The organism is Nostoc sp. LEGE 06077 (assembly GCF_015207705.1).
GTDB lineage: Bacteria > Cyanobacteriota > Cyanobacteriia > Cyanobacteriales > Nostocaceae > Nostoc_B.
Genome location: NZ_JADEWI010000008.1, coordinates 115,343 through 173,013, shown reverse-complemented (window position 1 = coordinate 173,013; position 57,671 = coordinate 115,343). Strand labels below are relative to the sequence as shown.

Annotated in this window: 58 protein-coding genes and 2 pseudogenes (1 of these 60 cut by a window edge); 28 read left to right on the top strand and 32 right to left on the bottom strand. The window is 40.9% G+C overall.

Going from position 1 to position 57,671, the window contains the following annotated elements:
- A protein-coding gene (locus IQ244_RS08435; protein WP_193892026.1) for a histidine phosphatase family protein crosses the window boundary here: on the bottom strand, positions 1-154 show its start. It extends 485 nt beyond the left edge of the window; only the first 154 of its 639 coding nucleotides appear in the window; its start codon is at positions 152-154; its stop codon lies off the left edge, out of view.
- Positions 155-332: 178 nt separating this feature from the next.
- Between IQ244_RS08435 and IQ244_RS08430 the strand changes: the two are divergent.
- Together IQ244_RS08430 and IQ244_RS08425 are read left to right on the top strand one after the other, a co-directional pair.
- A pseudogene (locus tag IQ244_RS08430) lies at positions 333-569 on the top strand (ATP-binding protein); the annotation flags it as partial.
- A 524-nt stretch (positions 570-1,093) separates the two neighbouring features.
- Positions 1,094-6,466 (top strand): ATP-binding sensor histidine kinase, encoded by a 5,373-nt coding sequence (locus tag IQ244_RS08425; RefSeq protein ID WP_193892020.1) that lies wholly within the window; start codon positions 1,094-1,096, stop codon positions 6,464-6,466.
- Positions 6,467-6,578: 112 nt separating this feature from the next.
- On the opposite strand, the gene IQ244_RS08420 is transcribed toward IQ244_RS08425, so the two are convergent.
- The gene (locus tag IQ244_RS08420; RefSeq protein WP_193892017.1) at positions 6,579-7,856 is read right to left on the bottom strand and encodes an ankyrin repeat domain-containing protein; all 1,278 of its coding nucleotides are present in this window, start codon (positions 7,854-7,856) and stop codon (positions 6,579-6,581) included.
- 247 nt (positions 7,857-8,103) lie between these two features.
- On the opposite strand from IQ244_RS08420, the gene IQ244_RS08415 reads away from it, so the two are divergent.
- Complete coding sequence (locus IQ244_RS08415; RefSeq protein ID WP_193892014.1) at positions 8,104-8,574, top strand: DUF4079 domain-containing protein; 471 nt, start codon at positions 8,104-8,106, stop codon at positions 8,572-8,574.
- A gap of 89 nt (positions 8,575-8,663) precedes the next feature.
- On the opposite strand, the gene IQ244_RS08410 is transcribed toward IQ244_RS08415, so the two are convergent.
- Entirely contained in the window at positions 8,664-9,344 is a 681-nt protein-coding gene (locus IQ244_RS08410) for a DUF1997 domain-containing protein (RefSeq protein ID WP_193892011.1), read from the bottom strand.
- Positions 9,345-9,518: 174 nt separating this feature from the next.
- Between IQ244_RS08410 and IQ244_RS08405 the strand changes: the two genes are divergently transcribed.
- Positions 9,519-10,175 carry an NAD(P)H-binding protein gene (locus tag IQ244_RS08405; protein ID WP_193892008.1) on the top strand — a complete coding sequence of 219 codons (657 nt, stop codon included), beginning with the start codon at positions 9,519-9,521 and terminating at the stop codon, positions 10,173-10,175.
- Positions 10,176-10,338: 163 nt separating this feature from the next.
- The gene (locus tag IQ244_RS08400) at positions 10,339-10,953 is read left to right on the top strand and encodes a glycoside hydrolase family protein (protein WP_322746037.1); all 615 of its coding nucleotides are present in this window, start codon (positions 10,339-10,341) and stop codon (positions 10,951-10,953) included.
- A gap of 47 nt (positions 10,954-11,000) precedes the next feature.
- On the opposite strand, the gene menH is transcribed toward IQ244_RS08400, so the two are convergent.
- Positions 11,001-11,810 (bottom strand): 2-succinyl-6-hydroxy-2,4-cyclohexadiene-1-carboxylate synthase, encoded by an 810-nt coding sequence (gene menH / locus IQ244_RS08395; RefSeq protein ID WP_193892005.1) that lies wholly within the window; start codon positions 11,808-11,810, stop codon positions 11,001-11,003.
- A 111-nt stretch (positions 11,811-11,921) separates the two neighbouring features.
- Here menH and IQ244_RS08390 point away from each other — a divergent pair, with 111 nt between their 5' ends.
- Positions 11,922-12,434 carry a dihydrofolate reductase family protein gene (locus IQ244_RS08390; protein ID WP_265578911.1) on the top strand — a complete coding sequence of 171 codons (513 nt, stop codon included), beginning with the start codon at positions 11,922-11,924 and terminating at the stop codon, positions 12,432-12,434.
- A 37-nt stretch (positions 12,435-12,471) separates the two neighbouring features.
- On the opposite strand, the gene IQ244_RS08385 is transcribed toward IQ244_RS08390, so the two are convergent.
- From IQ244_RS08385 to ndhL, 8 genes are all read right to left on the bottom strand, one after another.
- On the bottom strand, positions 12,472-12,921 hold the full coding sequence (locus tag IQ244_RS08385; RefSeq protein WP_193891999.1) for a DUF3592 domain-containing protein: 450 nt from the start codon (positions 12,919-12,921) through the stop codon (positions 12,472-12,474).
- A 68-nt stretch (positions 12,922-12,989) separates the two neighbouring features.
- Positions 12,990-13,958: a glutathione S-transferase family protein gene (locus IQ244_RS08380; RefSeq protein ID WP_193891996.1), complete on the bottom strand. Its 969-nt coding sequence runs from the start codon at positions 13,956-13,958 to the stop codon at positions 12,990-12,992.
- Positions 13,959-13,971: 13 nt separating this feature from the next.
- A complete protein-coding gene (locus IQ244_RS08375; RefSeq protein ID WP_228058808.1) occupies positions 13,972-14,244 on the bottom strand; it encodes a dioxygenase in 273 nt (90 codons plus the stop codon).
- Positions 14,245-14,246: 2 nt separating this feature from the next.
- Positions 14,247-14,693 carry a MarR family winged helix-turn-helix transcriptional regulator gene (locus IQ244_RS08370; RefSeq protein ID WP_193891994.1) on the bottom strand — a complete coding sequence of 149 codons (447 nt, stop codon included), beginning with the start codon at positions 14,691-14,693 and terminating at the stop codon, positions 14,247-14,249.
- Positions 14,694-14,803: 110 nt separating this feature from the next.
- Positions 14,804-15,445: a cell division protein ZapB gene (locus tag IQ244_RS08365; protein WP_193891992.1), complete on the bottom strand. Its 642-nt coding sequence runs from the start codon at positions 15,443-15,445 to the stop codon at positions 14,804-14,806.
- Between the two features lie 311 nt (positions 15,446-15,756).
- Positions 15,757-16,560: a tryptophan synthase subunit alpha gene (gene trpA, locus IQ244_RS08360; RefSeq protein WP_193891985.1), complete on the bottom strand. Its 804-nt coding sequence runs from the start codon at positions 16,558-16,560 to the stop codon at positions 15,757-15,759.
- Between the two features lie 190 nt (positions 16,561-16,750).
- On the bottom strand, positions 16,751-17,065 hold the full coding sequence (locus IQ244_RS08355; RefSeq protein ID WP_193891982.1) for a DUF3007 family protein: 315 nt from the start codon (positions 17,063-17,065) through the stop codon (positions 16,751-16,753).
- 24 nt (positions 17,066-17,089) lie between these two features.
- Positions 17,090-17,302, bottom strand: coding sequence for an NAD(P)H-quinone oxidoreductase subunit L (gene ndhL, locus IQ244_RS08350; RefSeq protein ID WP_193891980.1), 213 nt, complete (start codon positions 17,300-17,302; stop codon positions 17,090-17,092).
- 1,098 nt (positions 17,303-18,400) lie between these two features.
- Between ndhL and IQ244_RS08345 the strand changes: the two genes are divergently transcribed.
- Entirely contained in the window at positions 18,401-19,723 is a 1,323-nt protein-coding gene (locus IQ244_RS08345; RefSeq protein ID WP_193891969.1) for a hypothetical protein, read from the top strand.
- 102 nt (positions 19,724-19,825) lie between these two features.
- Here IQ244_RS08345 and IQ244_RS08340 read toward each other — a convergent pair whose 3' ends face one another.
- The 3 genes from IQ244_RS08340 to IQ244_RS08330 all read right to left on the bottom strand — a co-directional run bounded on the left by IQ244_RS08340 (position 19,826) and on the right by IQ244_RS08330 (position 27,821).
- Positions 19,826-20,497, bottom strand: coding sequence for a cadmium resistance transporter (locus IQ244_RS08340; RefSeq protein ID WP_193891966.1), 672 nt, complete (start codon positions 20,495-20,497; stop codon positions 19,826-19,828).
- A gap of 192 nt (positions 20,498-20,689) precedes the next feature.
- Complete coding sequence (locus tag IQ244_RS08335) at positions 20,690-26,542, bottom strand: translocation/assembly module TamB domain-containing protein (RefSeq protein WP_193891963.1); 5,853 nt, start codon at positions 26,540-26,542, stop codon at positions 20,690-20,692.
- Between the two features lie 628 nt (positions 26,543-27,170).
- Positions 27,171-27,821: a sigma-70 family RNA polymerase sigma factor gene (locus IQ244_RS08330; protein WP_193892100.1), complete on the bottom strand. Its 651-nt coding sequence runs from the start codon at positions 27,819-27,821 to the stop codon at positions 27,171-27,173.
- A 348-nt stretch (positions 27,822-28,169) separates the two neighbouring features.
- Between IQ244_RS08330 and aqpZ the strand changes: the two genes are divergently transcribed.
- Both aqpZ and IQ244_RS08320 read left to right on the top strand, forming a co-directional pair.
- On the top strand, positions 28,170-28,937 hold the full coding sequence (gene aqpZ / locus IQ244_RS08325) for an aquaporin Z (protein ID WP_193891948.1): 768 nt from the start codon (positions 28,170-28,172) through the stop codon (positions 28,935-28,937).
- Between the two features lie 490 nt (positions 28,938-29,427).
- A complete protein-coding gene (locus IQ244_RS08320; RefSeq protein ID WP_193891945.1) occupies positions 29,428-29,796 on the top strand; it encodes a 2TM domain-containing protein in 369 nt (122 codons plus the stop codon).
- Positions 29,797-29,883: 87 nt separating this feature from the next.
- Here the strand turns inward: IQ244_RS08320 and IQ244_RS08315 are convergent, their stop codons facing one another.
- From IQ244_RS08315 to IQ244_RS08295, 5 genes are all read right to left on the bottom strand, one after another.
- Positions 29,884-31,260: a DUF2330 domain-containing protein gene (locus IQ244_RS08315; protein WP_193891943.1), complete on the bottom strand. Its 1,377-nt coding sequence runs from the start codon at positions 31,258-31,260 to the stop codon at positions 29,884-29,886.
- Between the two features lie 14 nt (positions 31,261-31,274).
- Entirely contained in the window at positions 31,275-32,096 is an 822-nt protein-coding gene (locus tag IQ244_RS08310; protein WP_193891941.1) for an RnfABCDGE type electron transport complex subunit D, read from the bottom strand.
- Between the two features lie 226 nt (positions 32,097-32,322).
- Positions 32,323-33,330, bottom strand: a complete 1,008-nt coding sequence (locus IQ244_RS08305) for a WD40 repeat domain-containing protein (protein WP_228058806.1) — start codon at positions 33,328-33,330, stop codon at positions 32,323-32,325.
- 148 nt (positions 33,331-33,478) lie between these two features.
- Entirely contained in the window at positions 33,479-33,772 is a 294-nt protein-coding gene (locus IQ244_RS08300) for a hypothetical protein (RefSeq protein WP_193892098.1), read from the bottom strand.
- 400 nt (positions 33,773-34,172) lie between these two features.
- Entirely contained in the window at positions 34,173-34,343 is a 171-nt protein-coding gene (locus IQ244_RS08295) for a hypothetical protein (protein WP_193891937.1), read from the bottom strand.
- A 310-nt stretch (positions 34,344-34,653) separates the two neighbouring features.
- Between IQ244_RS08295 and ald the strand changes: the two genes are divergently transcribed.
- The gene (gene ald / locus IQ244_RS08290) at positions 34,654-35,745 is read left to right on the top strand and encodes an alanine dehydrogenase (protein WP_193891935.1); all 1,092 of its coding nucleotides are present in this window, start codon (positions 34,654-34,656) and stop codon (positions 35,743-35,745) included.
- A gap of 204 nt (positions 35,746-35,949) precedes the next feature.
- On the opposite strand, the gene IQ244_RS08285 is transcribed toward ald, so the two are convergent.
- On the bottom strand, positions 35,950-36,165 hold the full coding sequence (locus tag IQ244_RS08285; protein ID WP_193891933.1) for a hypothetical protein: 216 nt from the start codon (positions 36,163-36,165) through the stop codon (positions 35,950-35,952).
- A gap of 12 nt (positions 36,166-36,177) precedes the next feature.
- On the bottom strand, positions 36,178-36,531 hold the full coding sequence (locus IQ244_RS08280) for a hypothetical protein (protein WP_193891931.1): 354 nt from the start codon (positions 36,529-36,531) through the stop codon (positions 36,178-36,180).
- Positions 36,532-36,675: 144 nt separating this feature from the next.
- Here IQ244_RS08280 and IQ244_RS08275 point away from each other — a divergent pair, with 144 nt between their 5' ends.
- The gene (locus tag IQ244_RS08275) at positions 36,676-37,077 is read left to right on the top strand and encodes a DUF2809 domain-containing protein (RefSeq protein WP_193891929.1); all 402 of its coding nucleotides are present in this window, start codon (positions 36,676-36,678) and stop codon (positions 37,075-37,077) included.
- 6 nt (positions 37,078-37,083) lie between these two features.
- Here the strand turns inward: IQ244_RS08275 and IQ244_RS08270 are convergent, their stop codons facing one another.
- Both IQ244_RS08270 and IQ244_RS08265 read right to left on the bottom strand, forming a co-directional pair.
- Entirely contained in the window at positions 37,084-38,406 is a 1,323-nt protein-coding gene (locus tag IQ244_RS08270) for a DEAD/DEAH box helicase (RefSeq protein ID WP_193891927.1), read from the bottom strand.
- Positions 38,393-38,686, bottom strand: a complete 294-nt coding sequence (locus tag IQ244_RS08265) for a hypothetical protein (RefSeq protein WP_193891925.1) — start codon at positions 38,684-38,686, stop codon at positions 38,393-38,395. The genes IQ244_RS08270 and IQ244_RS08265 overlap by 14 nt, the downstream gene beginning before the upstream one ends.
- 90 nt (positions 38,687-38,776) lie before the next feature.
- On the opposite strand from IQ244_RS08265, the gene psb34 reads away from it, so the two are divergent.
- From psb34 to IQ244_RS08235, 6 genes are all read left to right on the top strand, one after another.
- Positions 38,777-38,947 carry a photosystem II assembly protein Psb34 gene (psb34, locus tag IQ244_RS08260; protein ID WP_193891923.1) on the top strand — a complete coding sequence of 57 codons (171 nt, stop codon included), beginning with the start codon at positions 38,777-38,779 and terminating at the stop codon, positions 38,945-38,947.
- A 340-nt stretch (positions 38,948-39,287) separates the two neighbouring features.
- Positions 39,288-39,602 carry an RNA recognition motif domain-containing protein gene (locus IQ244_RS08255; protein WP_193891920.1) on the top strand — a complete coding sequence of 105 codons (315 nt, stop codon included), beginning with the start codon at positions 39,288-39,290 and terminating at the stop codon, positions 39,600-39,602.
- A gap of 317 nt (positions 39,603-39,919) precedes the next feature.
- Positions 39,920-40,108 (top strand): 30S ribosomal protein S21, encoded by a 189-nt coding sequence (rpsU, locus tag IQ244_RS08250; RefSeq protein WP_015115835.1) that lies wholly within the window; start codon positions 39,920-39,922, stop codon positions 40,106-40,108.
- A 220-nt stretch (positions 40,109-40,328) separates the two neighbouring features.
- The gene (locus IQ244_RS08245) at positions 40,329-41,348 is read left to right on the top strand and encodes an ABC transporter ATP-binding protein (RefSeq protein WP_193891917.1); all 1,020 of its coding nucleotides are present in this window, start codon (positions 40,329-40,331) and stop codon (positions 41,346-41,348) included.
- A 94-nt stretch (positions 41,349-41,442) separates the two neighbouring features.
- The gene (locus IQ244_RS08240; RefSeq protein ID WP_193891914.1) at positions 41,443-42,321 is read left to right on the top strand and encodes an ABC transporter permease; all 879 of its coding nucleotides are present in this window, start codon (positions 41,443-41,445) and stop codon (positions 42,319-42,321) included.
- Between the two features lie 43 nt (positions 42,322-42,364).
- Positions 42,365-42,775 carry a hypothetical protein gene (locus IQ244_RS08235; RefSeq protein WP_193891911.1) on the top strand — a complete coding sequence of 137 codons (411 nt, stop codon included), beginning with the start codon at positions 42,365-42,367 and terminating at the stop codon, positions 42,773-42,775.
- A gap of 210 nt (positions 42,776-42,985) precedes the next feature.
- Here IQ244_RS08235 and IQ244_RS08230 read toward each other — a convergent pair whose 3' ends face one another.
- Positions 42,986-43,423: a peroxiredoxin gene (locus IQ244_RS08230; RefSeq protein ID WP_193891908.1), complete on the bottom strand. Its 438-nt coding sequence runs from the start codon at positions 43,421-43,423 to the stop codon at positions 42,986-42,988.
- 180 nt (positions 43,424-43,603) lie between these two features.
- Here IQ244_RS08230 and IQ244_RS08225 point away from each other — a divergent pair, with 180 nt between their 5' ends.
- The 5 genes from IQ244_RS08225 to IQ244_RS08205 all read left to right on the top strand — a co-directional run bounded on the left by IQ244_RS08225 (position 43,604) and on the right by IQ244_RS08205 (position 46,466).
- Positions 43,604-44,008, top strand: a complete 405-nt coding sequence (locus tag IQ244_RS08225; protein WP_193891905.1) for an Npun_F0494 family protein — start codon at positions 43,604-43,606, stop codon at positions 44,006-44,008.
- A gap of 242 nt (positions 44,009-44,250) precedes the next feature.
- A complete protein-coding gene (gene cobQ, locus IQ244_RS08220) occupies positions 44,251-45,726 on the top strand; it encodes a cobyric acid synthase CobQ (protein WP_193891902.1) in 1,476 nt (491 codons plus the stop codon).
- A 15-nt stretch (positions 45,727-45,741) separates the two neighbouring features.
- On the top strand, positions 45,742-45,981 hold the full coding sequence (locus IQ244_RS08215) for a 2Fe-2S iron-sulfur cluster-binding protein (protein WP_193891899.1): 240 nt from the start codon (positions 45,742-45,744) through the stop codon (positions 45,979-45,981).
- Positions 45,982-46,042: 61 nt separating this feature from the next.
- A complete protein-coding gene (locus tag IQ244_RS08210) occupies positions 46,043-46,255 on the top strand; it encodes a type II toxin-antitoxin system HicA family toxin (protein ID WP_193891896.1) in 213 nt (70 codons plus the stop codon).
- Positions 46,248-46,466, top strand: coding sequence for a type II toxin-antitoxin system HicB family antitoxin (locus IQ244_RS08205; protein ID WP_193891893.1), 219 nt, complete (start codon positions 46,248-46,250; stop codon positions 46,464-46,466). Before IQ244_RS08210 ends, IQ244_RS08205 begins: the two co-directional genes overlap by 8 nt.
- 98 nt (positions 46,467-46,564) lie before the next feature.
- Here the strand turns inward: IQ244_RS08205 and IQ244_RS08200 are convergent, their stop codons facing one another.
- Positions 46,565-47,008, bottom strand: a complete 444-nt coding sequence (locus IQ244_RS08200; RefSeq protein WP_096577730.1) for an SRPBCC family protein — start codon at positions 47,006-47,008, stop codon at positions 46,565-46,567.
- A gap of 24 nt (positions 47,009-47,032) precedes the next feature.
- The gene (gene zds, locus IQ244_RS08195) at positions 47,033-48,472 is read right to left on the bottom strand and encodes a 9,9'-di-cis-zeta-carotene desaturase (RefSeq protein ID WP_193891890.1); all 1,440 of its coding nucleotides are present in this window, start codon (positions 48,470-48,472) and stop codon (positions 47,033-47,035) included.
- On the opposite strand from zds, the gene IQ244_RS08190 reads away from it, so the two are divergent.
- Entirely contained in the window at positions 48,460-48,645 is a 186-nt protein-coding gene (locus tag IQ244_RS08190; protein WP_193891887.1) for a hypothetical protein, read from the top strand. The genes zds and IQ244_RS08190 overlap by 13 nt on opposite strands.
- Before the next feature lie 181 nt (positions 48,646-48,826).
- Here the strand turns inward: IQ244_RS08190 and IQ244_RS08185 are convergent, their stop codons facing one another.
- Complete coding sequence (locus tag IQ244_RS08185; RefSeq protein WP_062297584.1) at positions 48,827-49,000, bottom strand: CopG family transcriptional regulator; 174 nt, start codon at positions 48,998-49,000, stop codon at positions 48,827-48,829.
- A gap of 1,584 nt (positions 49,001-50,584) precedes the next feature.
- Positions 50,585-52,216 carry a DUF6930 domain-containing protein gene (locus tag IQ244_RS08180; protein ID WP_193891884.1) on the bottom strand — a complete coding sequence of 544 codons (1,632 nt, stop codon included), beginning with the start codon at positions 52,214-52,216 and terminating at the stop codon, positions 50,585-50,587.
- A gap of 318 nt (positions 52,217-52,534) precedes the next feature.
- Between IQ244_RS08180 and IQ244_RS08175 the strand changes: the two genes are divergently transcribed.
- From IQ244_RS08175 to IQ244_RS08165, 3 genes are all read left to right on the top strand, one after another.
- Positions 52,535-52,891 carry an iron-sulfur cluster assembly accessory protein gene (locus tag IQ244_RS08175; protein ID WP_193891880.1) on the top strand — a complete coding sequence of 119 codons (357 nt, stop codon included), beginning with the start codon at positions 52,535-52,537 and terminating at the stop codon, positions 52,889-52,891.
- 80 nt (positions 52,892-52,971) lie between these two features.
- The gene (locus IQ244_RS08170; protein ID WP_193891878.1) at positions 52,972-53,394 is read left to right on the top strand and encodes a tetratricopeptide repeat protein; all 423 of its coding nucleotides are present in this window, start codon (positions 52,972-52,974) and stop codon (positions 53,392-53,394) included.
- A gap of 120 nt (positions 53,395-53,514) precedes the next feature.
- Positions 53,515-53,757: a hypothetical protein gene (locus IQ244_RS08165; RefSeq protein WP_193891874.1), complete on the top strand. Its 243-nt coding sequence runs from the start codon at positions 53,515-53,517 to the stop codon at positions 53,755-53,757.
- A 52-nt stretch (positions 53,758-53,809) separates the two neighbouring features.
- Here the strand turns inward: IQ244_RS08165 and IQ244_RS08160 are convergent, their stop codons facing one another.
- Positions 53,810-54,730: a TIGR01777 family oxidoreductase gene (locus IQ244_RS08160; protein WP_193891870.1), complete on the bottom strand. Its 921-nt coding sequence runs from the start codon at positions 54,728-54,730 to the stop codon at positions 53,810-53,812.
- A 275-nt stretch (positions 54,731-55,005) separates the two neighbouring features.
- On the opposite strand from IQ244_RS08160, the gene IQ244_RS08155 reads away from it, so the two are divergent.
- Positions 55,006-55,353, top strand: a complete 348-nt coding sequence (locus tag IQ244_RS08155; protein ID WP_193891867.1) for a hypothetical protein — start codon at positions 55,006-55,008, stop codon at positions 55,351-55,353.
- Between the two features lie 159 nt (positions 55,354-55,512).
- On the opposite strand, the pseudogene tnpA reads toward IQ244_RS08155, so the two are convergent.
- Positions 55,513-55,914, bottom strand: a pseudogene (tnpA, locus tag IQ244_RS08150) (IS200/IS605 family transposase).
- 47 nt (positions 55,915-55,961) lie between these two features.
- Between tnpA and IQ244_RS08145 the strand changes: the two are divergent.
- A complete protein-coding gene (locus IQ244_RS08145; protein ID WP_193891865.1) occupies positions 55,962-57,086 on the top strand; it encodes an RNA-guided endonuclease InsQ/TnpB family protein in 1,125 nt (374 codons plus the stop codon).
- Between the two features lie 35 nt (positions 57,087-57,121).
- Here IQ244_RS08145 and IQ244_RS08140 read toward each other — a convergent pair whose 3' ends face one another.
- Positions 57,122-57,631, bottom strand: coding sequence for an FHA domain-containing protein (locus IQ244_RS08140; RefSeq protein WP_193891862.1), 510 nt, complete (start codon positions 57,629-57,631; stop codon positions 57,122-57,124).
- Positions 57,632-57,671: the final 40 nt, after the last annotated feature.

Here is a 57,671-nt window from a genome sequence, read left to right as displayed (position 1 = left end):
TAGCCGCCCAAGCCAGAGACTGGTATGCAGATGCAAAAGCCTCAGCCATATCAAAACCTTCAGGAGTCAGTTCTGAGTCGATGGAACCACAAAAAGCATTATTACGACTGTATTCTGTTTGTCCGTGACGAAGAAAGTAAATATGTAAGTTCACCCTAAATTCTCGCTAATGTTTGAATAGTATTAAATAATGCTTGGGTTATGAATTGTTTAAGGGCATACTAGCATAGCCATTCAAATCCCCATAGAAGCAACGCTATTTATACTAATGGGAGTGGGGAGTAGGAATATTCTGACCAAGCATAAGTATAAAAACATACCTATTTTGAATACTTAGAGATAAATCCGTCAAAGTCTCAATGGCTGATAATGCTAAAGGGATGAGTCAACAAATTAAACAAAAGATTTTTGACCATTTATTTACTACCAAATCAGCTGGTAAAAGAACAGGTTTAGGATTAGCGATCGCTCGTCAGATTGTGGAAGAAAAACACAACGGTAAAATCGCAGTTAATTCTGTTATGGGAGAAGGAACAGAATTCCTTCTTGCCCTTCCCATTAAGGCTTAATTTGGCAACTTTGATTGAAAAATTGCAATTAAAATCAGGTAGGTAATGCGGAAAAGTTGCGTCCTACCTGATTTTTATGTTTGGATATTACCCACCCTAGAGTTATATAGGAATCATATTTGATTTGGAGAAAAAAACGTAAGTATTCAGGAGTCAGAAGGTTTAAAGAATCAGGAAAATCTTTGATAAATTAATTTGCTAATCCTATGGATACTTCTAAATTATGACTCCTGGGTGCTGAATTCTGACAAAAAAACTTAGTACACCTCTGTTACGTCTTTTCCTGTTCCCTATTCCCCACCCATATAAGTAATTTCAATAATCAAGTCGGATTCCTATAGATAATGATATTTTTTTGAAATTGCAATTGGATAATTACTTAAGTAATAAAAGTGTTGAATTATACGTATTTGTTTGTTAGGAAATATCTCACGAATGGGAATACTAAGCATATCTAAACTTGCTGCGCGTGGTTTCATCCATGTAGAGAAGCAAACGCCAAAAGAAGCTAGAGGTAAATATCAATGGTTGTTGAGTCTCATACCCCCATCATTTCCGGATATCAAATTAGCTCTCAACTATATGCAGGTTCTAGAACCAGAGTATATCGAGCAATCCGTCAAGTTGATCAACTACCTGTAGTCATCAAACTTCTCACCTCAGAATATCCTAGTTTCCAAGAATTATTGCAATTTCGCAATCAATATACTATTAGCAAAAATCTCCAGATTCCGGGTATTATTTATCCTCTAGCTTTAGAAACATATCGCAATGGTTATATATTGGTGATGGCGGATACAGGGGGTATTGCGCTACGAGAATACATCAAAACTACCACTCTTTCCCTAGCCGAATTTTTAGCGATCGCCATTCAATTAAGCAATGTTCTCCACGATTTGCATCAATATCGTGTCATTCACAAAGACATCAAACCTGCCAATATTCTGATTCATCCCCAAACAAAACAAGTTCAACTGATTGACTTTAGTATTGCCTCCCTATTACCCAGAGAAACTCAAGAAATCAAGAGTCCTAATGTTTTAGAAGGCACACTCGCTTATATTTCCCCAGAACAAACTGGGAGAATGAATCGAGGAATAGATTATCGGAGTGATTTTTATTCCTTGGGTGTAACCTTTTATGAACTATTGACGGGGATTCTACCATTTATCTGTGATGACCCAATGGAGTTGTTGCATTGTCATATAGCCAAAACGCTAACTACTTTGGGGAACAGACCAGAAATACCACCGGTAATTGCGGATATTGTCATAAAATTAATGGCAAAAAATGCCGAAGATAGATATCAAAGTGCTTTGGGATTAAAGCATGATTTAGAAAATTGTAGTGAACAGTTAAAACATACTGGCAAAGTTGAATATTTTGAAATTGGCAGACGGGATATTTGCGATCGCTTCCTCATCCCCGAAAAACTCTACGGGCGAGAAACTGAAGTTACCCGCCTCTTGCAAGCTTTTGAGCGCGTCGCTAATGGCACAACCGAAATGATGCTAGTAGCAGGATTTTCCGGGATTGGAAAAACAGCCGTAGTCAACGAAGTTCACAAACCCATTACCCGTCAGCAAGGCTATTTCATCAAAGGTAAGTTCGATCAGTTCAATCGAAATCTTCCCTTATTAGCATTTGTCCAAGCTTTGCGGGATTTAATGGGGCAGTTATTATCCGAATCAGATACCAAATTAAACCAGTGGCGGAGCAAAATTCTCACCGCTTTGGGCGACAATGGGCAAGTTCTGATTGAAGTTATGCCAGAACTCGAACGAGTGATTGGTAAACAACCCCCCGCACCCGAACTTGCGGGAACCGCCGCCCAAAATCGATTTAACTTATTATTCCAAAAATTTATTGCCGTTTTTACCACAGCCGAACATCCATTGGTAATGTTTCTCGATGATTTGCAATGGGCTGATTCAGCTTCTTTGCAATTGATTAAGCTGCTGATGGCAGATAAAAATTATCTGTTATTGTTGGGGGCTTATCGAGACAATGAAGTGTCGCCAACACACCCGTTGATTTTGACAGTTACGGAACTTCAGCACATGGGTAAAACCGTCAATACAATTACCCTTGCGCCTTTGATGATGAGTGACGCAAATCAGTTAGTTGCAGATACACTGCATTGTACAACTGAGCGATCGCTTCCCCTCACAGAATTAATTGCCCGCAAAACCCAAGGCAATCCCTTTTTTATCACTCAGTTTCTTAAAGCATTATACGAAGACGGTGAAATTATATTTAATCGTGAACAGGGATATTGGGAATGTGATATTGTCCAAATCAACGCCCTATCGCTCACCGATGATGTAGTAGAGTTTATGGCGCAGCAATTGCAGAAGTTACCTGAAGAAACGCAAAATGTCTTGAGGTTAGCTGCTTGTATTGGTAATCAGTTTGATTTAACCACCTTAGCGATTGTTTCGGAACAACTACAATCAGAAGCGGCTGTAGCCTTGTGGAAAGCTTTACAAGAAGGATTAATTCTACCCCAAAGTGAAGTTTATAAATTTTATATCAGCCATGAGCAAGCAGAGACAAATACTCACAACAGAGAGAATGTAACCTATCGGTTTTTACACGATCGCGTTCAACAAGCTGCTTACTCTTTAATTCCCGATCGCCAAAAACAAGCCACTCACCTCAAAATTGGCCAATTACTCTGGAGTAATACCCCAGAACAAGAGTTTGAAAACCGCATTTTTGATATTGTCAATCAGCTAAATATCGGTATTGAATTAATTGATGAAATCTCACAAAGAGAACAATTAGCTCAGTTAAACTTACGGGCGGGAAATAAAGCCAAAGTTGCTACAGCCTACTCTGCGGCTGTGAGTTACTTAAACACAGGTTTAACACTCTTAGCCGCAGATAGCTGGCAAAATCAGTATAATCTGACACTGCAATTGTATGAATCGTTAGCAGAATCAGAATATTTAAATACTAACTTTGCCCAATCTAAGAATTTGATTGCACAAACACTATTATCAGCGCGTCACTCCTTAGATAAAATCAAAGTCTATGAAATCCAAATTTTATCTTACACCGCCCAAAACAAACTCATCGAAGCCATAGATACAGGTAGAGAAGCTCTCAATTTACTTGGGGTAGATTTCCCTGAAGATTGTGATTTTGAGACAATGATTGCCCAACATCAACAACTCAAAATTATTTTAGGCGATCGCCCCATAGAAACTCTCGCAGATTTACCAATTCTCCAAGACCCCCATCAATCCGCTGCGATGCGAATCCTCGTAGGTTTATTTGCATCTGTGTATTTAGCCAAACCACAGTTGTTACCCTTAAAGATATTCACGATGGTGAAAATCTGTATTCAACGTGGTAACTCTCCCCAAGCCGCCATTGCTTATAGTTTGTATGGCTTATTCTTATGTGCTACTGGCGAAATTAAGCGCGGCTATCAATTTGGTCAACTAGCAACCATTCTTTTAGAGCAATTGCAAGCTAAAGAATTAACTAGTAAAGTTAATCTCACATTTGCTTTATTTATTAAACATTGGCAAGATTCTCTGCGTTCGACATTACCTGTATTTTTAGCTGGTTTAACCAGTGGGCTAGAACATGGTGATTTAGAATATGTTGGTTATTGTGCTAATTGCTATTGCCAATTTTTATTTTGGACAGGAGAAAATCTCGAAATTGCCGAATCTGAGGCTGATAAATACTGTCTGCTCATTGAAGATATTAAGCAAGAAGCTTCTTTACTTTGGGCAAATACATGGCGACAAACAGTAATTAATCTGCGTGGCAAAGCTGAAAATTACACGATGCTAATTGGTTCAAGTTTCAACGAAACTCTGACTCTACCATCTTTAATTGCCAGTCGGAATGTTAATGGAATTTGCTATGTTTATCTAGCCAAACTTCTACTGTCTTATTTATTTGGCGATGTGGAAAGTGCGAAATATTACGCTAGTAAATTTGAAGAATATGAACAAGGTGCGGCGGGTTTATTGATTATTCCTTTGAAGAATTTTTATCAATCTTTGAGTTTATTATCCTCAGCTTCTAGTTCAGATGATTTGGAGAAGATTACAAACAACCAAAAATCTATGCAGACATGGGCAGATCATGCTCCCATGAACTATTTACATAAGTTTCAACTAGTAGAAGCGGAAACTTATCGGGTATTAGGAAAATACTATGAAGCGGGGGATTTTTACGATCGCGCGATCGCTCTGGCTCAAACCAACGGCTACCTCCAAGAAGCAGCCTTGGCCAATGAACTGGCTGCGAAGTTTTACCTAGCTTGGGGTAAAGACAAAATCGCCGCAGCTTATATGCAGGAAGCTTATTATTGTTATGCTCATTGGGGTGCAAAGGCCAAAACCGACGATTTAGAAAGCCACTATTCTCATTTACTGAGTCCTATTTTTCAGCAGACAATACCAATGCTCAACCCATTGGAAACCCTTGCGGCTATCTCCACCTCCCATGTCTCAATTCAGACTGCTACAACCGCTAACCCCTCTTCTCGTGCGAGTTTGAATATTGCTCTGGATTTTGCGGCTATTCTCAAAGCCTCTCAAAGTTTATCTAGCACAATTCAACTAGATGAACTGCTGCATCAACTAACTCAAATTATTCTGCAAAACTCCGGTGGCGATCGCTGCGCCTTAATCTTGCCAAATAGTGATGGAATATGGGAGGTGAGAGCCATTACCACATCCGAAACTACAGAACTTTATCGTCAACCCTTAGAAGGTAATTCCATCCTCCCCGTCAAACTGATTCAATATGTCAAAAATAACCAAGAAGTTGTGGTAATTAACGAACTCAAGACAGATTTACCGGTAATTGATGAGTATTTACTTCAGCGCCAACCAAAAAGTCTGTTATGTTTACCAATTCTTTATCAGGGAAGTTTGATTGGGATTTTGTATTTGAAGAATCGCTTTACTAGTGGAGTGTTTACAAGCGATCGCATCCTCATTCTCAACTTCCTTTGTAGTCAAGCTGCTATTTCTCTAGAAAATGCTCGCCTTTATCAGCAAGCTCAAGCTTATGCTCAACAGTTAGAACAATCTCAACTCCAGACAGTCCAAAATGAAAAAATGGCATCTTTGGGTAACTTAGTCGCGGGAGTTGCTCATGAAGTTAATAACCCCATTGGTTTTCTTTACGGTAGTATTAGCAACGCCCAAGACTACACTCAGGATTTAATTGGACATCTAGAACTTTATCAGCAATACTATTCCGAACCTGTCGCCCAGATTCAAAATAACGCTAAGAATATCGATTTGGAATTTTTAGTTGCAGATTTACCCAAGTTGCTGGTTTCCATGACTGAAGCAACTGAGCGCATCAAATCAATTAGTACCAGTCTGCGTACCTTCTCCCGTGCCGATACAATCAATCAAGTGATGGCTAACATCCATGATGGTCTTGATAGTACCTTGTTAATTTTAAAATACCGCCTCAAAGCCAACGAACACCGTCCTGCCATTAATATTCAGCCCGAATATGGTGATATACCTCTAATTGAATGCTTTCCTGGTCAATTAAACCAAGTATTTATGAATATCTTGGCTAATGCCATTGATATGTTTGATGATATGGCACAAGAACACACATTTGCCGAATTGCAAACTCATCCCCAAGAAATTACTATCCGTACTCAAGCAATTGCTAACCAAGTTTACATCCATATTCGAGATAACGGTAAAGGTATGATTGCAGAAGTTCTAGAGAAAATCTTTGATCATTTATTTACTACTAAAGGTGTTGGTAAAGGTACAGGGTTAGGACTAGCGATCGCCCGGCAAATTGTTGAAGAAAAACACAACGGTAAAATCGTGGTCAATTCTGTTGTGGGAAAAGGCACAGAATTTGTCATTTCCCTTCCTATCAAAGACAGCTAATCCTGTTATAAAAATCCGACTTGTGTAGGTCGAGAACAGGGAACAGATGAGATAAATCAATCAAAAAATCTGTTTGTTGCCTGTTTCCTATTCCCTGTTAACAAAAGCGATATTATTCTTGTGCGCCAGCTTGTTGCAAAATCTTGACTATGTTTTGATACCCATTAAATTCTGCCAGCATTAAAGCGGTATAGCCGCCGCGATTTCGCAAATTCGGATTTGCCCCAGCTTGGAGTAATATCTGTACAGTCTTTGTGTAGCCGCCAGAGGCCGCCCACATTAATGCTGTTGCTCCGGCTATGTCTTGAAAATTGACATCTGCACCTTTGGCTATTAACAGTTGAATAATTTCTATCTGATTGCCTTTAGCAGCCTTTAACAAAACAGTCTGACTGTCATTTCCCAGAGTATTAGGATTAGCGCCGTAGTCTAATAATACTTTGACTGTTTGGGTGTGTCCCAAGGATATGGCAGCTATTAAAGGAAGTTCTGATTCTCCATAAATATTGGCACCAGAACTCAGCAGTGCTTCAAGAATTTCGCTGTGTCCTTGTAAGACTGCAACTAGTGTGGGAGTGTCGCCTAATTTATTTCTAATTTGGAGATTTGCACCCCGACGGAGTAAGACTTGCACTACTTCAAGGTGGCCTTCAACAACGGCAATATGTAATGCTGTTTCACCGTCTTTGTCTTGCAAATTAATTTGGGCATTTTGATCGAGTAAAGCAGAGGCGATCGCACTATTACCAGCAGCAGCAGCAGCGGATAATGCTGTACCACCATCACTGTTTTGTAAGTTAACATCTGCACCAGCCGCTAACAATGCTTGGACAATCTCTAAATTCCCCAAGTCCGCAGCAATCATCAAGAGTGTTTCACCATCTTCATCTTGAAGATTTACATCAGCGCCATTTTGTGATGTGAGTTGCACAACTGATAGATGTCCTTGTTTGACTGCCAATTTTAAAGCAGTATCATCATCTTTATCGGCAATATTTACTTTTGCACCAGCCGCCAGTAGTATTCGTACTATTTCTACATAACCTTTGAGTGCGGCTGCCATTAAGGCGGTGCTGCCATCTTCATTGATAGCATCAACGTTGGCACCTCTCGACACTAAAAGCTGGACAATATCTACTTGTTGATTACTCGCAGCCAACATCAACGCTGTTAAACCATAGCGTTTTCTTGGCAAGTTGATATTTGCCCCCGCATCTAAAAGCGATCGCACAATTTCTGTGTAACCTAAATTAGCAGCATACATTAATGCCGTAGTTCCATCGCGATCGCACCCATCCACCTTTACACCAGCAGCGAGAATTTCACTCAGCCGCTTGATATCTCCACTTTTCGCAGCCTTCAGCAGCAAGACATCGTTGTTTTCAGTCATTAATTAAATCCTGCCTGGGCAGTTTTATCATCTAGTCCCCAAATTTAGTTTGAAATTCTTTAAGTACTTTTGCAATAGGGCTGTATTAAGAAAGTCCTGAGTAAAAATATTAGTGTTTGTGAAGTTGTGTTGCAGCAGGATTGATCGATCCAAAGTGTGTATGTAGTCTATCACGCCTAATTAATTACGAATTACCCTGAGACTTATGCTAATTTTTATTAAGATTTAAGAATTGGGCGAGAACACAATGACTCCTGAAATATCTCCCTCTGTGAAATACTGGCTTAACTTTTTCCACCCGCTCATGATGTGGGTACTTTTGGCGCTTTCACTTTATGCTGCTTATTTGGGATTGCAAGTACAGCGTACCAGAAACGCTCAAGGGGAAGAAAAGAAAGAACTGATTAAAGGTAAATTTAACGTCAAACACTACCAAATCGGGTCAATTCTCTTAGCTTTGATGGTAGCAGGCGCAGTTGGGGGGATGGCTGTTACCTATATTAATAACGGTAAGTTATTTGTGGGGGCGCACTTACTGGCGGGGTTAGGGATGACTAGTTTAATCGCTTTTTCTGCTGCCCTATCTCCTTTTATGCAAAAAGGAGCCAATTGGGCAAGAGTAACTCACATTCTGTTGAATTTCGTGATTTTAGGTCTATTTACTTGGCAGGCGATCACTGGTGTGCAAATTGTCCAAAGGATTTTGAGTAATGCTTAGTTATTAGTCAACTGAAGTATGAAGTCTGAATTATGAAGTCTAAAATTATTTTTCAGACTTCAGACTTCATACTTTTGACTTTAGTTGATTCAACGCTTCTTTTTAGAATTAGCAGGAAAAGGTAAGCCTACGGACTGATGAAAATCTTCTTGAACTTTGCGGGTTAAGCGGCGAGAGACTTGACGGACAATTTGATTCAGCAAGCGATCGCCTGTAGATTGAATCAGAGACTTGGGTAATCGTTGAATAAATCTGGGAAAGTGAAGATAAACTTTTAAATCTAAATCCCATTCAACTCGCGTTACCCCACTAGAAATCGCCGCATCATCAGTTTGATACTCTTTGAGTTGCATTGATGCTTTATAATCTACGTCATAACCCGGTGCTTGATAGTCAGGAATAGGGATAGTCCGAATCCGATATATGCCTTCTGCCGCTGGTAAAAGTTCTAAACCAATTTTTGGCTCCACTTCATAACCAAACGAGCCAAAACGACCAATAGTCAAAGCATAGCCATTTTCTCCCAACGGCTGTACCTTCATTGGTTCAGCGCAACGTGTAAACCACGACGAATGAGCATTGAGATATTCCGCAACTAGATGTATTGGGGCATACATCTCCATGTAATCGCTGTAGCAACCACAAAACTGGGTTTGTGTCGCTAAAGTAGCATCTGTAACTACATGATCAGTTTCTACTAAGTTGGACTCTACAGGTAAAACAGTTTCTTTTATATCCAAGGATTGATATTCGCCGTTTGTTGAAAGCATCAAAGCATTCCCCTCTGAGTTGGCGTTTGGCTATATTTATAGTTCCCAGCTTACTTGGGTGATTTCCTACGCAAGATCCTATTTTGGCTGAAATTTTAAGATTCTGTCATGAACTTTATGAAATCACTAAAATACGGATAAATCACATACTAGTTTTTTAGGATAACGTTTGTCATGAAAGCATTTGTAGCCGGAGCCACAGGTGAGACAGGTCGCCGCATTGTCCAAGAATTAGTAGCGCGGAACATTCCCGTGCGTGCTTTGGTGCGCGATATAGAGAAAGCTAGAGGGATTTTACCTCCTGATGCTGAATTGGTTGTTGGCGATGTCTTGCAACCCGAAAGCCTCGCTACTGCGTTGGGAGATAGCACCATATTGTTGTGTGCGACTGGTGCAAAACCCAGTTTTGATCCAACAGGGCCATATAAAGTAGATTTTGAAGGTACGAAAAATTTAGTGGCTGTTGCTAAAGCTCAGGGAATTGAGCATTTTGTTTTAGTTTCTTCTTTGTGTACTTCTTTGTTATTCCATCCTTTAAACTTGTTCTGGCTGATTTTAGTTTGGAAAAAACAAGCCGAGGAATACATTCAAAAAAGTGGTCTTACCTATACCATTGTGCGACCTGGTGGGTTAAAAAATGAAGATAACTCTGATGCGATCGTGATGCAGAGTGCAGATACATTATTCGATGGGAGTATTCCTCGCCAAAAAGTTGCTCAAGTTTCTGTGGAAGCACTCTTTGAACCAGCCGCCCGCAATAAAATTGTGGAGATTATTGCTAAACCAGAAGCTAGTGCAAAAACCTTTGGGGAATTATTTCAGCAATGCTAAGTCTAGAGTCTGTAGTTAATAGTTAAGGCAAAATACCAGTGACGAAAAACAAAGGAGTCAAAATCTGAAACGTTTTGAACTTAAAGGCGTTGAAAAATTAATCGGCCCGATCGCAGCGCTGCTGGCTTTTGTCTGCTTGTTACAGTGGTATCTTTTTGGAGATTTGCGATCGCCTTCCGATCCGGTTTTTAATGATCATCAACCACCCCTAGTTATGAAAGGTGGCGACCCTTATATTCGCGCCTTGATGCGAACTATTTCCGCCAGCGAAGCTAATGGGAACCGTCCTTACTCTCTGTTATATGGTGGACAACAAGTAACAGACCTGAGTCGCCATCCTGAAATCTGTGTTGCGATCGTTACAGGGCCAAACACAGGTAATTGTTCCACCGCCGCGGGGAGATATCAAATTATTAACACTACTTGGTATCACATTGCCCCCCGCTATCACCCACACCCCATGAGGATGGTGTTTTGGACTTCTTATAGTTTTGAACCAGAATTTCAAGATACGGTAGTTTACCGTTGGTTGAACGATTCCCAAGTTTGGCAAGTCAATATTTCTCAACTGCTGCGTCAAGGCAAAATCATTGATGTCTTACGGCGTTTGTCTCCCACTTGGACAAGTTTAGGATACGGAATAGAAACTAATTCCATCAGTACTTCTTTACCGCAGATTTATCAAAAAATGTTAAAGGAAGAATTAACCGCAGCTAATCCACCAGCATTTCCTACAACACCAAACCCAACATTAACGCCTAAAAGCAAAAATATCTAAATATTGATGCACAAAAATTGAATAATTAAATAGCAAATTATCTAATATCATATTGCCAAAAATCCTTGAATATTCTGCACAAATTCTTGAGTATTCTCCCAGTGAATATTATGAGCAGAATTACTAACTAGTTTCACCTGAGATAGCTTACATATTTCAGCCATTTTTATATTGATAGTTATGAATTTTTCATCATTATTACCTACCAGCAACAGCAAAGGTACTGTATTACCTTGAAGTTTTCCCCATAAAGGAGGTTGACTTCCAGTTCCCATAAATCTTAGTGATTTAGCTAATTCAATTGGTTGATTCTTTAACCTACTTTCTATCATCCTGGCAAATTCAGGATGATTTTTGATAGCACCAAAAATTGGCTGATTGTACCAGTTTAATAAAAACTCTCGAAACTCATTTTCAGCAACCAATCTTGACAGTTTTCTCGCTATTTGCTCATCTTTTTTGACTCGTTCTAATTGTTCTGTTTCTGCCGTTAGTCCTGGAGATGCTGATTCTAATACCACTTTGTAAAAACGCTCAGGAAAATGCAGGGTGAGATATAAAGCTAATCTTCCACCCATTGAATACCCAACTAAAAAGCATTTAGGGATATGCAACTTATCCAATAAGTTAATTAAAGCTTGAGCAGTTTGGTCAATTTTATAATATTTGTCGTCACCTAATACTTGAGTTTTGCCATGTCCAGGAAGGTCAATTGTGAGATAAGAAAATTCTGTGCCTAGTAAATTTATAACTTCATTAAATTCATCTAACTGACCAATAAACCCATGTAAAAAAAGAATATATGGTTTGTTTTTATATTGAATTAGATTATAGTTAAATTGATAATTTTCTGACATATTTTAGTTTTGAAAACTAAATGAGAATTTTCTGTAAAGTCATAATAAGCTAATGTATGATATCTAATCAAGAGCTTCTCAAATTCTAGCGAGTTTATGCGAAAGATTAGTTTGTTTATTGCTTCTAGCCTTGATGGATATATTGCTAGAGAATCAGGAGAAATAGATTGGCTATTTACAGATCAAGACTATGGTTACACTGAGTTTATTGCTGATGTTGATACATTAATTATGGGTAACAAGACTTATCAGCAAATATTAGGTTTTGATGAATATCCATATAGCAGCCAGGAAGTTTTTGTACTTTCCAAAACTCTTCAAGGTCAAGCAGAAAATAACGCTACATTTGTGAATGGTGATTGGCAAAATTTTATGACAAATTTGCGTCAATCAAGTGGAGGCGTTATTTGGCTAGTTGGAGGCGCACAGACAATCAAGTTTTTCTTAAAACATGGTTTTATTGACGAAATGATTTTATCAATTCACCCAATTATTTTAGGCAATGGTATACCGTTAATTATTAAGGACTCAAGTTTAGAAACAAAACTTGAATTGAATGATGTGAAAACTTATGATTCAGGGTTGTTACAAGTTACTTACAATGTGAAAAGAAAAGTAAATTAATAAGTACAAATATTAAATGCGATCGCCCATCACATTATTATCTAGGCAGGAATGATTTAACTAAGGGTATTCCCCCAATTACAACAAACAGCGAACCCATACCCGTAAACATAGTAGGTAAGAACCATAATTCAAACCAAGAGCTAATTACAGCGGATTCTGGTTCTTGAGGGTTGTAAAGAATTTCCACCTTTTGTCCTTGATTATATGCTGGTGGGTTACTACCGCTATTAGCTTCAAATTCTATAAGCTTACCAGAATTAGCAGTAAATTTGATCACTGGGTAATATGCAGTAAAGGAACGGCCTTTACTATCTCTAGATCTATGTTTTACCACATCAATTACAGTCCCTGATGTGGCAATAGATTTGCCAACAAAAGAGCGCGTATTTACGCCAATTAGGATACCAGTAATCAAAAAAATACTACCAACTCCACCAAATATAGAACCAAATAAACGAAAAAATGTTACATCTTCATTCGTCATATATTTTTTTACAATTAAGCAGATATTTACTTTAGAGTCATCAGATTTTGATGCATAGAAAAGATTATCTAGTTTTGGCGATCGCGGCGACTATAAGGTAAGTCAAAATTAATGATGGGGCCTAGTGGCACAATCCCATTGGGGTTCAATTCTGGTAAGCCTATATAATAAAGTTGTTTAATATGACTGATATTACACCATTGTTTAACACCAGGAAATTGATATAACTCGCGGCAATAATTCCAGAGATTAGGATGTTCAACTAATCGCTTGATATTACACTTAAATAAACCATAATATGCTAAGTCAAATCGGAATAGTGTGGTAAATAAGCACCAATCTGCTAATGTAATTTCTTCCCCGCAAAGGTATGGTTGTTTACCTAAAACTTTTTCCCAATATTCCAGTGCGAGAAATAATTCTTTGAGTGCTTGTTCGTAAGCAGCTTGTGATGTTGCAAAACCAGTACGGTATACACCATTATTTATTGGCTGGTAAATTGCATCTATCGTTTCATCAATTAAAGTTTGCAGGGATTTGGGATAAAAATCTACCATCTTCTCTGCGAAAAAATTAAACTCTGTATTCAATATTTGAATAATTTGGCGAGATTCATTATTGATAATGCTTTGTGTATGTTTATCCCACAATACCGGGACGGTGACTCGCCCGGTATAAGTTGGGTTTGCTTTGGTGTAAATTTGCCAAAGATAATCCGCTTGGTTGACTTTATCTCGAATACATCCTGGTTTATCAGAAAACTTCCAACCTTGGTCACTAATTACGGGGTCAACAATAGAAAGACTAATAACTTTTTCCAGTCCTTTTAAAGCGCGTAATAATACAGTGCGATGCGCCCAAGGACAACCCAAAGAAACATACAGATGATATCGGCCTGCTTCTGCCCTAAATCCACTTGCGCCATCTGCTGTAATTTTATGATGAAACTGCGTTGGCGATCGCTGAAACTCGCCGTTGTCGTTACGTTCTGTCCAGACGGTTGTCCACTGGCCGTTAACTAATCTACCTAATGCCATATTTTTCCCTATATTAGTTTCTCATCTCATCAAAAGCGTAAGCCGCCATACTGAATACGCCGTAAGTATAGCTGCTATGGAGTTGTTTACCTCTGGCATTTTTATCACTTGCTCCCAAAGCCACAAATAATGGTAGTAAGTGTTCTTCTGTGGGATGGTTATCTAAGATGTATGGAGCGAGTTGGCGATAGTTTAACAGGCTTTTGACATCATTTTGTGCGATCGCTTGTGCTAACCATCCATTAAATTCTCTTACCCATTGAGGTGGATTTGCATTGTCTATCAACCCTAAAACAGCAAACGCAAGCGACTTAGTAAAACTCGTAATAGTTCTAACTCAGACTTTTCTATCTGCTCAAAGCGTTCTTTCAGGTAAGTAATATGAGCCGGAAATATCACCTCAAACAAGGCTTGTCCTTCATAAGTGAGTTTCACAACTACGCTACGACGGTTGTCTGTGGGTACTTCTCGCACTACTAAGTTTTTTTTCTCCAAGCGGTCTATCACGCCTGTGAGAGTTCCCTTGGTGATGAAAGTTTTCTCGCCAATTTCTCCCATAAACATTCCCGATGTATTACCGAGAGTTGCAATGACATCAAATTGTGCTGGTGTGAGGTCAAATTGTCGTATGTGGGTTTCTGAATAAGCGGAAAATGCGTGATAGGCTCGTACCAGTTCACGCATTGTGGGAATAAACGGTTCTTGAGCCGCAGCTTTAACTGAATAATCATACATGGAGATACATAATTTAAACAGACTATTCTAATTAGTACATTAAGATAAAAATTAAGCATCAAGGCGAAGATTTCACCTTATGCTTGAGCTAATTAACAAGTATTTTCTTATTAGTGCATTTCGTCGTATTCTGGTGCTTCAACTCGTCTAGCTTCTTGACGGGAAGGCGGGAGAAACTCAGCCCGACGGACAGGAACCAAAGGTGCAGTAGAACCACCTTGATAAGGATGAATTACCTGTACGGTACGAGTTGGACGGTTGCGAGGCCCAAATAAAGCCAATACCCCAGCAACAACAATACCACCACCAACAGTCAGCGTAGCGCCTCCCACAGCCCAAACAATGGGTGAAGACCACCAAGCACTTTGAGGTTGTAACACTTCAGATGCAACTTTTTGGCTATTTTGCTGGGCTAATAGCAACTGTTGAGCATTCTGATTATCAAATAGTCTTTGGTTTGCCCCTCTTAGCTGTTCATTATCGGTTTTTAAACGATTCAATTCAGCTTTTAACTGCTCAAATTCTGCTCGTAACTCAGGATTGGGCGCAGTGGGGGGCTGAGTAGTTGGATAAGGTTGTCCGTAGTTGGAAGGATATTGTACGGGTGGCTGTAGCTGAGGTGCAACTACAGTGGGTATTTGGGGGGTGACAGAGAAGTTAGGTTGTAAGGGATTATTTGTTCCCTTGAGCAAAACAAGAGCCGCCAGCCCAGCCACAGCGACTCCACCGATAAATGCCATACTCTCACTCATCGCCTTTGCCCCTCAACAGCGACGTAATTATTTGTGACTGACACACTCTCACACTCATAATCTTTGTACTTACTCAACTTCACCTAAACACTTAAAGTATAAGCGGCAGTATCAGCTAGTTTTTTTACAGCCTGCAATCTGCTGTTAATATTCAAGACCATAAACGTCAAATTGTCTACTAAACCAGGGTAAAAAAACTACACTGTTATACATTCTTAATCTACTTTTTCTGAGGTGGCAAGAAAGTGATGGGTCAAGAGTCATTAGTCATTTGTCTATTGTTACCCGCGGTGTCCGATTATCTCTACTCCCTAAGCCTTATTCTCTAATGCAGCTTTGAGACTTTGACAAAATTGAGCGATCGCCTGAAGTCCTTCTTCTGGTGTACCTTCTGCCAAACGTTTGACAAAAGCACTACCGACAATTGCTGCATCTGCGCCCCAATCTTTTACTTGACAGGCTTGCTCAATATGGGAAATGCCAAAACCAACACCGATGGGTTTATCAGTAACCTTACGAATCTGTTGTAGTAAATCTGATACTCGTACTTCCATTTGCGATCGCATTCCTGTCACACCAGTCACACTAACTAAATAGATAAATCCTTGGGAAGCACGCGCGATCGCTTCAATTCTATCGCTAGAGCTAGTAGGTGCGACTAATAAAGTCAAATCAATCCCCATCTCACCAGCAGGTTTGAGCAACCCAGCGGCTTCTTCTAGGGGTAAATCCGGTACTACCAGCCCGGCGACACCAGCTGCGGCTATTTGCTGGAGAAATTTTTCGATACCGCGGTGGAGAATTGGGTTGTAATAAGTAAACAAAATAATTGGCGCTTGCAAACTAGGGGTGATTCCTTGCAGCATTTCTAGAACGGCTTCTAACTTCGTCCCCTTTTGCAAAGCGCGAGTAGCAGCAGCCTGAATGACTGGCCCATCGGCTAAAGGATCAGAATAGGGAACACCCAGTTCAATTATGTCAGCACCACTGCGATCGAGAATTTGCAAAGCAGAAGCGGTGGTAGCTAAATCTGGATCACCAGCAGTAATAAACGGAATCAGAGCGCACTCTTGATTCCGTTTTAAGGTTTCAAAGCGATCGGAAATGGCGGTCATTAGTCAAAAGTCAAAAGTCAAGGGTCAATAGTCAAAGGAATTTACAAGAAACTAGAAAACGGGTCATTCTGATGGAAATCGATATCTCGTACTTTCGGAATCGGGAACAGAAAAATTGCCTGTTCCCTTGACCCTGTAACCTGTTCCCTTATTCCCCGACTATTGACTATTGACTCATAAAATGATCACTTTACACCTGAGATTCCTTTTCTTGTTCTATCTCAGCCTGAATTTTGGCTAGTTCTTCCGGTGTAAGTTCATCCAGCCGCTTTTGGAAAAACGCTTGTTCATAGTCTTCCCGTTGTTGATGGTAGGTCATATTGTTATTCACAGCGCGGTAAACATAAGTGCTTACCCAACCAATTAAGCCAATTACAACTAGGACAGCCTGGCTCCATATCCCAGCTTGTTGACTATCTAAGCCAACAAGCTGTAATCCCACATAAGCCAAGCCACCAGCAATAAAAATACCTAAACCAATTACAAGAGCGTCGATGCGTCGCATGAGAGTTATGACCTACCAATCTCGTTAGACTTCTATTTTGCGCGGTTGTGGTCGCAGATTCACAAAGGGCGACAGAACCAATAAACCGGGAAAAAAGAAGAAAACCAAAAAGTACATAAAAGTACGCTCAATCGAGGTAGCCACATACCACCGCTGCTTGAGGTAAAACAGTACAGCTACAGGGATGACTAATAAATAAGTTCCAGCCAAAATCAGATACAGCAGGGCGACGATCATAGGTTTTTTCTCTTTGTAGACAAGGCCATTCGGTGCATCTGTTTCTCATCATAGGCTGAACGCGTAGCTTGAGGAAAGTCTGATTAATGATACTGGACAAAAAATCCGCAGTTTTACCTGGACAAAATTCAGGATGGTGCTACAATAGCAAAGCCAGTGTCTAATCAGTGTACTTGTCACACCAAGGTAAAGATGCTTGTCGAAAAGGGGAAATTGCCAAAAAATCACGCGATCACCCAAAATAGACAAAAATTTTTCAAACCTAGTTCACAAAATGCACAATTGATGGTGGAATAGATGAGGAGGTATTTGCTGCCTCCAAAAAAAGTGGCTCCTAACTAAACTTGGGGGTGTGGCGGAATGGCAGACGCTACGGACTTAGAAAACTGAGCCTTGATGAAGAAATTCTTCAAGTGGCAGCTCTCAAATTCAGGGAAACCTAAATCTGTTTACCAGACAAGGCAATCCTGAGCCAAGCCTAAAATAAATGCTGAGAAAAAAGTACTGAGTGCTGAGTAATTTTCAAACTCATACTCTTAAATTTTAACTCAGAGTTTTAGGAAGGTGCAGAGACTCGACGGGAGCTACCCTAACGTAAAGGCGAGGGTAAAGGGAGAGTCCAATTCTCAAAACCGCAAGGTAGTAGTGAAAGCTGCAAGAGAATGAAAATCCGTTGACCTTAAACGGTCGTGAGGGTTCAAGTCCCTCCACCCCCACTAAAAAACAAAGTTAAACAAAGCCTGCTTAAATACTTTTAAGCAGGCTTAACTGTATGTAGATAATTTTAAAATTAATTGTAGGATGGCGATCGCACTTAGGTTCAACAAGTGATAAATCAAGTAACAGCTTATTTCACCGTTTCTTCGTAATATTTCAGTCTTTACCCTTGATTCGTCATCTCACCGCATCAACCTTATCTCCGTAATTCTCCTGAAAAATCGAGCTTGTTCAATTTAATCTTGAAGAAGACTTCAGTAAATTCATCAAAACTCATTCAAAAAATTACTTTATCTTTGAAAACTTGATTGATACTAGTGGCTGACAAAGTTAATCTAATAAATAATAGATTCATACACTTCATTGGTCTTGAGAACTTCCATGACCACTTATAGCTTATTTACTGATTTAGAAGAGCCAAATTTTATTCAACCCCACCTTCAGCCATTAAATCTCCAACTTGGGCAAGAAAAAGTATATGGCTTCTTTATGGAAATTGTTAATCAAAAACCCCCAGAAGAGGTATTGAGAGAATTTAAAAGATTATTTTTTGATTTTCTCGAATCAGGAAGTTTAAATACTGTACCCATCATTCGTAAACTTTTGTTAGCGAATAACGAGCAGGAATTTCGTAATACTATCAAACGCTGTTGCTATATCATAGTCAATAACTGGGCATCTAAAAGAGAATATGAATATATACAAGAATTAATTAATTTATTAGTTAATTATGATGTCATCTGCAAGAAAAGCATTTATACCAGTTTGCACGTATATAAAAGCTGGCTAGAAAATTTTGTTAAAAGTGAAGACTATCAAGAATTAAAATTATTTGCTAATAGACACGATCATAAAAGCAAAGTTCACTGGGCTAATCGTTATGCAACTTATTTATTAGTTGCTCAGTCTCTTGATGCTAATAACCCCAAAGAGCAACAAGAAGCAGCCCAGCAACTTTCGCAGCAAATGAAAGACAACTTTAAGTTTGAATTAGCAATGTATATTGCTCGTTCTCAGTCTGCTGCTTCCAGTAACACACGCTATGTAAATCCTAGTATTTTGGGCGATAATGTTTTGCGTTTAATCAAAACAATTATCGTAAAAAAAGGTGCGTTTAGTTATGAAAATTTAGCTCATATATTTATTAAACAAACCCAGGATCAGACCTTTAAAGAATTTAAAGAGAGTATACGTAAATACTTGTTTTTTTCCGCTAAAAACCTAGATTTCGTCAAAATTTTAAATCAGCAGCTAACAGAAAATTTATCTAACTGGAAACCAGAGTGTGATGAAGAGATTTTAGATAAAAATTTATTTCTCAGAAGCTGTAATCGTTTAATTGATTGTCTGACTACAGAAAATGGTCGAGAACCTTCTCAGCTATTTACTTTATTGCTGTCTCAAGGTCATCCATTAACTTTAGTAATTCTACTACTCAAAATTATCTTAATTTGTCAAAATTCCCGCAGCCATCTGGAAATTAGAATTGCCCATTTAATTCGTTATTATGAGAAATTACCGCAGGATGAATGTAAATGGGTGATTCATTTTCTGGAAATATTTAATATTACTTTTGCCATTTACGCAGAAAACATTGAATATAACTTGATTAAAGTGCAGAAAAATAGGCAGAGTTCTCAGGGAAAATTAAAGATGGAGGCGTATCATGTGTTTTCACAATTAAGAGAAAGCATTTATAAATAAAAATTTCGATATATAAGCAGGTGAGAGGTTATGGGTGACAGGTGAGAGGTGACAGGTGACAGAGTTAAAAGGCTTTAGTGCTTTTTGGGGTATTTGCTAAATTTAGTGGGAAAACATAGCGATCGCAGGTAAAAGCTGATACGATTCGCTTTTAATAAGGATCGAGCATCCCAAATAGATTAATACTAAAGGAAAGACTTTGCGACCATAGCGAGTCAGCATAGGAGCTAACAGAGGATTACGGGTTAAATTGTAAGAGAGAAAACACCACATTCCCACAGTTAGATAACAGATACAGAGAATTACGCCTAAGCTAGGGAGATTGCTACTAGCAAACAGGGGGACATAAATTCCAATGTTATTCCCGCCATTTGCAATGGTGACAGCGGAAACACGGTAAGTTTGGCGATCGCGTAAAGTCGTCCATAAGGATTGTTTTTGGCGCTTGGTTGAAGAAGCCGAAAAATCAACCGATACAGCTTGTACTGCTTCTTCCGCTTGTTCTCGCGTTAATAGATGATTAATCCCAATAGCTATAGGTAAAAAACCTAGCAAGCCAATCCAAGCTGTTGGTAAAATTAAACCGCCTAAAAAGCCAGGAAGACTAGCCAATATTAATACAGTAAACCCTAAAAATTCACCAAGAATAATATTTTGCGGACGGAAATGACGATTAACTTTGCCAAAAAATGCAGTTAAATATAAATTGTCGTCGAAAGTAGTGGCAAAAGCAGCAGAGATGCCAATAATTATTGTAGTAGTTAGCCAATTCATGATCTTTGCGTAAGGTAATGTAACGCTCCAAAATTTGGAGAATAGATTGTGTTGTTTTAGCTAGGTACCTTAGCTGCGTATGTCATAAATATTATGGCTAACCACTATATAGGAGCAAATATTCTTTTTTGTCAAAACGATAAAAAAAGATTATGAACTTGAGGAAAGTAACATGATGATATGGCAATTCATCTAAAACCGTGTCTGATATTCAATTACAGCGCGACTGTCATCTTCTAAATTAGTAGAAGCCCGTACCCGCAATTCATCATTGATGCGGTAATTTATCCCCCATTGAAAGGGGTCATTGGCAGTTAGTATTTTAATACTGGAAATTGAAAACTTTGTAGAAATATCAACACCAGCTTCCGCGGCTAATTCTAATGTAGAACTACTTCTACCAGCTTCGGGATTATCAGAAATCACAGTTGGAAATACGCGAAACTCACTTAAGCCAAAGGCATTAGCAATTTGGTTAAATGTTGTCTGAAAATTATTAAATACCGCTGAACCAGCAATATTAATTAAGCCTAATGTACTATCAGCACGTCCTTGAGTATCAACAAATCCCCCGCCTAACAAAGCGACAATTTCGGTTTGACTGCGTGAAGGACTGCTGGTGAGTTCGAGATTTTCATTCAATTTACTAGCAGGCCCTTGGACTCTCGCTTCAACTCGCACACTTTCTAAAGAACCCAATCCGCCTACGCTACTTGTTCTAGAGAACTCGGAAGTTTGGACTGCATCAAGTACCTTAGCAAATAGCTGCACATCTAGGATAGGATCACGCGGTTGTTCAGCCCTAAATGTCGCTGTATTTTTATAGCCGCGAGCCAAGTTAAACTGAGTGGTAAATAAATTCACGCCACCCTTCTGGAGACGAATTGTGCCATCGGGTATAGGAGAAGATAAAGCGCCATTAACTGTCAGATTACCTGTAGCCAGAAAACTGAGAATTGGTGGACGGGTAATTTGAATATTGTTACCTAATGTTAATTGCAGATTATTTAATCTGGCTGTATTGGGATTATTTCTCGCCTCAGTTTTATCTTGTTTGTTGGCTTTGACAGCATCACTAGTTGCAGATTGATTAGTATTGGTTGATTCTGCTAATAAAACCTGACCATCATATAAACGAATTTGACCGCCAATCAGTGGGTTTAAGGCTGAACCAATAATTTGTAAATTGCCACTAGCGCCGCCTTTATATAATCCTTTGAGATTTAAATTTAGTTGATCAAGATTGACCGTGAGGGGATTACTTGAAGCTTCTCCATTATTAAATACAGGAAGTTCACCAGCCGCAACTACTTGACCTCGACTAAATCTGCCTTCCAGACTTTCTACTACAATGCGGTCAAAATTGAAATTAATCTTACCTGTCACCCGTCTGATTTTACCGGGTAAAGCTTGGGCAGCAAAAGTAGCATCTTTGACAGAAGCAATTCCTGTTAACTCTGGGCGTTGTCTGGTTCCACTTACTTTTAGGTCAATTTCCCCTTCACCTTTCTCAAAAGCTATCTGATCAGTCAGTAAATTTAACAGGGCTAATCCTTCATTTCTGACTTTGACATCTAAACTAATGTCATTGCTGGAGGGTGCAGTAGTGGCAAAGGGTAATTGATAGGGTATGCTGCCAGTAATGTTCACTGGTTCTGGCCCAGCCACAGAGACGTTACTACCAAAGTTCAACCGACCATTAATATAGCTAAAGCTGGCGGTAGCTGATTCTACAGGCTTTTGATTGAGGGTTCCGTTGGTGATTTCTAATTCGCCTTGGGCTTGAGGATTGGTAATACCGCCAGCTAAAGCTGCTGAGGCGTTGAGATTACCTGTGATATCCACTGGGAGTTTAACAAAGTTATTGATTAAAGCGATGGGGAAATTGGTAACGCGCAACTGACCTGATTGGTCTTTACCGCCGATGTTTCCGGTAAAAGCTAGGAGTCCGCTGTCTAATTCCACACGTAGTGGGCGGAACTGCAACACCCCGTTTTCAAAGCTACCTTGGGCAATGATTTGTTTAGCATTGTAGAAGCGATCGCTTTCGCCTTCTTTTCCCCAGGTAAAATTCTGTCCGTTAATATCAAATTGCACTGATAGTCCGTTGGCTGTGGCTGTATCTAAAGCTACTTCCCCGTTGAATGTTCCTTGTAAGTCTGCTAGTTCTGGTAAGTAATTAGAATCACGCCGTTGTTGTTGCTGTTGGGCTAATTCTGCGTCAATTTCGTACAAACGCCGGAGTTGATCGAATAAAGGTTGATTGGGTAAACCCCGTGAATAAGTAGTTAAATCGGCGGCTGTACCATAAGCAGGTTCTGATATCCCCCGTTGAAAGTCTTGGATTTCAAATATTTGCGCTGCGGCTAAGACATCTTGGATTTTACCTTGGCTAACGTTGAGTTTGCCTTGGAGTTGTGGCCCTCTCGGAGTTTGACCAAAACTCCCGGCAAAAGCATAAATACTGCTACCTTTGACAAATTTGCTACTGGTGAGAATGGCTTTGCCATTGGCATAGTTGAATTGCGCGGTTAACTGGTCGCCTTGGATACGTCCGATTTTTGGTTGGGCGATCGCTAAATTACCATTGGCTAAGAATGTTTGGGGATTTACTTGCAAATCTCCACTAATTAGCCCCACGACCTTCCCAGTACCTAAACGGAGGGCTGGTGGTACAGAGACGTTCAAAATTTGTAAGGGGAAATTCTGCACATTCAAGGCGATATTATTGCCTTGGAATTGACCTTTAGCTACAGCATCTTGCCACTGCACTAAAAAGGATTGGGGACGATTATTGCCATCTAAATTTAGGGCAATGCGATCGCGATTACCAATCAAATCTAAATGCAACCCACGCCCTTGGGCTGAATCAATACTACCTGTTAACAATGGCTCAAAAGCGATGTTCTGGACTACCAAGTCACGTAAGGCAATTTTGCCATTGACGTTGGGTAATGGTAACTTCCCTGTAACTCTACCGTTAAAATCTACCTTGCCTTTGACTGCTACTTGATTCGGCAAATTAATCGGTAACTGTTGCAAATTATAGTCTTGGGCTTGGACATTCAAATTTAAAGCGGTAATTTCTGGTATACCGGCTTTGTTGGCGTTGGCGGCGATGTCACCCGTCACATTTAAACCAGGGGCGGTGAGTTGATTAATCGCGAGTTTCTCACCATTCCATGCGATCGCAGCTGTTAATGGTCGTTCTAAACCCGGCAAGCCTTGAGATAACTGCACGTTACCAGAAGCATTCACATTCGCCAATGTGGCAGAACCTAACGCCCCAGCGATTTGTAATTTCCCGCCCAATTGACCCCGCAATTGCTGATTCAATTTCGTTAATTGCACACCAGCCCCATCAACTACGGCTTGATAACGACCGTTATTTACTTGAATATTTGTGGCGGTAATTGTCCCCCCGGCAATATTCAACTTTCCTTGACCACTAGCTTGAATAGTTTGCGGTTGGAAGGATGCAACAGAACCTGCAACGTTTAATTGACCTGTTAATGCACCTTGGAATTGTGGCGGGACGGCGACCAATTTTTGCAACGGTACATTACTCGCTTGGATTTGCGTTTGATAACGACCGTTATTCACCCGAATATTGGCGGCGGTGATTGTTCCCCCAGCCACATTTAACTTGGCTTGACCGCTGGCTTGAATAGTTTGGGGTTGAAAGGATGTCACCGAACCAGCAACATTTAATTGACCTGTTAAATCTCCTTGAAATTGGGGCGGGACTTTGGTCAAGCGTTGCACTGGCACATTGTTAGCTTGAAGTTGCGCCTGATAACGACCATTATTAACTTTGATATTTGCAGCGGTAATTGTCCCACCAGCAACAGTTAACTTGGCTTGACCGCTGGCTTGAATACTTTGCGGTTTGAAGGATTCTACTGAACCCGCTACATTAAACTGACCAGCTAATCTCCCGCGCAGTTGTTGTGTATTGGGTGTGAGTTGCTGCACCGCCAGATTATTGGCGACCAACTGCGCTTGATAAATTCCCTTCGCCAGTTGAATGTTTGTGGCTGTAACTGTACCGCCAGCAACACTGAGGTTAGCTTTGCCAGTACCACTAATAGTCTTGAGGCTGAGGTTATCTCGATTCCCGGCGATTTGGAATGTACCTGCCAAACGCCCTTGCAAAGCCGGGGGAGCTTGTTTGAGAATACGTCCTAGGCGCACATTATTGGCGACTAATTGCGCCGCAAAGTTTTGGTCTTGGAGTTGGACATTAGAAATGGCGATCGCCCCACCCGCAATCTGCACGGCTGCGCCTTGAGTGCGAATTGAAGCGATTCGGAACGGCCCGCTAGTACCCGCTAAAATCAACCGCCCGTTAAATTCTGCCCCATCCAAGGAAATATTTTGCAGTTGATTTTTGTTAACAAAAGATTCTAACTGTACGCCATCACCTGTAACATCTGCTTGCCAACGTTCATTAGCATATCTGCCCACAGCCCGAACTACACCACGACCAACTCTCAGGGCAACATTTTGGAAATAGACGGTGCGATCGCTGGTGATGATAGCTTCACCCTTACCAGGATATGTGGCTTGGGGTACTTGCCACTGTACAAAAGTTCTAGCGTTGCTGGGAGTACCTGTAACTTTGGCTGTGGCGGCGACTTTACCGATTTGGAAAGTCGGACTAGAACTATAGATTTTGGCGATCGCATCTCCACCAATATTCTTGGCGGTAAAATTCAAATTCAGTTGGGGCGTTTTCCCAAGAGCGATTTTACCTCCCCCGATGATTTCTCCACCAACAGTAGTCTCACCTTGAATATCTCTCAAAGTTAACAAGGCTGCATTCGGTGAAAATTCAAACTTACTCGTAATACTTTTAAAATTAACTTTATCAATCCGGGCAGTGTTAATTGTGGCCACAGCCCCTGAAAGAATTGGGTTGGTGGCTTTACCTGTGATTTGTAAGTCAGCTTGGAGTTGCCCAGCTACAGGTACAGGTAGTTTCAGCTTGAGTGTTGTTTGGGCATTGGCAACACTCACTGTTTTGATCCGCCCTGTTAACTGATAACCTGCTTTACTATCAATAATGCCGTTAGCAACTAAGGGAATTTTGCCGTAGTTAGTAGTTAGACCATCCAGACGTATTTCTGTACCTTTGAAGTAAATATCGCCTTCAGTACTGCTTAAAAGTTGGGGTACGCGGGGAATTTGCAGTGTGACTTTTTGTAAATCTGCACTGCCATACAATAAAGGTGTTTGTTCTGGTGCGAGTTTAATTTGTAAATCCCCATTGACTCTGCCTGCTTGTAAGTTCAGTGGTAACTTCACCAAATTAGTCACAGTAGCGGCGAGTAAATCTTTTCCTTGCAACTGAAGATCAGCAACTAAAGTTTTTGTCCGCGCCTGTCCTTGAATTGCTACATTCCCACCAGTTTCGGCCTGTCCCGTCACATCAAACTTCACCAATTGGTTATTTTCCACCAGTTGGGCAGAACCGTTAAGTTGGGCAAATGTGACAGGTGATGTGACTCTGCCAACACTTTTGTGAGCTAATAATATTAACTTGCCATTACGTAACCGCAAATTATCTAAATCAGTTTTAATTAATCCGCTTTTACCTGGTGGCGCAATGGTAGTGTTAACCCAACGTCCTTGCTCATCTTGTTCAATGTAGACATCGGCATTAATTAAGGTGACATCTAGCTTGAGTTGACGAGTAAAAACTAATTGCCACGGATTAAAACCTACTTCTACAGTCTCCACTACTGCTTTATCTGGATCTGTCGGTGTTGCGGGAATTTCCGAAGCCCCAAACTGCACACCTGTCAGGGAAAAATTGGTCAATTTCCCCAATTTCACTGGACGATTAATGGTATTAGTCAGGCTTTGTTCTGCTAACGGCGCTAACTCTTTTTGGACAAAACTTTGTAATCGCCAAATGCCCAGAATAATTCCCAATAAAACGATTCCTAACAAGGGAATGCAACCACGACTTAACATCAGCAACCACATACGCACACGGGTGCGGGTTTTGGATTGACTTTCTTGATGGCGAGAGTTAGTCATCTGGTTTCACTCTATACTTGCTGAACCTAGTGGGAACATTACTGGCACTAACAGCATATTTTTTTACTATGCCAAATTTCAGGAGTCAATCAATTTTGGATTTTGGATTTTAGATTTGGGATTGACACCGACCACAAGGGTGCGGGATTTGAGTAAGTTAAATTTTGGAGTTTGGATTTGTTCTGCCCTCTAGGGACGTGGGGAAATATTCAATTAAATTTTCTGGAATCGGGAAACTTTGGGAATAAACAAAGTTCAGGATCAGCGAGAATCTACATAGAAAGAAGTGGCAAAATATAAGCAAATCAAAATGATCTTACCCACAGCCGATAATTCTATCTTTGCTCTTAAGAGTCTTAAGTAAAAAATAATCAACTTTTTTAAGTATTTTTACATAATAAAAATAATTTTTTTTACATAAAAACGGAATAATCTCAAATAATGCCTGATACTATTTATACTATATTTTAGCGATTCATAAAGATGAAGTAAAGACTTGCAAGCTAATGTCTTATAGCTTGTGCCAAGTACATCTAGGGAACACCTGCGGTGTAACAAGAAAACTGACGCTCATAAAATTATTAACAATAACGCCAACAAGTCTAAACTAACCTGCAATTCTCTGACTTCATAAAATACCTTCTGATTCCGCGAATTTTCGCAAGCGTGGCAGACATTGACGCTGATAAAAGCTACTCAAGGTAGGAATAGGTAATCCAAATTCCTCTGAGAGTTCTTTCCAGCTGACTTCTGGTGGTAAGCGTTTGAGAATCAAGACCTGACAAGTCACATCTGGGCGACCTTTAATATGAATAGTGCCTAATTCTCCGTTAACATCGGTCATTGCCCATGTTTCTACATTTTCGAGAATTGCCGGGACTTGAGGTGTAGCCTGGAGATTGTCAGTAAAATCAATAGTTTCTTTACTTCCACTTGACCAAGACTGGCGAACTTGTAGAGGAACTGTTAAGGCTTGTTCTCGATGATGGTTAAGGTAAAAATCCTGGAGTCTGCGTTTGAGATAAGCATTCAGCCAAGTAATTACAGTACCATAAGCAGGGTCATAGGTCTGACCAGTTAAACCATCACAAACATTACGGCAGAAATATAACCAAGTTTGTTGCAGTGCATCTTGATAATAAGGAGTACTTTCTCGCCAAAGTCTGCCTGAAGTTAAACGGATGATTTGCGTAAGCAGCTTTTGACGTTGTGGGCTTCCAGGAGGGTAGCCGCAGGCTTGAGTAACTAAGTTGCGTAACTCTTCATCAAGTTCCATAATGGCAATTTCAGCAACAAAAAAGCAAGAATATACTAAGTATTGCTTACAAAGGCACTCCAGATATTAACCTTGCATCTCGAAGATTTTGTCGCAGCAAACAGTTGTCGCTTTCGCCCTTGAACAACAACAAGAACTTAGACAGAGTAAAGTATTCCCGTTAGATAATGGCACAGATCTTAACCTCTGAGTCACCTATTTGTTAAGAGTTGCTAGAGTTCTTATTGGGGTGGATAAAAGCTGGTAAATTTAACGATGTTGGTGTTAAATCTGTAGTTAAAAGATTTAAAGACATTTCTTAACGCTTAATTTTTAACACTTTTAATCAGCTGCTTCAGCAAGGAGCTATATATGGTGTCGCTTTTAACACGATGTCTTGCAGAATTCGTTGGGACATTTGTGCTAGTTCTTGGCGGCTGTGGAAGTGCTGTTTTTGCAGCAGCATTTCCAGACGCGAAAGCCAATGAATTAGGAATTGGCTTTGTAGGTGTGGCTCTGGCTTTTGGTTTAACGGTGCTAATTATGGCCTACGCAGTTGGTCATATCTCCGGTGCCCATTTTAACCCAGCTGTATCATTTGGTCTTTGGTCAGGAAAGCGTTTTCCTGGCTCTGAATTGCTTCCGTACATTATTGCTCAGGTATTGGGAGCAATATTAGCCGCAGGTCTAGTTTATTTAATTGCCACTGGTAAACCAGGATTTATGCTTTCTGGTTCTAATCCATTAGCGACAAATGGTTTTGGAGTACATTCTCCTGGAGGCTATTCGCTGGCTGCTGGCTTTATTACAGAGGTTGTACTTACATTTATTTTTTTAATTGTGATTTTAGGTGCAACAGATGGTCGTGCGCCAAAGGGCTTTGCACCAATTGCTATTGGTTTGGCATTAACATTGATTCATTTGGTCAGCATACCCATAACGAATACATCGGTTAATCCCGCTCGTAGCACTGGCCCGGCACTTTTTGCTGGTGTAGAAATGTTTAAGCAAGTATGGCTGTTTTGGGTAGCTCCAATTTTAGGTGCGATATTGGCAGGTCTATTCTATTCAAAGGCTTTGGGTGAATCAGGCGCACCAGTTGTAGGTGAGGCAGAACGCGAAGATTATTCGCGACGATAGTCAGGAAAAAGCAACCTAAGAAATAATCTCTGCTATGACTTTTGAATAACATGAAGGACATTGCCTCCAGAATATGGAGGTATTTTTTTTGGTAGTGGTGCGACTGCCTTTTGTTGATATGCTATCTCAGCATTTAATAACACAGGAAAAACGGTGTGCTTCTAGTTTTGTCAGGCTAATTTTAAACTTCACCTTTGGGTATCTGCCATAAAACCTACATCATTAGACTAGTCAACTACGAAGCATTTTATGGGAATATGCCAGCTTTTGGTTTAGTTTAGTATCTGCAATAAAACCTATTCCCATCAAAAACCGCACTGATACAGCTAGGGGAAGAAAAGAGTCATCAATTCTAGCAAAATAGCCTGAAAAGGTTCTGAAAGCACAAAATCTTACACCAATTTGCACAATGATGGCGAGAGATGGAACGCCAAAAAAGATTTTTGGTAACTCTGTCACAATCCAACATGGAATCTAGGAGCATAAATCTATGACTTCCTTTCGCCCAGAAGATGTGCAGCAGATTCTTCAGCGAGCAATGGCTGATAAGCAACAAGAAGATTTTTCCGAACAGCAGTTACAAGAAATGGCAGCAGAACTGGGCATTTCCTTTGTCAGCCTGCAAACAGCACAACAACAATGGCAACAGGAGAAAGAAATCATGAAAAGGCGGCAAACATCTAACTCTCACCGCCTACAAAAAATCAAGCCTCATTTGATTAGCTTTCTTGTGATTAATCTTTTTTTAATTGTGTTGAATTTGGTAGTTAGTCCTGGTTACTTCTGGGCAATTTACCCTCTCTTGGGTTGGGGATTAGGTCTTGCTCTCCATGCTGCCAGTGTTTACCTACAACAATAGGATTTACACAGTGCAACGACCAATCAATAGTTTTAGTCAGGGGTTTAGGGGTGTAGTGTTCAAAACCTTACACCCAGCTTTGCTCAACTACATTCCCAACCAGGACACAAAATTTTCCCACCAAGAATAATTCAAATCACCCAAACTCAACTTCATTCTGCGGCGAATATCTTGGATATTCCAATTGGTAAGCTTTGCCAAAGTTTGGGCTTCTTGTTCAAACCGCCGAGATAAAGACCGCTTGTATTCTTTACCAGCTTGACATTTGAGTTCACCTGTAAAGGGATGCTGTAAAATGTATCTTCCTTGAAAAGATTCTTGGTTAGAGGTAGTTTGAAACATTGGGTCTTCTGGGAATTTGTCGCGGGTGTAGCGGACGTGCAATCGGGTGATGAACACATTGCTACTGGGAAACGGACGACGGCGGAAGTTTGGCGGTGCTGTTACGTCATCATTGGCATTATTATCTAGCCAAAATACACCTGCTTGCTTAAGTTCTTCTTGGTTCAACGGTTCGGCTGAACAAGGATCGCAACTACTCATATCCCAAGCGTATTCTAAGAAAGCTACCTTTCTGTCTTCTTTGAGATATGCCGTTTGGAACATGGACTTGTAGAAATCACTAAATTCATTTTTAACAAACACAGGAACATTGGCATCAGAGGGAACTTTCACGGTACGGTAGTTAGTGATTTCTGCTTGCCCTTTGGGTGAGAGGACATAGACAATTAAATCTTGGGCTGCATTGGCATTAATCATCCCCAAACGAATGGGCAGCATGAACTTGGGTGATTGATAAGAAATTTGTAGCGGACGGAGAAACTGATAGCCAGATTGCTCAAATTTATCGAGGTTGACTTTGGCAACAAAGAATTTCATGCCAGAGCGAACATATGGTTTAAGTAGCTGTTTCGCACCTCTGGGCATTTTGTAACCGTTGCGATTGAGCCAAGTTTCTAGTCCGCCCGATTCTTTAGCACTCAAAATCACAATGTCGTATTCGCCGACGTTAAAACGTGCTTCGACTGTTACGCCTAAATCATTCGCACTACCTCTGGCTGCTCCGGCTCTAGCTCTAGCGGCTGGCGCGGGTACGGCTTCGTTAAGTACCCTGTCATATTCAGTACAAGGATCAGAGTCAAAGTATTCTACTAAGCGCGGCGCACTAAAAGCATCTAAACGCTCGACAATTTTGGGTGGAGCAATGCGGACTTGCTCTTTTTTTAAGACTGTTGGCACAGGTACAACCATTGCAAAATCTTTGACTTCACCTTGGAAGTCATTAGCCATAGTTAAAACAGTGCGATCACCATCCCGTGCCAAAATTACTTGAGATGCTTGGTTATATAATTTACTATCGGCTTTAGCAACATAAAATCCACAAAATGCCCAGGCTGTCGGGGCAAAACACAGCACAGCTAATACTGTGATTAATGATGAAATTATCAGTCGAAATCGCTTCATTTTATACCTCTTTTTTAAAGTGCTGAGTTTTGAGTTTTATCTTCTTCCCTAGCTTCTAGCCAAGAAAATCTGGGAGATGACCAGAGCCAATCAATCACAATGGTCAACGGTGCAAGGGTAAATAATGCCCAAAACACCGCTGTGGAAACGAAGAAATTATTTCTCAGGATGAAAGTTAAGCTGGCGATACAGATAGCCCAAACTACCCGCCCGCTTTTGGCGTTGGGAATGGAACGCGGATCTGTCACCATAAACAAGGCAAACAGCAGCAAGGAACCACTCATTAACCGATGCCAATACACATCCCAAGTCCAACCTAAATAGAGGTTGCGGATGGCTTCTAGCAGAGAGTAGGAACCTAAAAAAGCTACCGTGGTATCCCAACGACCAACTCTTTGCAGAATCAGGCCGCCAGTCCCGGCAAATAACAGCCCATACCACCATTCTTCGCCCCACTGTCCTGGTGATACCCAAGCATCGGAGGTGAGAGTTAAGACTGTGATGATGCCAAAATTGGCTGGATTGAAGAAATGTTTATCGCCTACTTTCAAGAAAAATTTACTAGCGATCGCACTGACTGCGGCTAATGCCATTGTTGCCCAATGGTCAACCCGCAATAGTAAGCTGAGTCCAAGGGCAGTAATCAACGCACTACGCAGATTTAGCTTTTGTTCTTTCCTCTTCACCAGTGACAATATCCACTGGGTTGATAAACAAGATGCGATCGCCACAGCAATCATTTCTGGTCGCAGTGTCCAGTCCCTTGTGCCAATTCCCAAGGCCAGAAATGAACCCAGAAATAGAATTTGATAGTCCCGTATATCTTTCAGCAACATTACCCCTATATTCAGGGATTACCCGGAGATTTTTCCCCAATCTAGTCGAGTAAAAGTTCAAATACCATTGCTGTTACAGATTTTGTTACAAACAAGATTTAGGCAATTTACCAAAGAAAGGCAGAGGGCAGGAGGCAGAAGGTTTTGGCAAATAATTCTTACCTCTGTCTTGAAAATTTATTTATGGGGATTACCTCCTGCCTCCTGCCTTCTTCCTCCTGCCTCCTTAGTTACGTTTTGGTCGGATGGTTCCCCAAATGTTGACTCTGCCGTCAAAACCACCACTAGCTAAAAGTTGCCCATCAGGACTAAAAGCGATCGCACTGACCCAATCACTATGCCCATAAAGTGTATTTAATAACTCGCCTGTAGTTAAATCCCACAATTTAATCCCATCTCTACCAGCACTGGCTAGGGTTTGGCCGTTGGGGTTGATGGCGATCGCATTTACCCAGTTATTATGTCCTTTGAGGATACGGACTAAGCTCTTTGATTGGATATTCCAAATTTTGATGGTGCGATCGCGGCTGGCACTGATTAAGGTTGTACCATCTGGTGTAAAAGCTACAGAGTTCACAGCTTGGGAATGTGCTGAAAATGCCCGAATTAATTTTCCCGTCTGCAAGTCCCAAAGCTTGATTTTGCCTTTATTATCTCCACTAGCGACAGTCTGTCCATCTGGACTTATTGCCACTGTATAAATTGAGTCACTAACTTTGATGAGTGTGGTCAACGGGCGTTGCTGTAACAAATCCCACACCCGAATTCCGTCTAAAGCCCCACTGACAAGAACTTTACTATCAGGCGATACAGCTAAAGATAAGACATTACTAGTATGTCCGACAAAAGAACGACGAAATTTATTATTTTTCAGATTCCAAAGATTAATTGTGTGGTCAGTACTACAACTAACTAGGGTTTGACCATTAGGTGCAATCACCAAAGATTCTACAGATGTTTTATGTGCTTTACTATTCGCTAACCTTTTGCCAGTTAAAGGGTTCCATAAGCGAATTGCACCATCATTTTCGGCTCCACCACTGGCGAGAATTTTGCCATCTGGACTAAAAGCTAGAGATTTAACAGTTCCGGCGTGTCCCACCAAGCTATAAATTAGCTGGGGATTAGCAAAGTTAGTGCGAGTTTGGGAATCTGGTATTTGGGCGATCGCTGCATGAGCAGTATCAAGCTCAGAATTTTGCCAAATAGCTACTGGCAGAGTCAATGCTGCCATAAATGCCAAAACAATATATGGGCGTAGCTGAGAGCCACTCCCTATTTTTCCCTCACTCCTCACAAGTTTTTCCTCACTGTTTCAATAGTTAAGTCAATTTATTTCCCAATTGTGACTCAACATTTCCGACTCAGCACTTAGCACTAAGTTAACGGGGTGGTTTTTTCTTGGTAACAGTCAGTATCGGTAGCGTCGGACTAGACGAACGAGAAGGTAAGTAATGTTGTACCACTGGTTCCTCTGGTATTGGGCGATGCTGCTGCATTCGCCACAACTTAAAGGCGAGACTGATACCTGCTGTTCCTAACCCAAGAGCTAACAATGACCAACTATCATCAAATCCACCAATCACAGCATCTACTACGCCCATCGTTATCAAGATACTGATAATTGGCTCTTTTCTGTAGGCTGATTTCAAAAAACGAGGTAATGCAGCATTCATCACAGCTTGGTTTATCCAAATCACCTTTGTGTCAGTTTACCGAGAATACCTCACCTGTGCCTTGCCCTTTATAAAAAAGACATCTAAATATTATAATTTTTATCAGTAGGTGAGGAAGTGTAACAATTAGCCTTCTAGCATATTTGCCACCCTACAAAGTTATAGACAGCAAATCTTACGAGATAGTTCTCTGGAGAAAGTGTTAACCAGATGAACATACCAACTGGTTAACACTGTTCTACTTACTAGCTTACAACTTACAAGCTTCTGCGTTGTGGCAGCAGTACTACTGCTGATCTTGTGATAGCAAGAATCAAGGGTTGATATTGGGTGTAGGGATGTGAACTAGCAAAACTCTTACACCCAATATCAACAACTCACCGTTGGATGTAAGTCGTGACTACTTGAGACCGAGCCAAGATAACACACCTTGATTGGTGAGGTATTCAATGACAACCATTAAGCCGAAGCCAATCATCGCCGCCCGACCATTCAGGCGTTCGGCATATTCATTAAAACCAAATTTGGGATCTTCTAGTTTGGGTGTAACTGTTGGTTGTGGTTGTGTCATGTTCAAAAAACCTCTGTTCGGCAAACGGGACTTGAATGTAAAACGTTAAATCAGCACTTTTGTAAGGTTTGAGCAAGAGAACTTGAAAGCTCTAGCAGCTTCTCAAATGTGGCTGTGCCAATGCTCGTTTAACAATTTGTAATTATTCTTTATATATTGTAGTCAACTATGGCAATAGTCAAGGGTAAGAGTTTTCAGCTTTGTTACCGTGAAAGGGAAAACTAAGGTTGTAGATAGCTATATCTAATACGGAAGTGTCAGTCCGAGACTGGCAGGCTAAATTAAACCAAAAATTCATCAGAGGCGTTATATGGAAATTGGCGTTCCCAAAGAAACGAAAGACCAAGAGTTTCGAGTAGGTTTAAGTCCTTCTAGTGTGCGAGTGTTACACGAAAATGGGCATAAGATTTTTGTCCAGACACAAGCAGGTAATGGTGCTGGTTTTACAGATGCAGATTACATCAGTGCTGGTGCAGAAATTGTCTCTGCCGCAGAAGCAGCTTGGAATCGAGAATTAGTAGTTAAAGTCAAAGAGCCGCTATCAAGCGAATATAAATTTTTGCAAAAAGGGCAAATATTGTTTACATATTTGCATTTGGCAGCCGATCGCAAATTAACCGAGCATCTAATTGATTGTGGCACCTGTGCGATCGCCTACGAAACTGTCGAACAACCTGGCCCTAACAGACTACCCCTACTCACACCTATGAGTGTCATAGCAGGTCGCCTATCAGTGCAGTTTGGCGCGAGATTCCTAGAACGTCAGCAAGGTGGTAGAGGAGTCCTTTTAGGCGGTGTTCCTGGTGTTAAAGCAGGTAAAGTTGTAATTTTAGGCGGTGGTGTAGTCGGCACAGAAGCAGCGAAAATTGCTGTGGGGATGGGTGCGACTGTGCAGATTTTAGATGTAAATGTAGAACGTTTATCTTATTTAGAAACTTTGTTCGGTTCTAGAGTTGAATTACTTTATAGTAACTCCGCCCACATAGAAGCTGCGGTTAAAGAAGCTGACTTACTTATCGGTGCTGTTTTAGTCCTAGGGCGCAGAGCGCCAATTTTAGTATCTCGCGAATTAGTCAAACAAATGCAGCCTGGGTCAGTAATTGTTGATGTTGCAGTTGACCAAGGCGGTTGTGTGGAAACCTTACACGCTACTTCCCATACAAACCCCGTATACATCGAAGAAGGTGTGGTACATTACGGCGTTCCTAATATGCCAGGAGCAGTACCTTGGACATCAGCTCAAGCCCTCAACAACAGCACATTACCTTATGTTGTCCAGTTAGCAAATCTAGGCATCAAAGCCCTAGATGTTAACCCATCCTTAGCCAAAGGTGTCAACGTCCAGAATCATCGCCTTGTACATCCGGCGGTGCAAGAAGTATTTCCTGATTTGGTAAATTAGCTAAACATAAATGGCTCAACTTTTTATCAGGTTGAGCCATCTAAATTATTTCAACCAAATATTCAATGGCAATTACAATCCGTTCAATGATTACTGATTTATCGTCTGTAGCAAAACCAAGATACGATTGTCGCTACTAAATTCAATCGAGAATAACGAATCCAATAATCTATAAAACGCAGCGGTAATTTGCTGAACTTATTGTCAATTAGTGTTATTTGCTATTTTTTGTTGTTCTTCTTCATACAGCGCAATCCGTTTAAATGTCACTGACTTATTGTCATTACCAAAAATTTTGCGAATCGAAAGGGTGAGATTTTTACTACCAACTTGCAGAAGCCCTTTATTTACCTGTTCAATCAATTCATCTGTAATGTCGGGACTAAAAGTTGTGGTGACTGGTTTATCAGTAGGTGGCACAAAGAAAGAAATTCAGTCAACAAAGAAGGAACTGATATCACTGCTAGAGTCTTGATTGGGCAGATTTAGATATACTTCGTAGATATTGTAGGGTTGACCAGTGTAAGTCACATCAATTTTGACTGTATATTCTTTGGGAGTTGGTAAATTTGGGATGATACCTTTTAAAACTCCAAGTTGCTCTAACCTTTCAGATGAGATATCTATTGTAAAAGGATTTGCTTGATCAACAACTGTGTTAGTTTCTTTTGAAGCAATCACCTTGGGAGAAGTAGCTGGTAGGTTCTGCTGTGCTGGGGATGGTTTGGGGGGGAGACCAACAGGCGTGTCATCATACCTTACGCGAACAAGAACGGTTTTACCCAATACCTCTTTGCGTGAGGCATAAAATTATTGCTTTTCAATATTTGGACAACAAGTCTAATCTATTGCCACAAAATGGTATCAGGTGACAGATAATGACTATCTTGAATATTATGAGGAGAAATAATTTATGGGAAACCCTAAATAATGCCACTCCTGAGCAGCATTCGCTGGCGAACAATTCTCTCTCTAGCTCTTATCCTCCCTATTGGACTTTTATACAGCCACTATCGCTATTCTATTTCGTGGTTAAACCAAGAAGTAGGCGGGATTTTTTATCAGATATTTTGGTGTTTGTTCGCCTTTTTATTTGTAGCCACTCGCGCTTCCGTGTGGCAAATCCCGTTATGGGTATTAGTCATTACTTCCTTGATAGAGTTTATGCAATTGTGGCATCCACCATTCCTCAATTGGGTACGTTCATTTTGGTGGGGAAAAATGTTACTTGGCACTGCCTTCACTTGGGCAGATTTTACCTATTATTTTACGGGGAGTGGCTTAGGATGGCTGTGGTTGCGGCTGATAGTTCGGGGATTAAAGCTAAAATAATTTAGCCTAACGATGTGATGTATCAGGACGCTCATCAGAATTTTTACTACCTTTAACCGTTTGCCGGGACGATTTTTTCGCTGATGTTTGTGGCAACGGTTTACTGTGAGAGCGATCTGGACGCTTTCTCCCTTTGGGTCTATGCTTGCGTTCATCGACAATTGGCTCAGGCTTGATTTGTGCATTAACTCCAAAGCCACTAACCACTTCCACCGGTAATCGCTGTTCAATCAGCGTTTCGATATCTGCCAACAGATTGTATTCATCGGCACATACTAAGGATACCGCTTTACCTGATGCACCAGCGCGACCAGTGCGACCGATACGATGAACATAATCCTCTGGGACATTGGGCAGATCGAAATTGACCACATGAGGCAGTTCATTGATGTCCAAACCTCGTGCTGCAATATCTGTTGCCACTAATACCTGTAAACTGTCGTTCTTGAATTTTGCCAGAGCATGGGTACGCGCCGACTGACTCTTATTGCCGTGGATAGCCAGTGCTTGAATACGCTCCTGGGTCAACTGCTTCACCAGACGATCAGCACCATACTTTGTCCGCGTGAAAACTAGCACTTGATACCAGTTATTTTGCCGAATCAGCTGAACAAGTAATTGGCACTTTCTGTCACGGTCTACTTTGTAGACCTTCTGTGTCACAGTGTCGGCCGTAACATTACGACGTGCCACCTCGATCATCTCTGGGTGATCTAGCAGCCCAGTGGCTAGTTCCTTGATTTTGTCCGAGAAGGTAGCGAAGAATAGTAAGTTTTGTCTTTGCTTGGGTAAAAGCGAGAGAATGCGGCGGATATCACGAATAAAACCCATATCCAACATCCGGTCTGCTTCATCCAGCACTAAAAACTCAATATTTGACAGGTTTACTGTCCGTTGCTGTACATGGTCTAGCAGTCGCCCTGGAGTAGCGACCAGAATATCCACTCGACCCCTCAACAGCTTTTTTTGTGGATTAATGCTGACTCCGCCAAACATCGCCATCGTGTTCAACTTTAGGTACTTGCCATACTCCCGCACACTTAACTCTACCTGTGCGGCTAATTCACGAGTCGGGGTGAGAATCAGCGCCCGAATAGGGAAGCCTTCATTAGATGAGCTTTTAACGCTTTTGTCAGACGACAACTTTTGCAACAGTGGCAAGGTGAAGCTGGCAGTTTTGCCAGTCCCAGTTTGCGCCCCAGCCAGCAAATCACGCCCTGACAAGACAGCAGGAATCGCCTGCATCTGGATTGGCGTGGGTTTAGTGTATCCTAGCTCGGTGACAGCAAGGATGATTTCATTGGACAAGCCGAGATCAGAAAAAGACATAGAACTCCGTAAATAACATCGGCCTGTCGCCACTGGCGGCATCAGTCTTAGGCGGACGCACAAAGGTTTGAAGGGGGGATGGGCAGTAGCGCAAAGACTGAGAGCGAATGCCGCAGTTCTGCATTCTAACAGAGTGCAGTCTATATTGTAATCCTATGACTACACCAAAATAGTCATAAACACTTGATGTTATTTCAAAATTAGCTTGTTTGTCGTGAATTACATCTCCTGTGCCATCAAGTAAACTCCAATCATCCTTAGATAAGCTTATTTTAGGCATAGTATTTACTACTGATTGTCAAGTGCTGCTGACCATTTGTAACAATAAAATTAAATTGATTTACATAAAGTAACAAATATAGAAAAAACTATGTATACCACCATTAACGGAACCGGCATTTTGAATAACTACCCAACTGAACCCCAACTTGACTACGCTGAATATCCCAACCAAGAGAAGCAAAATCGTTACAAATTACAAGGTGCAGTTGTCACCCTGCTCGTTACTGCTTTAGTGTTGGTTGCCTTGGGTGTTAGCTAAAATTTTTTAACTTCAGTTACGTTATATTACTCATCGCTATTTGGGCTTCTCCTAATTTCCTTGGTACTTAACACCGAGGTTTTTTGTTGGGGTAAGCGCTTGTAAAGAGATCTGTAATCCTTTGACTGTAGTCAGTACGAGGATAGTCTGCCATACTAGGTGCAAATAATGCTTCTCTTTACGGGATGCAGAAAATTGTCTTCTATGTCATCTTAGAAAACGAGAGTTAATTCGGTGAGCATTTTTGTTGTTAGTATTGACAGGCTTTTACCTTTTAGTATTTACAGAGTTTTCTCCGAAATTTAAATCTCTACACACTAAAGAATTTTGGAGATAATCAATGTCAATTTATGTAGGCAACCTCTCTTATGATGTTACAGAAGATGATATCAAGGGCGTTTTTGCAGAATACGGTACTGTAAAGCGGGTACAAGTACCTACCGATCGGGAAACAGGCCGTCTGCGTGGCTTTGCTTTTGTGGAAATGGGAACAGACGCTGAAGAAGCTGCTGCTATCGAAGCTCTTGATGGTGCTGAATGGATGGGTCGTGGACTCAAAGTTAACAAAGCCAAGCCCAGAGAAGACAGAGGTTCTTCTGGTGGTGGTCGCGGCGGATACGGTGGCGGTGGCGGTGGCGGACGTAACCGCTACTAAGCTTTATAGCGTTGTCATTGAGGCCAGGGAAGACATACCTCCTTTGATTGGTAATTGCTATAAAACCAGAAATTTGAAGAGCTAATTGTTAGAGGATGTCTGAAACTTTTTGGTGTTGTATTTAAGACTGGCCAATCCCTCTAAATCCACGCCACTTGCTCCAAGTTGCAGTGGCTCCTTATTTAAGGGGGATCAGAATAAATATTTGATACTTATTCAGACATCCTCTGAAATAGATCAGGCAATAAGTTTATCTTTTTTTTACACTGTTAATGCCTGCTCAGTCCATTGATGAATTTAATTTGATAGGAGAGATAATGACCCAAATCATAGTGGGTGAAAATGAACACCTTGAATCAGCCTTACGCCGGTTTAAACGAGAAGTTTCCAAGGCGGGAATTTTTCAAGATATGAGGAAGCATCGTCACTTTGAAACACCTATTGAAAAATCCAAGCGCAAAAAACTTGCCTTGCAAAAGCAGGGTAAAAGACGTTTTCGCACTTAAGAATTGATTATAAATATCAAAAACCCTCATAATACTATGAGGGTTTTTTTATGCTGTCAGTGGGATTTCCTAATTTATCAAGCAATTAACACTTTCCTAACCTAAGTGGCTACGGCGATAAAATAAAGGAGTCGTATCCTAGCGATCGCTTCACCTCACACTACTCAACTACAATATATATAGAATTTGTTGCGAATTGTATAGTTAGGGATTGGCTGTCATGGCTCCCGCCGTTTTAATTCAAAATCTGCAAAAGCGCTACGGTACTGTTGAAGCCGTCAAGGATGTTTCTTTTGAAGTAGAACCAGGAGAAATTTTTGGTGTACTCGGCCCCAACGGTGCAGGTAAAACAACTACTCTGCGTGCTTTATGTACCCTCACCACTCCAGATGCGGGCAAAATCGAAGTATCTGGCATTTCTGTGTTGGATAACCCCAGAGTAGCAAGGCAAAAACTCGGTTATGTAGCGCAGGAAGTCGCTATCGATAAAGTGCTGACTGGAAGAGAACTGCTGCAATTACAAGCAGCGCTTTATCACCTCCCTGGGGCGGTAGCAAAACAGCGAATTCAGACGGTTTTAGATTTACTGAGTTTGCAAGAATACGCTGATAAAAAGACAGGAACTTATTCTGGTGGTTTACGCAAACGTCTAGACTTAGCAGCTGGGCTACTCCATGCACCGGATGTATTGGTATTGGACGAACCATCGGTAGGACTTGATATCGAAAGCCGTTTTGTTGTGTGGGATTTTCTGCGGAAGTTGCGGGTATCAGGCACTACAGTATTAATTACCAGCCATTATTTAGAAGAGATTGACGCACTAGCCGATCGCGTCGCTATTATAGACCGTGGGATTGTCATTGCCACAGGTACACCCTCACAATTAAAAGATAGGGTAGGAGGCGATCGCATTACCTTACGCATTCGGGAATTTTCTCCCCTTGAGGAAGCCGAAAAAGCCAAAGAACTCTTACAAGTTTTGCCTTTTGTCCAAGAAATCATCATCAACAGCGCTCAAGGTAATTCTCTCAACTTGGTAGTCACACCCCAAAATGATGCCTTAATTACCATCCAGCAAACACTCAATCATGCCAGCTTACCAATATTCGGCATCGCTCAATCTCGCCCTAGCTTAGATGATGTTTACCTCGCCGCCACCGGACGCACCTTAATGGATGCAGAACTAGCCGCCGTGGCTAACCGTGATCCCAAAGCAGAAAAGAAGCAAAATATGAGATAGAAATGCTTCCCAGAGTCAAGGGTCAAAAGTCCATAGTCCAGCATTTTTGATCCTTGAGCATTGACTATTGATCATTGACTAATTACAAAATCTTATGAGTGTAACTCCTAAATCTGATGTCAACTGGCAGCAACTAGCCTCACCTGCTGATGCTGCACCTAATTTTTTGGGTGACTTAATCCAAGAAACCCTGGCTTTAACCCGGCGCTTATTTATTCAACTCCAACGCCGTCCTTCAACTTTATTGGCGGGAATTATTCAGCCTGTCATGTGGCTAGTATTATTCGGCGCGTTATTCCAAAATGCACCCAAAGGTTTATTCGGGAGTACAACAAATTACGGTCAGTTTTTGGCTGCTGGTGTAATTGTTTTTACAGCTTTTGCCGGAGCCTTGAACGCCGGATTGCCTGTGATGTTTGACCGCGAATTCGGCTTTTTGAATCGTTTATTAGTCGCTCCCCTGGCATCGCGGTTTTCGATTGTCTTTGCTTCAGCTATCTTTATTATTAGTCAAAGTTTGCTGCAAGCAGCTGTAATTGTCGGTGCAGCAGCCTTTTTAGGTGCAGGCTTACCAGATGTAACGGGGTTGGGTGCGATCGCTCTCATCGTCTTTCTTTTGGCGTTGGGCGTAACGGCTATTTCTCTGGGTTTAGCTTTTGCTCTACCTGGACACATTGAACTGATTGCGGTAATTTTTGTTACTAACCTGCCTTTACTATTTGCCAGCACTGCTTTAGCGCCTTTATCTTTCATGCCCAAGTGGTTACAAGTTGTGGCTACTCTTAACCCTCTCAGCTATGCAATTGAACCGATTCGCTACCTTTATCTTCATCAAGAATGGGGACTAAGTAGTGTTGTGATGCAAGCATTTTGGGGTGATGTTACCTTTGGTGGTGCTTTATTAGTTTTGTTAGGCTTTGCTGTTGTTTCCTTAGTCAGCATTCAACCCCAATTACGACGAACTCTTGCTTAAGATAAAAACATGGTGTCGTTGGAGCATATTAGAGCAGAATCTCATGCAAAAATCACTTTTATCAGTTAAAAGCTTCTGTGTGGCTACTTTAGCAGGCATTGGCTTTGTCTCTTTTCTCGCAGCACAACCGAGTCTGGCTCAACTGAATACAATTGATGCCAATCCTGGTGATAATTCCCAAGATAATACCAATCCATTTTCGAATAACTCAGGTAACTTAAATCCCCTTGACTTAATTCATCGCGCTCAACTTGGTAATCTCAACTGGAATTCTCAACAAAAAGATGACGAATTAAATTCAGCAGTAGCTGAATTAAACAGAAAGCGTGCGGCGCTCAAACAAAATCCCAATCAGCCGGCAAACAATACTTCTGGACAAGCAGTTCCTGGTTTACCAGCCATCACATCTCCCAGTGTGATATCTCCCGTGCAAATTGTCCCAGCAAAAAACTGAATCAAATGCAAAAACCTCACCTTGTCGATAAATCCTTGACTGAAGCAAGGTTTTGCCGTCAGTACCAGGAAATAAAGATCAAAGGTGAGGTTAATCAATTTTGGATTTTGGATTGATTGATAGCTGTAGTCACAAAGGTAAAGACATTTTGAAAGCTTGAATGTCGAGAAAAATCATGCTTTTACCTTCTGCCTTCTGCTATGACATTAATTACAGACCCAGTGCAGCTAAAATATCGCTGGCGTGGTTAGATGTATTCACGTTGGCATCAACATGAACAATTTTGCCATTGGGGTCGATGACATAGGTGACACGCTTGGCATAACCACCACCATCAACGTCATAAGTTTGAATGAGAGTTTTATTGGTGTCTGCTAGTAAAGGAAAGTTCAGATTGAATTTTTGGGTAAAAGCTTGATGAGACACTTCATCATCGGCACTCACACCCAAAACAACTATATCTTTACCCTGATATTGCTCTTGAGCATCGCGGAAGCTACAGGCTTGTTTGGTGCAGCCTGGAGTGTCATCTTTGGGATAAAAATACAAAACAACTGTCTTACCTGCAAAATCAGATAATGAGACAGTGTTGCCATTCGTATCTTTGACGGTAAATGCAGGTGCATCCGTACCAACTGCTAGAGGCATAATGAACCTTTCCTGTTTGGTGTTTGTTGATGACTTTGAAATTTTACAATAATTTACAATGATTAAATGATTTGTTTGCAAAACAGTGTAAATACCAATATTGAGAAAACTTTCGGAAAACTAAGTCACCAATACTATAAAAATACCTAATTTTTCGTCCAATAAAAACAACATACGCAAATGGCTAACCTTGATTTCCCGACCGCAAAAACCTTCACTTACACTCCTAGCACCGTAACCAGGGCAGAGCGATCGCTGTGTTGTTCACCCTTTACTATTGGTTTATTTGCAGCCATGCGTGAGCAGAGTGTGTCAATAAATGCGATCGCCCTAGAACATGGTGTCAAACACGGCTACACTCAGCGTCCTGTATCAGAACTGACTTGTTATAACGCTTTGGACTGGTTAATCCAAGTCGGGGTATTGCGTCGAGAAGTTGATGGACAAGGAATTACCGATGGTTTTCGCCTTACGCCTTTGGGTCATCAACTTATAGAAAAATATCAAGGACAGAATTGGCCTGCCCCTTCCTGGCGAGATTACCTGTACAATGCAGGCATCCAGTGGTTTAGACTACCTTTTTAGAATTGAAAATCGAGAGAGTTAATGTTTAGGTTACAAAAGGGAACAATATATCTACAGAAGCATCAAACCCAATATAAATTCTTCATCAACATCTGACGAATTTTGCCAGATTATTGATGAGACTTACCTAAGTACAGTAGGGCATTTGTCAGCTTCTTAGCGTATAACAGTGATGAGCGGGTTGCGATGTCAGCCGTTCATAATTGAATATTCCAACCTCTTATAAAAAACCGACATTAAGTATGAAAGCAATTATGGTAGTGGGAACAACATCCCACGCAGGGAAATCACTGTTAACTACTGCTATTTGCCGTTTGTTGTCACGGCGTGGTTGGCGAGTGGCTCCCTTTAAAGGTCAAAATATGGCTTTAAATGCTTATGTCACTGCGAATGGGGGAGAAATTGGTTATGCACAGGCGGTACAAGCTTGGGCTTCTGGGGTGGTTCCTTGGGTAGAAATGAATCCCATTTTACTGAAACCCCAAGGTGATATGACTTCCCAGGTAATTGTTAAAGGTAGACCTGTAGGGCGAGTCAAAGCAGCAGATTACTACGAGCAATTTTTCGACCTTGGTTGGCGGGCGATAGAAGAATCTCTCCAGCATCTATCCACCGAATTTGATATGTTGGTTTGCGAAGGTGCAGGGAGTCCAGCAGAAATTAACCTCAAGCACCGCGACCTAACAAATATGCGGATAGCCAAGTATCTAAATGCACCAACAATTTTAGTTGTTGATATTGAGCGTGGTGGTGCTTTTGCCCATGTAGTAGGGACTTTAGAGTTACTTGACCCAGATGAACGGGATTTGATTAAAGGTATTGTCATTAACAAATTTCGAGGACAGCGATCGCTTTTAGATTCAGGCATACAATGGCTAGAAGAACGCACCAAAAAACCTGTGATTGGCGTTCTGCCTTACTTTCAAGAAATATTTCCAGCCGAAGATTCTCTAGATTTACTAGATCGAAAATCACAAAAAACTCAAGCTGACCTAAATATAGTTGTCATCCGCTTACCGAGAATTGCCAACTTTACCGACTTTGACCCCCTAGAATCAGAACCAACAGTCTCAGTCAGATATCTAAGTCCAAAACAAGACTTGGGACACCCAGATGCGGTAATTCTTCCTGGGACAAAAACAACCATTGCCGACTTAATTTTATTGCAGAAAAGCGGTATGGCAGAAGCAATCCAAAATTATGCCGCTTCTGGTGGGACAGTTTTAGGGATTTGTGGCGGCTATCAAATGTTAGGACAAATTATTGCTGACCCTGAAGGGATAGAAGGACAAGCTGGCAGATTTCAGGGTTTGAATTTATTACCGATTAGAACTGTAATTACCGGACAAAAAATTGCGCGTCAGCGCCAAGTTAGCTCAAATTATCCCCAAGCAGGCTTGCCAGTCAATGGGTTTGAAATTCACCAAGGGCGATCGCGCATCGAACAGCCACCAGATAGTCAAGCGTTTCAAGCGTTATTTGATGATGTTAACCTAGGGTTGGTGGATAGCTGTCAATCAGTTTGGGGTACTTATCTGCACGGATTGTTTGACAACGGCCCTTGGCGACGTGCTTGGTTAAATCGCCTGCGTCAACAGCGAGGTTTAAAATCCTTACCCACAGGTGTAGCCAACTACCGAGAACAGCGAGAACAAATCTTAGACTCGCTGGCGACTGAAGTAGAACGCCATCTAGACTTAACACAGTTTTTGTCGTAATTAGCCGAAAATTTCATGAGTGTTAGCGTGCGATTTTTACCAGATGATGTCACCATAAATGCCGAAGTGGGAGAAGCACTCTTAGATGTAGCCGAACGTGCTGGAGTGATTATTCCCACTGGCTGTCTTATGGGTTCATGTCACGCCTGTACTGTAGAACTGGAGGATGGTGATGTCATCCGTGCTTGCATTTCCACAGTACCGCCAACTGATGAGGAGTTGAAAATACATTTGTTTAGTGACCCAACTTGGTAGTTTTTGAATTTTTCGAGATTTGGATAGAGTGGCATTAGTAAATTAATTTAAATTTAAATAAATGCCTAAGAAAATTCGAGAGCTTAAGCAAATGCTTCGCCAAGTTGGTTTTAAAGAACTACCCGGCAAAGGCAGTCACACTAACTGGATACATCCTTTGTATGCTGGAAAAATTACAGTTTCGGGTAAAGATGGAGCAGATGCTAAACGCTACCAAGAAAAGGAAATCAAACAGGCAATTGAGGCAGTAGAGAGTAGTAAACAAGATGAGTAAACTCAAGTACCAAATGGTGATTCAGTGGTCTGAAGAAGATGATTGCTTCTTGGTAGGATTTCCTGATTTCCCTGGACAACGTTGGCGCACTCATGGGGATACTTACGAGTCAGCTGTTGCCAATGGCATTGAAGCACTGGAATCTTTGATTATTGCTTATGAAACTGTGGGTGATTCACTTCCACAACCAAAAGTGTTTAATGTTGCCTAATTTAAATTTATTCATAATACACTTGCATTGAGTATTTCAGGAAAGGCTCACAAATCCTGATTTTGCCTTCCCTTTGTATCAAGCAAGTTGCTGGCAATTTAGTTAGCTTTAACATTCAAGGCATATTGTCTAAACCTTTCTAAATCAGCTTGAATAGTTGATTCTACTACCCGTCCTAAAAACAAGTTATCCATGATTTTGCCAATGATGCCAGGGATGGCATAGGACACAGATAGCTTGACGATACTACTATTGTGGCGATCGTAAAAACGAATTGCTCCTTGGTTGGGCAATCCATCAATTGATTTCCATTGAATAATTTGGTTGGGAATAACTTTGAGAATCTGAGATTTCCACGTAAATTCCAACCCGCCAGTATTAAGTTTCCAAATAGATATCTCTGGATCATCGGGCGGTATTTTCACTGAATCAATCCATTTCATCCAACGAGGCATTTGCTCTAAATCAGACCACAGACTCCACACTAAATCAATGGGAGCCTCGACTTCTACCTGTACGCTATGTTCTAGCCAATCTGACATTCTCTTGTTTTCCTCTGGGGTTCGCTACTGCTTGATACTCTCTAAAATCGCTTTTGCTGCCCTTCTTCCAGAAATTGTCGCACCTTCCATACTATCGATATAATCTTGCTGGGTATAACTACCTGCTAGGAAGAAGTTTGGTATTGGAGTTTTTTGGTTAGGACGGTATACGTCCATTCCTGGCGCTTCTCGATAAAGAGATTGAGCAAGTTTCACGACTCCATACCAAGTCATGTTCAGTTCCCGTGATGAGGGGAAGAGTTCATGCACTTGCTTGAGGACGTGTTGGGCGATCGCTTCGTTACTTTCTTTAATAAATGGATCTCCTGGTGTGAGTACCAGTTGCAGCAATGAACCTTGTCCTGGGCGATAGTAATCACTGGGACTAGTTAACGCTAAGTCAGCAAAACAAGAAAAGTCTGCATCAGCAGTGTACAGTAAGTTATCAATGCCTGCTGCATGGTTGAGTTGTCTACGTTGCTCGGCATCTTGCAGTTCTGTCACCCAACCATCAAAGCGCAACTGGACGGTGGCGACTGGAACTGCATCTAATTTATAAATGTTGTCAAATTCTGACCATTTTCGCCAATCTTGCGGTAAAATTCGCTGAACTCCGGGAATGTCGCAAGCACAGACATAGGCATCAGCGGTAATGGTTTCTGTAGTATCACCTTGAGCTACTACTATGCCAGTAACGCGGGTTTGTTCGCCATCTTCAGCAAATTGAATTTCTCGTACTTGGCGACGAGTATAAATTTTTGTGCCTCTGGCTTCTAAGTATTTGAGAATGGGTTTGTGTAGGAACCCATCAGGAGAACCTTCCAACATCCGTAATACAGAAGCTTCTGTTCTGACGGCGAAAAATTGGAAGATAGTCAACATACAACGGGCAGAAATATTTTCGCAGTCAATGAATCCCAACGCATAAGCGATGGGATTCCACATCCGTTTAATGCTACCTTCACTACCACCGTGACGACGAAACCAATCGGCAAAGCTAATTTTATCTAGGTTGCGGATGGTTTTCATCGCCCCGTCGAAGTCTACTAATCCCCGGACTATGGGGCTGGTACTGAGGGCGATCGCATTTTGTAATTTATCTTGTAATGATAGTTGGGAAGTAGTAAAAAATGCTTTTAACCCATTAAAAGGCGCACCTGTGAAAAAGCGAAAATCTAAAGCACCTGTGCGTCCACCTTTATTGATAAAGGTATGGGAGTGTTCTTTTAGGCGTAAATGTGACAACGCCCCCACTTTTTCCATTAAGTCAAATAATTGGTAGTAGCAGCCAAAGAAGACGTGCAACCCCATTTCTACATGATTGCCATCGCCATCTACCCAACTGCCGACTTTACCACCAACAAACGGACGGGACTCAAAAATCTGGACTTCACAGCCAGCATCAGCTAAATCTACAGCGGTTGCCAGCCCAGCTAATCCCGCACCTACGATTGCAACGCGCATTCCGTCCTACCTCTTCAGTTTCTTTACAAATTGTAACTGGGTTGGTGTCGGAATTTGCTACTAACATCAAGCCTATTTGCGAGGTTTTACACTCGCTGAGTGAGAAGTTAATTGCCAGAGATTTATCAGGAGTCCACCAGTATGTAGATGCACAATGGGTTTTAACCCACTAGTAATAAAATTGCTTTTATTACTTTATTTGATTCCTGATCACTAAATTTACTGCTTTCAAAATGCCTGTGTTGAGATACACAAAATTTAGTAAAGGTGGACTGAAAAAAGCATGATAGGTATTTTTTAGGTATCCCAGCGACAATCTACGACGCTGTGGAAATAATTCCTGATTTTCCCTATCTATTTTGCTTCTTTGTTGTCATCAGATATTGGTAATCCTCGAATCAGTTCTCGAATTACATCTGTCGCAGGTCTACCTGTCTGCTGACAATATTTTTCTAGTTTCTCTGCTTCCTGTGTTGCTAAATTCACAGTGATACGTTTAACGGCCCATTTTTTATTAGTCATTATCATGCTATCTGCTGTATATTAACACCATCAAAACGACAAAAGACTCCATACAAGGAGGAATAAGATTATCAGAGTTTGTGTCAAGAAACAAGCAATGCTATAGACACAAAAAATCGTCATTTTGTCAAATTATTCATCATTTTCCGAGAAGATAATAATAACGGGATTACTATTGTGGCAGGAAAAGTCATTGGTGTACATTCATGTCTTGTAACAATCGTACTAGTGATGTTTTCAAGAAAACCTGACAATTAAATTCTATAAATTAATTTGAGATACCTAAGTTTCACTCAATCGAGATTCCCAATATTTTTATTTACAGAAAGTATTTCAACTTTTTTGCTTTATGAGATCAGCGCACACTACTTGAGAGACAATCTTGTGAGCAACTTGAGACCCTAATAAGTCTACTGGTTATAAGGTGTGTATATTTGACTGGTAATTACCCAATAGTACGCACCTATAAGCGATCGCTCTCATGTTAGAAGTATTTACTTTGATCTAGCGACTGTTTTTTTGGTACTCATTGGGTGTAGAGATATCTACAAATAAATCTATGTTGATTGTTTAAGTCATCATTGATTAGTTCCTCTATCTCAATTAGTGAAATTGGAATTTTTATGTGTAACTACTCAAGTTATTAATACAGTGATGTTTGGGTTATTTACGAATTATCATCAAAGATTTTCGTAAATATTTAAATATCTTTTTTCTGCACATACCACTGTCTTCACTTAATGAGCTTATTAATTAAGACAAACGTCTATTTATTGAGTGAATAAAAATGTAGTAAGTTTTCACTACAAAGTTAGACAAAACTATAAATTTGTCTGTCTAAAAATCAATGCAAACCCAAATTTGCCCTCCTTGTAAATTCAAATAATAAATTATTTAGTAAGCACTCACCGTATAAGGTAATATTTGCTTGATTTTTAGTGTTAAGGCTATTATAACCATGATTTTTAGGCTTTAAATAATCTTCATTTAATACTTGAGTACTAGGTTTTTTAAAGTTTATAAAAAAAATATAAAGAAATTTCGGAGCAAATAAAGTTTTAAGTAATTTCCTGGAAAAATGGTGTTGATAATTATCAAGAAAAAGAATAATTTTAAATTTTTAGGATAAAGTTCAAAGCTGATCTGCTCTCCTAATTAATTGGAGAAAAAATTATCTCTATGGCGACTGGCATAATTTAGTCAAAAAATTACGGAAAAGCCAAAGAATATCTAGGCTTCATGAACTTTGTATAAAGTAATTAAGCCAACAGTGAAATCGTATAGGAGATATGGGAAAAACACCACGAATCTTCGGAAAAAATGCCATGATTCTTGGTTGCTATCATCGCCTAACAAGGCAAATTCTTTTGCCTATACTTCTATTTCACTTGTCAGCTAAATAAATCCTGAATTTAATATATTTTTCAGGGAGTGAAGCGGCAAAAGCTGTCGTTAAGTTTATTTCCACCGACTTACTGATGTTGTTTGTCCCTGATGTAGGCAAAAAAGACTGCCTTGAATTCAGAGCAATGAAGTACATCTGAACACCAAAAAACTGTAGTTATGGTGATTGGCGAGTGTTTGTGGAAATTACAGCTGCGGTATCAGTTGCAGAGTCCCAAGACCTAAATCTTTTGGTGAAAGCGATCGCGCCTCAAACAAAGCCATCATGTCGCGCAGTTGGGGATTACCACGAGCCGATCCCATTAACCCTTTGGCAATGATTAAACCGCAATAACCTTTGGTATTTTTACACCGCTGATTCCATTTTTTGCGAGCTTCGACATGGATGGGATCATCATCTAAAAATTCACCGAACAAGAACAATTCACCATTTTGAGTTTGTAACAAACCCAAATCGTAGCGATCGCCATCAAAAGGATCAGATCCGGGATTAAAGCAAATTGCTTGTAACCCACCAGCCGCTTCGATACTTTCAATTACAGTTTTGGCTTTGGGGCGGGAAGTTTGCACCAGAATTACAGGTAATCCATCGCCGACCTGTTTAATTTCGCCGGCTGGATGATAAGTCACGCCTTTACGTAGATACTCCAACATCTCCCAAGACACCACGCCCAAACTGAGAAAAGAATCTTCAGGAATTAAGTCATCACGTAAAGACCGGAATATGGGTAAATCGGGTGTTTCTATATCTGATTCTGAAACACCAAAACCCGCCATTTCCTCCAACTCAGCTGCCAATTGTGGCATAGAAGCGACAGTCACAGATACTGACTTCGTTGCGGTATCTGATTCTGGTAGAGAAATTCGATAGCGATGACTGAGTTCGGGAAAAGTTTCATCACGTAACTGCCGACGATGGTCACGAATGAAGCGACAAAGACTTTCTAAAGCGACGTAAACAACTAGCGCCTCTTCGTCATATAAAACAGACCGCAGTCCTTCTAACGGGTGAATGGTGCCGAAAGTTGGGGACATTTCTGATACAGGCATCTCTGCTAAATCGTCAATGTCCTCCTCATCTTCGTCATCAGCATCGAGATTTTCAAAAGTGAGAAACAGACAATCTTGCTTGAGAAAAGCTTCCTCTAAGCGCCCTTGTGAATCTTCATGTTGGAGAACGGCGGCTCGAAATCGCTGGAGTGATTCTTCCGAACGATAAAACAAAATGCCATACTCCATTCCCAACATCCCCATAACTGAGGCGTAAAGTGTCCCGACATCCCATTTATTAATTTCTATAGATAAGATTTGTTGCTCTTCTAAAAATTCCCAAGGAGCTGCTTGCCAAAGAGCCAATGCTTTTTCTTGCAAAGCTTGGGCATACTGTGGGGGTAAATCTGGGATTTGGCTATCAACAACTTCCGCAAAGCCGCGAAATAATTCATCAATTAACGGTAATTCTGGGGCGTAGTCAATGACAATATCCAAATCTTGCAGTACGCCACGGAGATAGAATTGAATTTCTCGGTCTCTGACCACAATTTTGTGCGGTCTAGCAGGTTTAGCCGGGCTATGAGGATGTTCTATTGCACGCATCAGGGTGCGAACAATTGCTTCTGGGCCTGTTTCGGGGGGTACTACATCCATCCCACGGACAACACCTTGTGAGCCATCAACCCAAAGAATGCAATCACCATTGGCAGACGAATCTGAATGCGGGATTGGTGATGATAATGGACGGCGATCGCCCTCCCATACAGAAGGAATTTGAGGTAATTTATTCAACCGACGACTGGTAGAGCGATTAAAACTTGTCATAGAGTCAGTTAATCAAAGGAAGCAATTTGCGTGTCAATGGTTGGGGATGGGTAGCCTGGGAGGAGACTGTCCGGGCTGCAACTGAAGAGGGATTGCGACTCAGGTTGCAACAAGGCTTAAATTCTGAAAATACCGAATCTCTAAATATACCGAGTCTCTCAATTCTAGAATAAAAAGCTTTGGCTGCTTTTGATGGAGTGTTTACAATTGGCAATTTCTGGCCTTAATGTCGCTAAAATATATACAAAAACTATCAATTAGCCCAGCCGCAATCATCAGCTTCTATCAGGTTACTAGTTATTAAGGAGTTAATAAAAGATGACACAAGCAACACAGCCTCAACAACGTGGCATTTTGTTAAGCGAAACCGCCTTGCGCCAAGTCAAACTTCTGCAAGACAAGCAAGGGCAAGATTTGTGCCTGCGGGTAGGCGTGAGACAAGGCGGATGCTCCGGGATGTCTTACATGATGGACTTTGAGGATACAAGCAAGATCACCCCGCAGGATGAAGTTTTTGACTATGATGGTTTCCAAATTATTTGCGATCGCAAAAGCTTGCTGTACCTCTATGGCTTAATGCTTGACTATAGCGATGCGATGATTGGCGGTGGTTTTCAGTTCACTAATCCCAACGCTAACCAAACCTGTGGTTGTGGTAAGTCATTTGGTGTGTAGTAAGATTGTCAATTGTCAATTGTCCTTTGTATTTACTCATGACCATTGACCATTGACCATTGACTAATGACTAATGACTAATGACTAACACCGTTGAATCCCTGTTTGATACAGGTTTGGAACGCTATAAAGCTGGCGAAGCAGTGGATTCGTTGATCCCTGTGTTTAAGGAGGTATGCGATCGCGCTCCTAAAACTAGTGCAGCTTGGATTTGTTTAGCATGGTTGTATCTGTTAGATGACAAAGGCAACTCCGCTTATAAAGCCGCACAGAAAGCAGTCAAGTTAAGCCCACAAGACCCGCAAGCCAGAGTCAATCTAGCTTTAGCAATGCTAGAAACTGGTCAAAAAGGCTTGCGTCAACACATTGATGCTGTACAACAGCTATTCTTGGTCAACCCTGAATGGCGCGATGAAATTAAAAATAGTATTGAAGACGGTCTGACTAGAAAACCTGAGTGGGATAGTCTACTAAAAGTCCAGAAGTGGTTATTTGAAGAATAGTTGTTAGAGACTAGGGGCTAGAGGTTAGAGGTGAGATAACATCCCTCCGACTACACACGTTCTCATAGCTAATTCCTAGTCTCTAGCCCCTGTCCCTAGTCCCTAGTCTCCAATCTCGATATGAAAGATAAATTGTTAAATTGGCTGAACTTGATTTTGGTAGCCGATGTATTCTTAGTTTTATTTGGCTTTGGTTGGTTTGCGATCGCCGTTTTTGGTGATGCTGCGGGGATAAATTTGGGTCTTGATTTATGGCACAAGCTTTGGCAGCCAGTATTTAACCCAGCGATTGGCATCCTCATGGGGGGTGCAATTCTCAGCGGAATTATCAGTTGGGTATCTCGCAAATTTCAGGCTGATTAGTTATTTGTCAATAGTCAATAGTCCAAAGTTTTTGGCTATTAACTATTGACTTTTATCTTAAAATTTGCTGTAAAGCTGGGAGCAAATTCGGATATTCATAGGCAAAACCTGATTCTAAGGTACGTTTTGGCAAAACTTGTTGACCTTCTAACACCACAATCGCTCCATCTCCAAGAAGGGCTTCAATGGCAAAAGCTGGAACAGGTAACCAAGAAGGACGATGTAATACTTGTCCTAAAGTTTGACTCAGATCATTCATTCTGACTGGACTCGGAGCAGTGGCGTTATACACCCCTTCCATGTCTGACTGGCTCAAAGCTTGCAAAATTAAATTAACTAAATCGTCAATATGAATCCAAGAGAACCATTGGCGACCACTGCCAATTGGCCCCCCAGCAAAGAGTTGGAAAGGTGGAATCATTTTGGCTAAGGCACCACCATTGCCAAGAACGATACCAAACCGGAGAATTACGAGTCGTACACCAGCTTCTTTAACTTTTGAGGCTTCTGCTTCCCAGGCTTGACAAACTTGAGCCAGAAAATCATTACCGGAGACACTAGCTTCATCAAAGGTTGCGGTTTCACTTGTACCGTAGTAACCAATCGCCGAAGTATTGATTAATACTTGAGGTTTGAGGTTGGCTTTGGCTATGGCTTCAACTATTTTCTGAGTACCTAGCTGACGACTATTGAGGATTTCTTGTTTCCGTTCCGCTGTCCAGCGTCCCTCACCAATAGGTTCGCCGGCGAGATTAACGACCGCTTCACAACCAGCAATTGCATCTTGCCAAGCACCAGATGTAGTTGGGGTATAAGTAACAATCTCGACATTCGGGAAATTTGCGGGTGGAAAAACCTTTTGAGCAAAGTTGGGGTTACGCGTTAACACCAATACTTGATGACCTTCTTTGTGGAGTCGTTCTACCAAACGACTGCCAACTAATCCTGTTGCGCCAGTAATTGCTACTTTCATAATTCACTTCCACCACAGCCTTATACAATTTTGGATTTTGGATTGCTGTCTGCATCTAGGTTCTGTCAATCCATTGATCGCAATTATTTGGTAAATTGGCCTTATTTTAAAGTTTTTTATCAAATTTTCAACTTGTGTTTCTCTTGGGTATTCAGGGAAAGCACTTAGCTTGAGCTAATTTTCCCGTACCTTTATGTAATCAATCTGTAACGAATTAGCGTTTGGCGGCTTCGGTATTATACGATGGACGGAGTGTTGCAATGCTTGGGGCTATTATGGCTCGCTATACCTGTTCATTTACTATTTCTATTCCTATTGACAATCTTCAGCCGTTACTTTTAGAACTTCTCCAAGGCTGCGATTTGGAAATTCAGTATTACAACGCCGATTACATTCTGGCTCGTGAGATTCCTGGAAATGTTTCGTTCTCCAAGTTGGTCAAGGTTGAAGCATTCATTGACAGATCAAGTGCTACTGAAACAGAATCCCGGATGAGTATCGTCATTAAAAATGAAGAACTACCACTCCAACTGGATAATTACTGCCGACAAATGTTTGAATTTGTCAAGCAGTCGATTGAAAAGTGCCGTCATTGGCATTTAATTGAAAGCCTTGCTGGTTGACGCTGCTTGCTAGGCTAGCTTTGGGTAAAGCTAGCTCTGCCAAGTTGGGTAGTTGAAAATAGTTAACACCTAGCAGAAATTAACTGGTTTTTACGAGTCGTGATGCGTAAAGCCCCGGTCATTTATGCGGGGGATATAAGCGAACTTTCCTGAATTTATTCATCCGTGATGTGGGTCATTTATATACTCCAAGACTTTCTGAGTGCTGACTTTTCCTGTAGTATCGAACATATATGAATGAGTCCACAAACTGGGTAATCTCATCAATTCTGGAAACTCTTGTCGTAAATATCTTGATGACCTAACTCTAAATGCTTTCACTACTTGAGATATTGAGTGATGCGGATCATACTCAATCAATAAGTGAATATGGTCGGGGGCAATTTATAGTGCTTTGATGATCCATTTTTTATCATTAGCAACCGACTTAAATATCTCAATACACCGTAATTTTAATTTTTCATTATTAGCAAAAACTCTTCTACGCCTACATGGTATGCAGACTAGGTGAACAGTGGCTAAACCTATTGAGTGATTGTAATGCTTGTATGTGGTTTTCATCTATAGATGAATAGTGACTATCTACACAACCATGATATTATAATCAAATGAAAACCTTGAAGTTTAAATTGTACCAACACAAAAGAAATAGATTCCTCAAACGCATGATTAATGCGAGTGGGTTAATCTACAACCATTGTATTGCTCTGCACAAACGCTACTACCGGATGTGGGGCAAACATTTAAATTGTGCAAAACTTCAGGCTCATATTGCCAAACTGCGGAAACGTAACCCTTATTGGCAGACGGTAGGTTCTCAAGCAGTACAAGATATTTGCCAACGCATTGAGAAGTCCTACCAATTATTTTTTAAACATAATAAGAAAGGAGTTAGACCGCCAGGATTTAAAAAAGTTAAAAAGTACAAGTCATTCACCCTAAAACAGGCAGGTTATAAGTTTTTGGGTGGGAATAGGGTAAAGATTGGGAACAAAGTTTATCAGTTTTGGAAGTCTAGAGAGATAGAGGGAAATGTCAAAACTTTAACCATAAAACGTACACCATTGGGTGAATTGTTTATGGTTGTAGTTGTTGATGAAGGTAGCAAGTCAGAAGTTGAAGTTAAGACGGGTAAAATCGCTGGTTTTGACTTTGGTTTGCGTACATTTCTTACTTGCTCAGACAGCACTAAAATTGAGTCTCCCCAATTTTTTCAGAAATCCCTCAACGCTATTAAAAAAGCCAGTAGACAGCATTCCAAAAAACTTAAAGGCTCATCTAATAGAGAACGAGCTAGAAAGAATTTAGTACGCAAGTACGAGGATATTTCTAACCGTCGTCGTGATTGGTTTTGGAAACTAGCTCATAAGTTAACAGACAGGTTTGATGTGCTGTGTTTTGAAACCTTAAACCTTAAAGGAATGCAACGACTTTGGGGTAGGAAAATATCGGACTTGGCTTTTGGTGAATTTCTACAAATCTTAGAATGGGTCGCCAAAAAGAAGCGCAAACAGGTGGTGTTTGTAGATCAGTTGTATCCATCAACCAAAACCTGTTCTAGCTGTGGGCATATTTTAGAAAACTTAGATTTGTCAATTAGACGTTGGCGATGTCCTTCATGTCAATCTAAAAATGACCGAGATGGAAACGCCAGCTTGAATATTCAAAGAGTCGGGAGTTCGACTCTAGGCGTAGGAGATGTTAGACAGTCCCAGACTGCAATCTCTGTCTGATGCCTGAATCCCCCGTTTTCAAAACGGGGAATTGCTCAACCTTCCATATCTTCTGAATCGTCAGTCATGCCAGGGTTGATGAGGGTAATATCATATTCGCTGGAATCTGTTTGTCCTGAGCGCTGAGTATTTCTCAATAGGTAATAAATGGCACGTACCTGGGGGCCAAAAACGATTTCGTCTTCATTTTTTAAATCGTGGGCTGGGATTTTGCGCCCGTTAATCATCAATCCGTTGGCACTGGGTTTACCTTTAGCATCACCATCGACAATCCGATAGTAATAGCTATGACTATTTTGCCCTCTTGGCAATCTAACTAAGGTAGCATGACGGCGAGAGACAAACTGAGAGACTAAACGGATGTTGCAATCCCGGTCTCTGCCAATGGAGTAAACAGAACTTTCTAGAGAAAATTCTTTGCGACCTTGATCATCTTCAAGAATCAGTAGATGGCTTTCATTAGTTTCTGGTGCCATTGATGTATCGTTATGACTATCAGCGAAATTTTGATTGATTAATGTTGGTCTATGATTATTTCCTACCATTCTGGCGTACTACAGTCTGTGGTAATAACTCTGACAAACT

Coding starts and splice junctions, on each gene's coding strand:
- IQ244_RS08425 (WP_193892020.1), top strand. CDS start 1,094: ATGGTTGTTGAGTCTCATACCCCCATCATTTCCGGATATCAAATTAGC.
- IQ244_RS08420 (WP_193892017.1), bottom strand. CDS start 7,856: ATGACTGAAAACAACGATGTCTTGCTGCTGAAGGCTGCGAAAAGTGGA.
- IQ244_RS08415 (WP_193892014.1), top strand. CDS start 8,104: ATGACTCCTGAAATATCTCCCTCTGTGAAATACTGGCTTAACTTTTTC.
- IQ244_RS08410 (WP_193892011.1), bottom strand. CDS start 9,344: ATGCTTTCAACAAACGGCGAATATCAATCCTTGGATATAAAAGAAACT.
- IQ244_RS08405 (WP_193892008.1), top strand. CDS start 9,519: ATGAAAGCATTTGTAGCCGGAGCCACAGGTGAGACAGGTCGCCGCATT.
- menH (WP_193892005.1), bottom strand. CDS start 11,810: ATGTCAGAAAATTATCAATTTAACTATAATCTAATTCAATATAAAAAC.
- IQ244_RS08385 (WP_193891999.1), bottom strand. CDS start 12,921: ATGACGAATGAAGATGTAACATTTTTTCGTTTATTTGGTTCTATATTT.
- IQ244_RS08380 (WP_193891996.1), bottom strand. CDS start 13,958: ATGGCATTAGGTAGATTAGTTAACGGCCAGTGGACAACCGTCTGGACA.
- IQ244_RS08370 (WP_193891994.1), bottom strand. CDS start 14,693: ATGTATGATTATTCAGTTAAAGCTGCGGCTCAAGAACCGTTTATTCCC.
- IQ244_RS08365 (WP_193891992.1), bottom strand. CDS start 15,445: ATGAGTGAGAGTATGGCATTTATCGGTGGAGTCGCTGTGGCTGGGCTG.
- trpA (WP_193891985.1), bottom strand. CDS start 16,560: ATGACCGCCATTTCCGATCGCTTTGAAACCTTAAAACGGAATCAAGAG.
- IQ244_RS08355 (WP_193891982.1), bottom strand. CDS start 17,065: ATGCGACGCATCGACGCTCTTGTAATTGGTTTAGGTATTTTTATTGCT.
- ndhL (WP_193891980.1), bottom strand. CDS start 17,302: ATGATCGTCGCCCTGCTGTATCTGATTTTGGCTGGAACTTATTTATTA.
- IQ244_RS08345 (WP_193891969.1), top strand. CDS start 18,401: ATGACCACTTATAGCTTATTTACTGATTTAGAAGAGCCAAATTTTATT.
- IQ244_RS08340 (WP_193891966.1), bottom strand. CDS start 20,497: ATGAATTGGCTAACTACTACAATAATTATTGGCATCTCTGCTGCTTTT.
- IQ244_RS08335 (WP_193891963.1), bottom strand. CDS start 26,542: ATGACTAACTCTCGCCATCAAGAAAGTCAATCCAAAACCCGCACCCGT.
- aqpZ (WP_193891948.1), top strand. CDS start 28,170: ATGGTGTCGCTTTTAACACGATGTCTTGCAGAATTCGTTGGGACATTT.
- IQ244_RS08320 (WP_193891945.1), top strand. CDS start 29,428: ATGACTTCCTTTCGCCCAGAAGATGTGCAGCAGATTCTTCAGCGAGCA.
- IQ244_RS08315 (WP_193891943.1), bottom strand. CDS start 31,260: ATGAAGCGATTTCGACTGATAATTTCATCATTAATCACAGTATTAGCT.
- IQ244_RS08310 (WP_193891941.1), bottom strand. CDS start 32,096: ATGTTGCTGAAAGATATACGGGACTATCAAATTCTATTTCTGGGTTCA.
- IQ244_RS08305 (WP_228058806.1), bottom strand. CDS start 33,330: ATGGCAGCATTGACTCTGCCAGTAGCTATTTGGCAAAATTCTGAGCTT.
- IQ244_RS08300 (WP_193892098.1), bottom strand. CDS start 33,772: ATGAATGCTGCATTACCTCGTTTTTTGAAATCAGCCTACAGAAAAGAG.
- IQ244_RS08295 (WP_193891937.1), bottom strand. CDS start 34,343: ATGACACAACCACAACCAACAGTTACACCCAAACTAGAAGATCCCAAA.
- ald (WP_193891935.1), top strand. CDS start 34,654: ATGGAAATTGGCGTTCCCAAAGAAACGAAAGACCAAGAGTTTCGAGTA.
- IQ244_RS08275 (WP_193891929.1), top strand. CDS start 36,676: ATGCCACTCCTGAGCAGCATTCGCTGGCGAACAATTCTCTCTCTAGCT.
- IQ244_RS08270 (WP_193891927.1), bottom strand. CDS start 38,406: ATGTCTTTTTCTGATCTCGGCTTGTCCAATGAAATCATCCTTGCTGTC.
- IQ244_RS08265 (WP_193891925.1), bottom strand. CDS start 38,686: ATGCCTAAAATAAGCTTATCTAAGGATGATTGGAGTTTACTTGATGGC.
- psb34 (WP_193891923.1), top strand. CDS start 38,777: ATGTATACCACCATTAACGGAACCGGCATTTTGAATAACTACCCAACT.
- IQ244_RS08255 (WP_193891920.1), top strand. CDS start 39,288: ATGTCAATTTATGTAGGCAACCTCTCTTATGATGTTACAGAAGATGAT.
- rpsU (WP_015115835.1), top strand. CDS start 39,920: ATGACCCAAATCATAGTGGGTGAAAATGAACACCTTGAATCAGCCTTA.
- IQ244_RS08245 (WP_193891917.1), top strand. CDS start 40,329: ATGGCTCCCGCCGTTTTAATTCAAAATCTGCAAAAGCGCTACGGTACT.
- IQ244_RS08240 (WP_193891914.1), top strand. CDS start 41,443: ATGAGTGTAACTCCTAAATCTGATGTCAACTGGCAGCAACTAGCCTCA.
- IQ244_RS08235 (WP_193891911.1), top strand. CDS start 42,365: ATGCAAAAATCACTTTTATCAGTTAAAAGCTTCTGTGTGGCTACTTTA.
- IQ244_RS08230 (WP_193891908.1), bottom strand. CDS start 43,423: ATGCCTCTAGCAGTTGGTACGGATGCACCTGCATTTACCGTCAAAGAT.
- IQ244_RS08225 (WP_193891905.1), top strand. CDS start 43,604: ATGGCTAACCTTGATTTCCCGACCGCAAAAACCTTCACTTACACTCCT.
- cobQ (WP_193891902.1), top strand. CDS start 44,251: ATGAAAGCAATTATGGTAGTGGGAACAACATCCCACGCAGGGAAATCA.
- IQ244_RS08215 (WP_193891899.1), top strand. CDS start 45,742: ATGAGTGTTAGCGTGCGATTTTTACCAGATGATGTCACCATAAATGCC.
- IQ244_RS08210 (WP_193891896.1), top strand. CDS start 46,043: ATGCCTAAGAAAATTCGAGAGCTTAAGCAAATGCTTCGCCAAGTTGGT.
- IQ244_RS08205 (WP_193891893.1), top strand. CDS start 46,248: ATGAGTAAACTCAAGTACCAAATGGTGATTCAGTGGTCTGAAGAAGAT.
- IQ244_RS08200 (WP_096577730.1), bottom strand. CDS start 47,008: ATGTCAGATTGGCTAGAACATAGCGTACAGGTAGAAGTCGAGGCTCCC.
- zds (WP_193891890.1), bottom strand. CDS start 48,472: ATGCGCGTTGCAATCGTAGGTGCGGGATTAGCTGGGCTGGCAACCGCT.
- IQ244_RS08185 (WP_062297584.1), bottom strand. CDS start 49,000: ATGATAATGACTAATAAAAAATGGGCCGTTAAACGTATCACTGTGAAT.
- IQ244_RS08180 (WP_193891884.1), bottom strand. CDS start 52,216: ATGACAAGTTTTAATCGCTCTACCAGTCGTCGGTTGAATAAATTACCT.
- IQ244_RS08175 (WP_193891880.1), top strand. CDS start 52,535: ATGACACAAGCAACACAGCCTCAACAACGTGGCATTTTGTTAAGCGAA.
- IQ244_RS08170 (WP_193891878.1), top strand. CDS start 52,972: ATGACTAACACCGTTGAATCCCTGTTTGATACAGGTTTGGAACGCTAT.
- IQ244_RS08165 (WP_193891874.1), top strand. CDS start 53,515: ATGAAAGATAAATTGTTAAATTGGCTGAACTTGATTTTGGTAGCCGAT.
- IQ244_RS08160 (WP_193891870.1), bottom strand. CDS start 54,730: ATGAAAGTAGCAATTACTGGCGCAACAGGATTAGTTGGCAGTCGTTTG.
- IQ244_RS08155 (WP_193891867.1), top strand. CDS start 55,006: ATGGCTCGCTATACCTGTTCATTTACTATTTCTATTCCTATTGACAAT.
- IQ244_RS08145 (WP_193891865.1), top strand. CDS start 55,962: ATGAAAACCTTGAAGTTTAAATTGTACCAACACAAAAGAAATAGATTC.
- IQ244_RS08140 (WP_193891862.1), bottom strand. CDS start 57,631: ATGGTAGGAAATAATCATAGACCAACATTAATCAATCAAAATTTCGCT.